General features: G+C 50.5%; 38 protein-coding genes and 1 pseudogene (1 of these 39 only partly in view). 18 read left to right on the forward strand and 21 right to left on the reverse strand.

Features of this window, described 5'->3' with window-relative positions; all coding sequences use genetic code 11:
• The 3 genes in view from EOV40_RS14450 to EOV40_RS14460 are tightly spaced (at most 31 nt apart) and all read right to left on the reverse strand, a layout consistent with a single transcriptional unit that may run on beyond the window.
• Nucleotides 1–566: the 5' portion of a TniB family NTP-binding protein gene (locus EOV40_RS14450; protein ID WP_026019360.1), read on the reverse strand. 358 nt of this gene lie to the left of the window's left edge; the window shows 566 of its 924 coding nt (coding positions 1–566); it begins with the start codon at nucleotides 564–566; the stop codon falls past the left edge of the window.
• A 2-nt stretch (nucleotides 567–568) separates the two neighbouring features.
• A complete protein-coding gene (locus EOV40_RS14455; protein ID WP_244297080.1) occupies nucleotides 569–1,336 on the reverse strand; it encodes a Mu transposase C-terminal domain-containing protein in 768 nt (255 codons plus the stop codon).
• A 31-nt stretch (nucleotides 1,337–1,367) separates the two neighbouring features.
• Complete coding sequence (locus EOV40_RS14460) at nucleotides 1,368–4,259, reverse strand: Tn3 family transposase (RefSeq protein WP_099542122.1); 2,892 nt, start codon at nucleotides 4,257–4,259, stop codon at nucleotides 1,368–1,370.
• A gap of 125 nt (nucleotides 4,260–4,384) precedes the next feature.
• Here EOV40_RS14460 and EOV40_RS14465 point away from each other — a divergent pair, with 125 nt between their 5' ends.
• Nucleotides 4,385–4,999, forward strand: coding sequence for a recombinase family protein (locus EOV40_RS14465; RefSeq protein WP_010512305.1), 615 nt, complete (start codon nucleotides 4,385–4,387; stop codon nucleotides 4,997–4,999).
• Here EOV40_RS14465 and EOV40_RS14470 read toward each other — a convergent pair.
• The 6 genes from EOV40_RS14470 to EOV40_RS14495 all read right to left on the reverse strand — a co-directional run bounded on the left by EOV40_RS14470 (nucleotide 4,991) and on the right by EOV40_RS14495 (nucleotide 12,191).
• A complete protein-coding gene (locus EOV40_RS14470; protein ID WP_244297081.1) occupies nucleotides 4,991–5,986 on the reverse strand; it encodes a DNA-binding domain-containing protein in 996 nt (331 codons plus the stop codon). The two genes, EOV40_RS14465 and EOV40_RS14470, sit on opposite strands and share 9 nt — an antisense overlap.
• A gap of 247 nt (nucleotides 5,987–6,233) precedes the next feature.
• Nucleotides 6,234–6,929: a YoaK family protein gene (locus EOV40_RS14475; RefSeq protein ID WP_128106448.1), complete on the reverse strand. Its 696-nt coding sequence runs from the start codon at nucleotides 6,927–6,929 to the stop codon at nucleotides 6,234–6,236.
• Nucleotides 6,929–8,191, reverse strand: a complete 1,263-nt coding sequence (locus EOV40_RS14480; protein WP_128106449.1) for a cation:proton antiporter — start codon at nucleotides 8,189–8,191, stop codon at nucleotides 6,929–6,931. Before EOV40_RS14480 ends, EOV40_RS14475 begins: the two co-directional genes overlap by 1 nt.
• A 560-nt stretch (nucleotides 8,192–8,751) precedes the next feature.
• Nucleotides 8,752–10,176 carry a hypothetical protein gene (locus EOV40_RS14485; protein WP_128106450.1) on the reverse strand — a complete coding sequence of 475 codons (1,425 nt, stop codon included), beginning with the start codon at nucleotides 10,174–10,176 and terminating at the stop codon, nucleotides 8,752–8,754.
• 364 nt (nucleotides 10,177–10,540) lie between these two features.
• Nucleotides 10,541–11,044 (reverse strand): hypothetical protein, encoded by a 504-nt coding sequence (locus EOV40_RS14490; protein ID WP_147748160.1) that lies wholly within the window; start codon nucleotides 11,042–11,044, stop codon nucleotides 10,541–10,543.
• A 349-nt stretch (nucleotides 11,045–11,393) separates the two neighbouring features.
• Nucleotides 11,394–12,191 (reverse strand): AraC family transcriptional regulator, encoded by a 798-nt coding sequence (locus tag EOV40_RS14495; protein ID WP_408740522.1) that lies wholly within the window; start codon nucleotides 12,189–12,191, stop codon nucleotides 11,394–11,396.
• Nucleotides 12,192–12,279: 88 nt separating this feature from the next.
• Between EOV40_RS14495 and EOV40_RS14500 the strand changes: the two genes are divergently transcribed.
• On the forward strand, nucleotides 12,280–13,479 hold the full coding sequence (locus EOV40_RS14500) for an MFS transporter (RefSeq protein ID WP_244297065.1): 1,200 nt from the start codon (nucleotides 12,280–12,282) through the stop codon (nucleotides 13,477–13,479).
• A 411-nt stretch (nucleotides 13,480–13,890) separates the two neighbouring features.
• Here the strand turns inward: EOV40_RS14500 and EOV40_RS14505 are convergent, their stop codons facing one another.
• Together EOV40_RS14505 and EOV40_RS14510 are read right to left on the reverse strand one after the other, a co-directional pair.
• Nucleotides 13,891–14,898, reverse strand: coding sequence for an aldo/keto reductase (locus tag EOV40_RS14505; RefSeq protein WP_128106453.1), 1,008 nt, complete (start codon nucleotides 14,896–14,898; stop codon nucleotides 13,891–13,893).
• 211 nt (nucleotides 14,899–15,109) lie between these two features.
• A complete protein-coding gene (locus EOV40_RS14510; protein ID WP_124306749.1) occupies nucleotides 15,110–15,478 on the reverse strand; it encodes a winged helix-turn-helix transcriptional regulator in 369 nt (122 codons plus the stop codon).
• 121 nt (nucleotides 15,479–15,599) lie between these two features.
• Between EOV40_RS14510 and EOV40_RS14515 the strand changes: the two genes are divergently transcribed.
• Nucleotides 15,600–16,625: a zinc-dependent alcohol dehydrogenase family protein gene (locus EOV40_RS14515; protein WP_128106454.1), complete on the forward strand. Its 1,026-nt coding sequence runs from the start codon at nucleotides 15,600–15,602 to the stop codon at nucleotides 16,623–16,625.
• Nucleotides 16,626–17,002: 377 nt separating this feature from the next.
• On the opposite strand, the gene EOV40_RS14520 is transcribed toward EOV40_RS14515, so the two are convergent.
• Nucleotides 17,003–20,962, reverse strand: a complete 3,960-nt coding sequence (locus EOV40_RS14520; protein WP_128106455.1) for an AAA domain-containing protein — start codon at nucleotides 20,960–20,962, stop codon at nucleotides 17,003–17,005.
• Here EOV40_RS14520 and EOV40_RS15170 point away from each other — a divergent pair.
• Nucleotides 20,947–21,387: a hypothetical protein gene (locus EOV40_RS15170; protein WP_208729370.1), complete on the forward strand. Its 441-nt coding sequence runs from the start codon at nucleotides 20,947–20,949 to the stop codon at nucleotides 21,385–21,387. The genes EOV40_RS14520 and EOV40_RS15170 overlap by 16 nt on opposite strands.
• 359 nt (nucleotides 21,388–21,746) lie before the next feature.
• On the opposite strand, the gene EOV40_RS14530 is transcribed toward EOV40_RS15170, so the two are convergent.
• Nucleotides 21,747–25,718: a PIN domain-containing protein gene (locus EOV40_RS14530; RefSeq protein ID WP_128106456.1), complete on the reverse strand. Its 3,972-nt coding sequence runs from the start codon at nucleotides 25,716–25,718 to the stop codon at nucleotides 21,747–21,749.
• Nucleotides 25,719–26,196: 478 nt separating this feature from the next.
• On the opposite strand from EOV40_RS14530, the gene EOV40_RS14535 reads away from it, so the two are divergent.
• From EOV40_RS14535 to EOV40_RS15425, 3 genes and pseudogenes are all read left to right on the forward strand, one after another.
• Nucleotides 26,197–27,309, forward strand: a complete 1,113-nt coding sequence (locus EOV40_RS14535) for a hypothetical protein (RefSeq protein ID WP_128106457.1) — start codon at nucleotides 26,197–26,199, stop codon at nucleotides 27,307–27,309.
• A gap of 460 nt (nucleotides 27,310–27,769) precedes the next feature.
• Complete coding sequence (locus EOV40_RS14540; RefSeq protein ID WP_244297066.1) at nucleotides 27,770–31,570, forward strand: CHAT domain-containing protein; 3,801 nt, start codon at nucleotides 27,770–27,772, stop codon at nucleotides 31,568–31,570.
• Nucleotides 31,571–31,626: 56 nt separating this feature from the next.
• Nucleotides 31,627–31,878 (forward strand): annotated as a pseudogene (locus tag EOV40_RS15425) (hypothetical protein); the annotation flags it as partial.
• A gap of 243 nt (nucleotides 31,879–32,121) precedes the next feature.
• On the opposite strand, the gene mazF reads toward EOV40_RS15425, so the two are convergent.
• The 5 genes from mazF to EOV40_RS14565 all read right to left on the reverse strand — a co-directional run bounded on the left by mazF (nucleotide 32,122) and on the right by EOV40_RS14565 (nucleotide 35,118).
• A complete protein-coding gene (gene mazF, locus EOV40_RS14545; protein ID WP_063907590.1) occupies nucleotides 32,122–32,466 on the reverse strand; it encodes an endoribonuclease MazF in 345 nt (114 codons plus the stop codon).
• Nucleotides 32,463–32,705 (reverse strand): AbrB/MazE/SpoVT family DNA-binding domain-containing protein, encoded by a 243-nt coding sequence (locus EOV40_RS14550; protein WP_128106459.1) that lies wholly within the window; start codon nucleotides 32,703–32,705, stop codon nucleotides 32,463–32,465. The genes mazF and EOV40_RS14550 overlap by 4 nt, the downstream gene beginning before the upstream one ends.
• A gap of 446 nt (nucleotides 32,706–33,151) precedes the next feature.
• Nucleotides 33,152–33,652 carry a MucR family transcriptional regulator gene (locus tag EOV40_RS14555; RefSeq protein ID WP_064776424.1) on the reverse strand — a complete coding sequence of 167 codons (501 nt, stop codon included), beginning with the start codon at nucleotides 33,650–33,652 and terminating at the stop codon, nucleotides 33,152–33,154.
• 639 nt (nucleotides 33,653–34,291) lie between these two features.
• Nucleotides 34,292–34,783, reverse strand: a complete 492-nt coding sequence (locus EOV40_RS14560) for a type II toxin-antitoxin system YhaV family toxin (RefSeq protein ID WP_020936679.1) — start codon at nucleotides 34,781–34,783, stop codon at nucleotides 34,292–34,294.
• A 2-nt stretch (nucleotides 34,784–34,785) separates the two neighbouring features.
• Nucleotides 34,786–35,118: a type II toxin-antitoxin system PrlF family antitoxin gene (locus EOV40_RS14565; protein ID WP_099542213.1), complete on the reverse strand. Its 333-nt coding sequence runs from the start codon at nucleotides 35,116–35,118 to the stop codon at nucleotides 34,786–34,788.
• 841 nt (nucleotides 35,119–35,959) lie between these two features.
• Between EOV40_RS14565 and EOV40_RS14575 the strand changes: the two genes are divergently transcribed.
• A complete protein-coding gene (locus tag EOV40_RS14575) occupies nucleotides 35,960–37,933 on the forward strand; it encodes an acyltransferase family protein (protein ID WP_128106460.1) in 1,974 nt (657 codons plus the stop codon).
• 378 nt (nucleotides 37,934–38,311) lie between these two features.
• Here the strand turns inward: EOV40_RS14575 and EOV40_RS15430 are convergent, their stop codons facing one another.
• The gene (locus tag EOV40_RS15430) at nucleotides 38,312–38,461 is read right to left on the reverse strand and encodes a hypothetical protein (protein ID WP_244297067.1); all 150 of its coding nucleotides are present in this window, start codon (nucleotides 38,459–38,461) and stop codon (nucleotides 38,312–38,314) included.
• A 45-nt stretch (nucleotides 38,462–38,506) separates the two neighbouring features.
• On the opposite strand from EOV40_RS15430, the gene EOV40_RS14580 reads away from it, so the two are divergent.
• The 5 genes from EOV40_RS14580 (at nucleotide 38,507) to EOV40_RS14600 (ending at nucleotide 42,788) form a co-directional block, all read left to right on the forward strand.
• Nucleotides 38,507–39,187, forward strand: a complete 681-nt coding sequence (locus EOV40_RS14580; RefSeq protein WP_244297068.1) for a hypothetical protein — start codon at nucleotides 38,507–38,509, stop codon at nucleotides 39,185–39,187.
• A 283-nt stretch (nucleotides 39,188–39,470) separates the two neighbouring features.
• Nucleotides 39,471–41,396 (forward strand): exodeoxyribonuclease VII large subunit, encoded by a 1,926-nt coding sequence (locus tag EOV40_RS14585; RefSeq protein WP_128106461.1) that lies wholly within the window; start codon nucleotides 39,471–39,473, stop codon nucleotides 41,394–41,396.
• A 2-nt stretch (nucleotides 41,397–41,398) separates the two neighbouring features.
• A complete protein-coding gene (locus EOV40_RS14590; RefSeq protein ID WP_128106462.1) occupies nucleotides 41,399–41,635 on the forward strand; it encodes an exodeoxyribonuclease VII small subunit in 237 nt (78 codons plus the stop codon).
• Nucleotides 41,636–41,766: 131 nt separating this feature from the next.
• Nucleotides 41,767–42,354, forward strand: coding sequence for a hypothetical protein (locus tag EOV40_RS14595; RefSeq protein ID WP_128106463.1), 588 nt, complete (start codon nucleotides 41,767–41,769; stop codon nucleotides 42,352–42,354).
• Between the two features lie 128 nt (nucleotides 42,355–42,482).
• Nucleotides 42,483–42,788, forward strand: coding sequence for a hypothetical protein (locus EOV40_RS14600; RefSeq protein WP_128106464.1), 306 nt, complete (start codon nucleotides 42,483–42,485; stop codon nucleotides 42,786–42,788).
• A gap of 141 nt (nucleotides 42,789–42,929) precedes the next feature.
• Here the strand turns inward: EOV40_RS14600 and EOV40_RS14605 are convergent, their stop codons facing one another.
• Nucleotides 42,930–46,049, reverse strand: a complete 3,120-nt coding sequence (locus EOV40_RS14605) for a Hint domain-containing protein (protein WP_244297069.1) — start codon at nucleotides 46,047–46,049, stop codon at nucleotides 42,930–42,932.
• A 1,051-nt stretch (nucleotides 46,050–47,100) separates the two neighbouring features.
• On the opposite strand from EOV40_RS14605, the gene EOV40_RS14610 reads away from it, so the two are divergent.
• The 3 genes from EOV40_RS14610 to EOV40_RS14620 all read left to right on the forward strand — a co-directional run bounded on the left by EOV40_RS14610 (nucleotide 47,101) and on the right by EOV40_RS14620 (nucleotide 52,837).
• Nucleotides 47,101–48,360, forward strand: a complete 1,260-nt coding sequence (locus EOV40_RS14610; RefSeq protein WP_128106465.1) for an autotransporter strand-loop-strand O-heptosyltransferase — start codon at nucleotides 47,101–47,103, stop codon at nucleotides 48,358–48,360.
• 5 nt (nucleotides 48,361–48,365) lie between these two features.
• Complete coding sequence (locus tag EOV40_RS14615; protein ID WP_128106466.1) at nucleotides 48,366–51,599, forward strand: Hint domain-containing protein; 3,234 nt, start codon at nucleotides 48,366–48,368, stop codon at nucleotides 51,597–51,599.
• Nucleotides 51,600–51,757: 158 nt separating this feature from the next.
• Nucleotides 51,758–52,837, forward strand: coding sequence for an IS5 family transposase (locus EOV40_RS14620; RefSeq protein WP_128106467.1), 1,080 nt, complete (start codon nucleotides 51,758–51,760; stop codon nucleotides 52,835–52,837).
• Nucleotides 52,838–53,445: 608 nt separating this feature from the next.
• Here EOV40_RS14620 and EOV40_RS15565 read toward each other — a convergent pair.
• Nucleotides 53,446–53,811 (reverse strand): helix-turn-helix domain-containing protein, encoded by a 366-nt coding sequence (locus EOV40_RS15565; protein ID WP_408740523.1) that lies wholly within the window; start codon nucleotides 53,809–53,811, stop codon nucleotides 53,446–53,448.
• A gap of 306 nt (nucleotides 53,812–54,117) precedes the next feature.
• Between EOV40_RS15565 and EOV40_RS14630 the strand changes: the two genes are divergently transcribed.
• Nucleotides 54,118–55,608: a tyrosine-type recombinase/integrase gene (locus EOV40_RS14630; RefSeq protein ID WP_128106468.1), complete on the forward strand. Its 1,491-nt coding sequence runs from the start codon at nucleotides 54,118–54,120 to the stop codon at nucleotides 55,606–55,608.
• A 491-nt stretch (nucleotides 55,609–56,099) separates the two neighbouring features.
• Complete coding sequence (locus EOV40_RS14635) at nucleotides 56,100–57,023, forward strand: replication protein RepA (RefSeq protein ID WP_128106469.1); 924 nt, start codon at nucleotides 56,100–56,102, stop codon at nucleotides 57,021–57,023.
• Nucleotides 57,024–57,671 lie beyond the last annotated feature (648 nt).

Here is a 57,671-nt window from a genome sequence, read left to right on the forward strand (position 1 = left end):
GGCACACCGATCCCTATCAGAGCAACCCGCAATTCGTTCGACAACCAGCGCAGCAATTGCAGAAACAGTCGTTGCTGGCGGGCCGTACCTGCCAAAACAGAATTCAACTCGTCAATGACGATGACTTTGGCCTGCACCTCGGTCAACACGCGCAGAACCGTTGACTCACGTGGTGCTGTTGTCTCGAAATTGTCGATTGCAGGAACGCCGATTGCTTTGAGCAGCTGCGAAAAAAAGCGAGGCCCTGTTGGGTCATGTGGCATCAGCATGACGACGATGGGATGTAGACGGCACGTCCCGTTGTTCTCAAGTCTGACAGTGTGAGTGCGTTCAAATTTTCTGACGAGCGTCGTTTTCCCCATACCGCTCTGACCGATCAGAAGCATATTTTCCATACGCTCTGAACGTGGCTGGACATAAATCTCGTTGAGGCGCCTCAGTACACGATCAGCGTGTGGATAATCCACCCAACGCTTGGCGCGGATGTGGCGGATCCTCTCTTCGTTCCCCAATGCAGCAAGTGGTCTCACGTCTTCTGGGAGATGCGACCATTCTGCACGGCACATGATTACCAGATCTCCACACCGCTATGAGCGCCTGGAGGCGGCATCGGGATGCGGTCGACATCGTCTTCTGCTTTTCCCGCAGGAAATTGACTTTGGTTCGGTTCTGACGGGCTATCAGCGCACCTCTGGGCGATTTCACGACGGACAACATTTCTGCGTGCCTTGCGGCTCTGACCACGAGCTTCGTCGAGAATTGCCCGTTGCTCCCGGATGGCGGCGAAGATTGAGGTTTCATCTACACTGCGACGTCCCTCATCTTTCAGACACCGGACCGCATTACGATGTTCCCACAGAGTAATAGGTTCCCGACGCAAATCTGCGTAAGGAACCCTGACATGGTCGCCGTCTGGCAGTTCGACATAAACAGACGAGAGATTACGGGGATCGTATTTCACTCGCAGACGCGTATCGGGACGTCCAAGCAGATGTGCAAGACCTCCATCCTGGTATTGGATATTGAATAACCGAACACCATCGCGTCGTATCACCCGTATTTCGTAGGGAAGAAAATCAAGAAGAAAGGCCTGGGAATCCAAAGGATGTCGGAAAACAGCTGTTTCGATGCTTGACGTCCATTTTGCTATAGGAGGCTGACCAAGGCCGCGATGAATTTCATTATGATACGGACCAAGCACTTCCAGCGCCAATATGCGTTCGAACTCCCGAAATGACAGACATGCACGCTCTTCAGAGCGGTAATTCCCTCTCTCCACAACATTCGAAAATGTGGTGCCTGGCAATGCTTGAATGCGGTGCATCAGCGTGCCCATCAAGGGGTCGTTTGCGGGAGGGGGCGAAATCCTACGCTAAGGATTTAGGCCAGCGATATTCGCCGGTGAGGTTGATGTGTTCCCATCCCAGCGGTGAGACATGGGCGAGGAGATCAGGCGGGATGATGATGCCGTCCACGGCGCGTCTGTCCACGACCTCCCCGAGTTTCATGGTGTTCCAGAAGATGATGATGGCGGCGAGCAGGTTCATGCCGGCAATACGATAGTGCTGCCCTTCGCCTGAGCGGTCGCGTATCTCACCTCGACGATGGAAGCTGATGGCGCGCTTGAGGGCATGATGGGCCTCGCCCTTGTTGAGACCGATCTGAGCCTGGCGCTGGAGACCGGCGTCGAGAATCCAGTCGATCATGAACAGGGTGCGCTCGATGCGACCGATCTCCCGCAATGCGAGGGCCAGCTCATTCTGGCGCGGGTAGGAAGCGAGCTTGCGAAGAATCTGGCTGGGGGCGACGATGCCCGCTGCGATCGTTGCCGTGACGCGCAGGATGTCGGGCCAGTTGCGCTCGATGAGCGGTTCATTGATTTTGCCGCCAACCAGCGCTCGCACATTGGCGGGCGTCGCGTTGGGCGTGAAGGCATAGAGTCTTTTCTGAGAGAGATCTCGGATACGCGGTGCGAACCTGTAGCCGAGCAAGGAGCTGGCGGCGAACACATGATCGGTAAAGCCACCCGTGTCGGCAAAATGCTGGCGGACGCGGCGGCCTGCGTCATTCATGAGCAGCCCATCGAGTATATAAGGTGCCTCGCTGACCGTTGCTGGGATGACCTGGGTAGCGAAGGGTGCATATTGATCGGACACATGGCTGTATCCCTTGAGGCCTGGGACGTTGCCATATTTCGCGTTGATCAGATTCATCGCTTCGCCCTGCTCGGTAGCAAGGAAGAACTGCCCGTCGCTGGATGCGGATTTCCCTTGTCCCCAGAAGGCGGACATAGGCAGAGCGGCATGGGCTTCCACGATCATGGCGAGCGCCCGATCATAGGCGCTGCCTTCGACATGCCAGCGTGCGATCCGCAGCAATTCCCAGAAGCTGTGCGTATTGGTCGCCGCTGCCATCTTGCGTAGACCAAGATTGACGCCTTCCGCCAACAACACGTTCATCAGGCCGATATGGTCGCGGCAAGGCACGCCAGTGCGCAGATGCGTGAAAGCCTCGGAGAATCCGGTTCGCTCATCGACTTCCAGCAACAAATCGGTGATCCTCGTGGACGGGAGCTGTTGATAGAGATCGAGTACGAGATCCTCAGTGCCTTCGGGTGTGTCAGCCTTCAGCTTGTCGATGTGCAGCTTGCCGTTCTCGATGATGCCGCCTGGGATCGTACCGGTTCGCGCCGCGCGGCCAAGCGCCTTCAGTTGTGTATCCAGTCGAGCCCTGCGCTCGGCAAGCCATTCGCCGGGTTGCAGCGGCACAGCGAACCGCGCGGTCTGCTCTATCGCCTGTGGCGGGACCAGGATCTGCTTGAGGTCGCCATAGCGGCGCGATTTTGCCAGCCATATATCGCCGGACCGGAAAGCGTCGCGGATATGGAACAGCACCGCGATTTCCCAAAGTCGGTAGTCGCCGGCGGGCGCAGCGCGAAGATGGCGATGCCATTTGGAGTTGGGACGTAGAAAATCCATAGGAGGATCGGATTTGATCCCGCTCTGTAGCAGCGCGATAGCCGTCAGAAGAGGCTTGGCAATCGGCGCCGCCTGCATGTCGAGCAGGCGCAGCATCCTGGGCGCATAGAGGCGGAAGCGATGATAGCCGTCCAGCACACGGCTGAGCGGGTCGGCAGCGAGCACATTGGTCAACGCAGAGGCCGTGGCGACAAGGGTTCTGAACCGTTCCCAGCCTGGACCGGTGGTGATTATCCCGTCCAGGGATGCGCCATCGTCCTGCGCTCCAAGCAAAGCACCACCGATTTCAGCAAAAGACTTCAGCGTGTCCCGAACGGCCGCCTTTTCGTCGGCGATCTTGGTGCTGCAAAGGCGTTCGGAGACCCGATAGAGACGGCCTACGATGCGATCGTGGGTCTCCACGATGACATCAGCCAGAGATGACCGCCATTCCATGGTGCAGACAGCGAGGATTGCAAGCCGCCTGCCTTCGGGCAGATCGCGCATGCCGTCGGCGTAATAGCGCTCGCCCTGCCGGCGAAGGCGGGTCACACGATGCGCGGGAACGCCGTCCAGCAAATCTGCCGGAAGATCGAACTTGTGGAGATATTCCAGTCGATCCATCAGCCGATTGGCCGCCGCCGAATTTGCGCCAACTTCGAACTGTCGCAGCCATACGAAGCGGGTGATGCGACCATCCACCGTATTCTCTAACAGATGAGCCAAATTCTCGCTCAGGGCTGGTGTTATGCGATGGGCGATACGATCTTCGATCCTGCGTTCGGCCTTGACCAGTGCATCGGCACAAAGGCGCTCAATCGTTGAGAAACCGGGAAGGATTGTGCGGGTGCGGCGACACTCTGCAACGAAGCGACGGGCAAGATCCTCATTCGATGTCGCCGCCTCGGCTTCCCGAGCGATCCAATCGCGCAAATCCCGTGCGCCCCGCCCCGAAAAGGAGCGATAGCCGTAGATCCGGCGTAGGTCCGCCAGATGCTCATGCCGGGTCTCCTCGCGCGCGGCATAGAGGAGTAGATCGTCACGGCTCAGCCCGAGCTGGGCCGCGATGAAATCCGATACCTGTGCCGGGATCAGCTCGCCAGGGGTGAGTACCCGGCCCGGGTAGCGCAGGACGCACAGTTGCAGCGCGAAGCCGAAACGGTTGTGGGCGCGCCGGCGCTGGCGGATATGCCCGAGATCCTCATCGCTAAGGGTATAGTGCCGCAGCAGATCACCTTGATCGACCGGTAAGTGAAACAGCGCCTCGCGCTGTCGATCGGTCAGGGTCACGCGACGCGGCATACATGCTCCTTATTCTTTCCAAGGTAAGGTTTGAGATAGTTTGATTGCGATGCTGGTTAAGATACACAATAGTGCAAGCTTATGTGCTCATGTTCGTCACCGCTTCAAACCAACGTTTAAGAAACATGCTGATCGGATATGCCCGCGTCTCCAAAGCCGATGGTTCCCAATCCCTCGACCTCCAGCACGACGCCCTGCGTGCCGCCGGTATCGAGCCAGGTAATATTTATGATGATCGTGCATCCGGTAGCCGCGATGATCGGCCCGGCTTAGCTGCATGCCTCAAATCCTTGCGCGACGGCGATGTGCTGGTGGTCTGGAAACTCGATCGCCTCGGGCGCTCGCTCGCCCACCTGGTCAACACCGTGAAGGATCTGTCAGACCGCAGGATCGGCCTGCGTGTGCTGACCGGAAAAGGCGCTCAGATCGACACCACGACCGCATCCGGCCGCATGGTGTTCGGTATCTTTGCCACTCTGGCCGAGTTCGAGCGGGATCTGATCCGCGAGCGCACCATGGCTGGCCTTGCCGCAGCCAGAGCGCGCGGACGAAAGGGAGGGCGAAAATTCGCCCTGACCAAAGCACAGGTGCGTCTCGCCCAGGCCGCCATGGCGCAGCGCGACACGTCTGTTTCCGATCTGTGCAAGGAACTCGGGATCGAGCGCGTCACTCTATACAGATATGTCGGACCGAAGGGCGAGCTCAGGGATTATGGGAAGCGCGTTCTCAGCTTAGCGTAGGATTTCGCCCCCTCCCGCAAACGACCCCATCAAACGTTCTATGTGTCCACCATAACGTGGAGTAGCGGGCGGTCGATAAGCAATCTGAATGCCATGTTGCTCACAACCACGCTCAAAAGAACGACCATGAAACTCCGCTCCATTATCGACATGAATGCAACGAGGAAGCCCACACGTTGGCCAACTGTTTTCAATCAGACGCTCCGCACGCCAGGAATCTTTGGGGAGAACCGCCTGTGTAAGGGCAAGCGCGACTGAAGTGGTGCTGGGAGCTTCGAGGGACAGAAGAAACCCCAGAACCATACGCGTATGAATATCCATCACCAGTGTTAGCCAAGGTCGACCGATGCTCGCACGAGTAACATCGTCGACTAGCATGAGATCAACCTTGGTATGGTCAATCTGAACGATATCCAAGGGCCTTTCTGCTTCGAGACCTCCTTGAATCTGATGAAACGCAGCTTCAGTCGCCGTTTTTCCTTCGCGTTTCCTGATAAGTGTTTTTGAATTGCAAGCTGCAACACGTGATCGAACAGCTTTCATGGACGGCACATTGAAACCTGATTTTTGGCATTCACACTCTATATATCGATGGACCTGTTTCAATGTCGGTTTTTCACGTTTAAAATATATCTTCTTTATCACTTCTTCGATTATTTTTTCTATATTTACGGCTAAGCGTCTGTTCCCGACACGAGGCCCACGAGGTAATGGGAGCAAACTCGCTGTGGTTTGTTCCTCACGTAGTTTTTTCAGAAGGCGGTAAGTGTGTTGAACACTGATACCCAGGTCGCTTGCGACTAATTTGACTGAAAGATGATTTCTTTGATTTTCCTCCAACAATCCACGCAGCAGTGCATGTCGATGGGATGCTCTTGACCAAACATCTTCACTAACAGAAGTGATTGACGGTTTTGTCTGTCGCATCGCATTCTCGTGTGAAAAGAAGCCAAGCAATGTACGGAAGTTTCCACCCACTGTTACCACAATTACCACTATTTTGCGTAAATTTTTTCATCAAATTGCAATTCAAATTCAGGATATGAAAGACAAAATAATAACGTTGTATGACCTATATGTGCTGTCAGGTTTCGAGACGTCATTGACAGTTTTTTGTGGGGGGCAAGCCGAATGTCGGCTGTCAGGCATAAAAACCCGACCTGACAGAGAGGCATATCCGCATCCATAAACGCGTTACGTCCCGCGTCTGATCCGGGCCTGCCGAACAGGGTTTTCAATTATCGTCTTGCCCGGCACACTCCCTTTTCCAGATGTCCCGGTATAGGAAAACAAGGAAAGGGACAGGCCAGAGGAACGGAAAACTGCCGTGTAAAACCAGCCCCGTGGCGGCGGCCATCACGCCAGCCATCACGCCAGCCAGAAAAGCCGCCCACGAAAGCAGCGGTAGAAAAATGCTTCCGGCGACAGGGCGAGTATTCCTGTCCGGCGCAAGATATGACGCCACCCATTCCGCAATTCCCGATGCGGCTTTCAACAGGTTTGTCGTCACGACGATCGTGGGCATGGGTGTGCCGGAGAATTTCGCGATCGTTTCGCCCTGAACGGCCAGAAGTGCTGGCAGGACGAGAAATTCTCCCCAGTAACGCAGGGACGATCCATGCACGATCTGCGCCAGAACCATGAAGATCGTCATCACCATGACCCCATAAGCTGGCGACCATAACAGCCGCATCAGGCCGGAGAGGATGGCGGCAAGGAAAAATACGCCCAGCACACCGACCAGAATCAGGCCGTGCTGCCAGCTCCCACTGATAAACGAAGCGCCCATATGCGTGGTGTTCCCGGTCATCGCGCCTGCAAAGACACCGCCCAGATCGACGAAACTCAGGGCATCCACATAGCCTGCGACAAGACCGAGAATGAGAACCCGCCGAGCGGAAACCGAGACGGGAAGAAGGGAGGACGACATTACTGCGGCCGAGATACGGATGACGGATAGAGCTTTCGGGCGACCCGTTCCATGGTCAGACCCTGCACGATGATGGTGAACACCACCACACCATAGCAGACCGGCAGCAGCAGGTTGCGCAATTCTCCGGGCGGTAGACCTAGCGCCAGTGAGACCGAGATGCCCCCACGCAGGCCGCCCCAGGTCAGGATGCCAAGAACACGGCCCCGTTCCCATTGCCGGAGATGGACCGGAAGGGTCGAGAACAGCACGCTCAGTGCCCGTACTGCAATGGAGAGCGGGATCACGGCAAGCGTCGCCAGAACCGTAAACAGATGCGGCGTGATTTCCAGAATTTCAAAGCCGATGAGCATGAACAGCAGGACGTTCAGTACCTCGTCGATGAGGTTCCAGGCGATGTCGAGTTCCTTGCGTGAGGCTTCATCGAAAATGGAGTGGCTGTAACGTGTTCCGAAACAAAGACCAGCCACGACGACAGCGATCGCGCCTGACATGCTAAGCTGGTTAGCTATGCTGAAGGTCCCGGTCGCAAGTGCCAGCGATGTCAACAGATCAATATGCGGATCCCGCTGCGCCTTGAGCACACGAAGCGCGATCCATCCGGTCAGTGCACCCAACAGACCACCACCAACTGCCTCACGACAGAAGCTGAACGCGATCTCCGAGGCAGTTACGCCCTGACTGTCTCCGGTCGCCAGTCCGATCGTCACACCGAAAATGACAACCCCTACGCCGTCGTTGAACAGACTCTCGCCAGCGAAAACGGCCTGAAGCGGCCCCGGCAGGCCTAGACGCTTCAGCATGCCTACGACCGAAACCGGGTCAGTGGGTGCGAGGATGGCACCCAGCACGATGCACCATGCGAAGGGAATGGCGTGGCCCAGAAGAGGAAAGACGTACCACGCCGTGATCGCAAGAAAAGCGACGGCCAGAACGGTTCCCATAATGGAGAGAGCCGTTACCGATGCCAGCCTGGCGCGCAGATGCCCGACATCGACCTGCATGGCTCCGGCAAACAGAAGAAGCGATAGCGCACCATTCAGAAGTGCAGCAGGCAGATTGATGGCTCCGAGTACAGATCGTGGGAGAGCCAGAAGATCATAGGCCGGGATCAGCGGATTCAGGATCATGACCAGCAGTGACGCTAGCAATGAAAAGACCAGAACACCAATCGTGACAGGCAGGCGAAGCGTGTGGTGATTGAGAATGCTGAAGGCTGCCGAGAGAGACAGCAGCAGAGAAAGTAGGCTGATTGTATCCATACTGTACCGCTGGCCTCTCCGGCGCTGTGCGTCAAGGAAAACCGCGCATGGTCCGCTATTGGAAAAGCATAATGCTTTGTTGAATGACAGAGATGAGGCGTAAGCAGACTATCCCCTTACAAAAAGGTCGATGCAATCTTTAACATAATTAAAGATACTTTTCGCATTAATAAGGAATATTCGCCTAATTAAGGGAATCAATAACGTGCTGAAATATCGGAGTATTGACTAACTTAATTAAGGAATTTCGACACCGCAGCTGACTGCCGTTTTTGCCGCCAAAAAAAACCACTTAATCGCGATAAAAATGCAGAAGTTAATGATAAATCTGCCAATCAAGCAGAAGTTCCGACAACAACGCGGACAGATCCAGACATTCCGCTTACGCCTCATGTCGGTCATTGGAACGAATTCCATACCGTCCGGAAACCAGACATGGTTTGCTTAGCGCCGTCCCTAGGCGAACTGGGGACGGGCAAAACTGACGAGTTACATCGCATGCGAGCATGGCACGACCTAACATTTGCGAACAGAACCACTGCCTAAATGAGGCTTATCGATTATTGACCAACTCCATCTTGGCTTGAAGAGGGAAAGCTCGGCAAAGGGTAATCTGGGAGAAAATCATCAAATGTAGCGAGAGGCTGATACGCTTTTGATAGACGTTCAAGACTAACGCCAAAATCCTTCAGCGTGAACAACATTAGCATAAATGTAACGGCGCGAGTTTCTTCGTAGAATGCTTGAACATCATCATCATTCATTATTGGGGCCGAGTGAAACATCGTTGCACGCCGCTTCGCAATACGGCGCGGAAGCGTCTCGTCAAACCTAAAACCTGAATCGCGTAGGGTATTAATAGCTCGATTAAGTAAGGTTACAAGTGACGGTGCTTTCGAAGATTTAACTTGAATATGCTTTTTAGAAAACTGTGCAATTTCTGGATCGGCAGAGGCATCGATATAATCAAAGAAAATCCGTTGGGAGTGAAGGAAATTCTCTTCTTCTTCGTTTTTGAAACGTGACTGAAGATACTCTTCGAAAGTCGGCATCACAGCTGAAAATTTGTCATTAAGATTGGTAGCAAACCATCGTCCTAGTTGGACCGCATGAATCCGGTTCACAAGGTCACGAGGAGCCTTCAAATAGGCGCTTATCACTTCCTCCAAACCAACCTCATCCCAGCCACATCCGTGAATGCGGTTAAGTGGATGTGGAGGCTCCTCATCGCGGAAATGTACTCCTCCGAGATCGAGTTTTGGATCTTGACTTCGTCGCATGCTAGTCCCGTCTGTGGGCAGCCAAAGACAGAATATAGGTAACTTTGGGCGGAACCCAGCGAGAAATCCGAAGACCAATTCGAGACCTAAGCAAACATCTATACTCTCATCCAGAGACCGAAGTGCTGTAAATTTCAATCTAAAGACTGATTGCGGAATCAGTTTGGACGAGTTTGGTCCATTGTGAAAACTCGTGCCTTTAAATGCTTCGACAGTGCCAAAGTCAGGCACCTCGAATGTTTTTTCCTCATTAGGCGCCACTTCGACAGACTTAAGTTGGTATTTGTCATCCACAACGTCTTTGATCCGAGGGTTTCCATACCATGATCGGAAGGCGCTGGATTCGAAACCCAGTCCCGAAAACATCGCTTCATGCTCGTCATCTATGGCACAACCAGTTAGGAGCCCTTGGAACGTGCCCGCAATTTTGGTCCGCATTTCTGGGTGGAGGCTGCCGATTTTTCCCGGATCAACCGACGACACAATTGGTCGAATAAGAGTCGAGGGCTGCTGATAGTCCAGCGCCACCGATACGGGACGTACACTCCCAAAAACGCCCTGATCATATATGCCGTGGGATTTAACAGCTCGAATTGCCTCAAACCGCCACCTTCGGATACCTTCACCTTCAGGCCAGATTCGTCCCGTCCACCCGTTATGATTGTCTCCGGCTTCGGGTACACTTATCCAATTAGTGTTGCTCATTTTCGCTTCTTTAACTTTAAAACAGACACGGAAGTTGCTTGGGACGCATTTATATCATTCAGCATCAAAAATTACATGTGGGAGCTACCTAAACTATCGTTTGCCATTTGTGATTTTGGAATGGCCATTTATTTTCATAACCAAATACAAAATCGCCAACCGCACTTTCTGTTTTCCTGCCAAACCGCCTATCTGCTTTATGAATTGCGGCAGACAGGTGGCAGTCGCTTACTAAGGCGACTGCCTAAGCGCAAATATTGCACTGTTCTAGAATTGAATTTTCATAAAACTGCGCCGTGCCGAATTTCACAAGCCGAATAAACGAATCTTATTCCGCATGAATTGAGTGCAATATTTGGAATAATTATTCTAATAATTTTGCATCCTCAGCTTCTCTTACCCATTTAGCCACTAGACGATCATTTTGGAGCTTTGATAGTATACTCCTCTTTTCTAGATCGCTGGCAGTGTCGTTATAATGAGTCCGGAAGTACATAGACTTTGAATCTATAATATATTGTCTATTTTTAGAGGAAAAAAATTGGTCAGAAGTTAAATCTATAATCATGTTATTTTTCTGAATCCAAAAATGCTCTACCCAGTTACTATGGAAACAGTAACCTCCATCTTGTAGAATTTTCAGACGTAAAGATGACTGTAGCATCCATGGTCCTGAACCGCCACACAAATTCCAACCACAATGATATGGATAATATTTCCTCCTAAGTAGCAATAAAATAAACACTGATGAAATTTTACACATCTGTGATGAAGGAATTTTGGTGGATTTTCTATTTCGGATTTTTGTCTTTATCCATCTTTTTTCCAACCATTCGACAATTTTTACAGATTCTTTATTCGTAATCACTTTGATGCAAATCTCATTGTTCACAAGCCTTGGGGTAACTTACGATGTCGCGAGGTTACTTTCCAGCTTGCTTGGTCGATTAACAGACATTCTGCTTTCCCCCCAAAGCGGACATCGAACGGATCTTTTTCACGATATAGGCGTGGGTGAAATGGGCGGCCCTGCAACCTATTTAAGAGAAGAGGCCCATTGTAGCCTGACTAAGGATACTTTTTCGATTGTGCAGTATCTCTGGATTCAATTAAAGGCGGCTGTAAATCCATTAGTATTAAAAATACAGTCTGAAACTAATATATTTTAACACGTGACATCATTTCATTCCGAGATTGATGAAATTCTGGACAACGGATTACCGACGCTGGTTAAGATAATGGCGAGGTGACGTACCCAGCCGTTGTCGGAACATTGTCGTGAAGGCCGCAGGATTATCATACCCTAGAGCAAGCGCCACAGCCGTAACGGACTCTCCTGCTGTAAGACGGGGCAGGGCAGCAACCAGACATGCCTGCTGCCGCCATTCTACAAAGGAAAGGCCGGTCTCACGCCGAAACAGGCGTGTAAAAGTGCGGCGGCTTATGCGAAGTGACTGACACCAGTCATCAATTGTATCGTGAATGTCGGGATGGATCAGGAATCTCCGGCAGAGAGATGCTAACCTTTTGTGATCTGGGAATGGCAGGGATAACGGTAAAGTTGTCAGTGATTGCATCTCACACCGAATGAGATTCATCAGAGCGATTGTACCGTCCGCTGATTCATTTTCGGCAGGCAGATCTACGGCACGGCCGATCAGAGCCTGCAAAAAAGAGCCGATTTCCACCACCTGACAACTCTGTGGCAAACCATCGGTTAATTCTGGGGCGACAAAGATACTCTGGAGGCTGACCTTCCCGAGCATCTGGACGTCATGTGGGGTGGCCGGGGGTATCCATAATCCCCGTTGAGGTGGCATGACCCAGGTCGTAGCCTGTGTTGACAGGATCAGTGTACCGGATGCTCCGAAAATCAGTTGTCCATGCCGATGTTCGTGGCGGGGAATGACATGACCATCTGGATAATCATTTCCTAAAGCTACCATGCCATGTGGCGTCGAGTGTAGAATATCGACGGATAAGTCTCGCATCGTGGCCCACTCTCGTAATTTCATGACCCGTGTGAGGTGGCAGGCCACTGAAAGTGGAATTACAACGACAAAGGCGAAAATACAATCTTTCTATAATAAAGAGGGCCATCCCGTGAGTGAGACGACGCTGGAACGTCCTGTCGCGCCATCGACAGAGTTCACAATACTAGGTGCGGCAAGTTTTTGTCACCTGCTGAATGATATGATGCAGGCACTTCTTCCGGCCATATATCCAATATTGCGTGGAAACTTCAATCTATCCTTTGCTGAAGTTGGACTTCTTACTTTGGTTTATCAGCTTACGGCGTCTATTTTGCAGCCGTTGATCGGTTTTTATACCGACAAGCACCCAAAGCCTTATTCTCTGCCTTTTGCCATGATCGCATCCTTGCTTGGATTGGTCATGCTGGCCTTCGCACCAAATTACACGGGCCTGCTCGCTGGTGCGGCTATGTTGGGGCTCGGTTCCTCAATTTTTCATCCGGAATCTTCGCGGATCGCACGGCTTGCATCTGGTGGTGCGCACGGATTGGCGCAATCCCTGTTTCAAGTGGGTGGTAATTTCGGATCGGCTCTCGGTCCTTTGGTTGCCGCCTATTTTGTCCTGCCGCGTGGACAGCATGGATTAGCCTGGATAGCCATCGTGGCTCTTGGCGGCGTTTTTATTATGACGCGGCTGGGTCAATGGTACAAAGAAAACGGCAAGGCACGCTTAAACGCCAATAAACCACGTCCGCTCCCTGCCCACATCACGGTAGCTCACGTATGGCGCGCAATGGCTGTACTGGTAGCGTTGATTTTCTCAAAATACATATATCTTGCCAGCATCACCAATTATTATACGTTTTACCTGATGCATCATTTCCATCTGGCAATCCGAAACGCCCAGCTTTGCCAGTTTGTCTTTTTTGCCGCCGTCGCCACTGGCACGGTTGCGGGGGGACCTATTGGTGACAGATTGGGCCGCAAGGTCGTTATCTGGTTCTCAATCCTCGGCATTCTGCCTTTCACGTTGGCATTGCCCTATGTTGGGCTTGGCGCAACGATCGTTCTGAGCGTGATTATCGGTGTCGTGCTGGCCTCGGCGTTTCCGGCAATCGTCGTGTATGCTCAGGAACTCATTCCTGGTCGGACCGGCCTGATTTCGGGGATGTTCTTCGGTCTGATTTTTGGTGTCGGGGGTATTGCAGCAGCCATTCTCGGCAGTCTGGCAGACAGTCATGGTATAGATTTTGTTTATCATCTATGCTCTTTCCTGCCTCTGGTCGGATTACTGACTATATTTCTTCCGAGTACAAAACCTTCAAAATAAATCTGTGTTTTATTCAATTTTTGTCGAAAAGAGAGATTTTATCCATCGTAGTGAAATCTCTCAAACCATAATTAGGGTACTGTTGTCTAACAACCGTAACGATGATGAATGGGACTTTTAGGTCTCTACGCCATGCAGCAGTTTTCGATGTAGAATGTCTGCTTAATATGGACTTCACTGCAGTCTCTATGTCCGACATGAGGGCGTGAGCAGCCTGTCCGCTTGCCGTATGCAATGCGGACTTACAGCTTTCGCCTCATGACGGACGCAATTAGCATCATGCTAAGTTCCGAAAAGCGGACGTAAGTATCAGTATCGACCGATCAGGAAGTGGCTGAAAAATGCCACCATTGTGGGTAGTAAAGATGAGAACCGGGCAGGTCAGATACCTGCACCGACCCTATCTTACTTTTAGCCTTCGACGGCCCCAGATTTCTCGCTGTCGAGTACTGCCATCTGTTTCGGATCGTAGCGTTCCCCGGCCGCAGCCCCTTTGGGAACAGCCTGTTCGATAGCAACCAGATCCTCAGGCGTCAGCACAAGATCAAGCGCACCCAGCGCCTCGGAGAGCCGATCGCGTCGGCGAGCTCCTACAAGTGGCACGATGTCGTCACCCTGTGCGGCCACCCAGGCAATTGCCAACTGAGCCACGCTAGCGCCCTTGGATGCCGCAATTTCGCGCAAGGTCTCCACAAGAGCCAAATTGCGCTCGACATTGCCTTCCTGAAAGCGAGGGCTACGAACCCGAAAATCCCCCGGTCCCTTTGCTCCCTGCCAATGCCCGCTGATCAGACCACGCGCGAGCACGCCGTAGGCTGTTATGCCGATACCGAGTTCACGACAGGCAGGAAGAATTTTGTCCTCAATGCCACGCGAAATCAGCGAATATTCAATCTGAAGGTCACTGATTGGGTGGACGGAAGCCGCGCGCCGGATGGTTTCCGGGCCAACTTCCGAAAGACCGATATGCCGGACATAACCCGCCTGAACCATCTCGGCGATGGCGCCAATCGTATCCTCGATAGGCACAGCCGGGTCCAGCCGTGCAGGCCGGTAGATGTCGACATGATCAAGCCCGAGCCGTTGCAGGGTATAGGCTAGGAAGTTTTTCATGGCAGCAGGCCGTGCGTCGTAGGAGCCCCAGTTGCCACCCGGGTCGCGCATCGCACCAAACTTGACGCTGACGAGGAATCTGTCGCGAGGAATATCCTTGATCGCCTCACCGATCAGCATTTCGTTATGGCCCATGCCATAAAAATCGCCGGTGTCGAGAAGCGTGATCCCAGCGTCCAGCGCGGCATGGATGGTAGCGATGCTTTCTTTCCGATCAGCCGGACCATACATGCCGGACATGCTCATACACCCAAGACCGATTTCGGATACCTGAGGGCCGCTCTTACCAAGTTGCCGCAATTTCATATTTCAGAAAAATCCCTATTTCTTGAAGCAGAACCCTACCACACAGGCTATCTTTCGATAACCTTTCTTCCGTGCAGCTTTTCGTCCTTTGGAACGGAACGAATTTTCCGTTTGATGGAGCAAGCGGACAGGCTGTAGTCGCCTCATCCCCGACGCTACATGGCCACGAGCATGTTTCCGAAACCGGACCTGCCTTGCGATCGTTGAACGGCTATGAATCGGACGCTTTAGCTGCACGTCTCAGATCAGCCCAGTCCAGTAGGGCTATGAAAACCGGACCGAGCGCTTTGCCAATGTCCGTCAGGCCATATTCGACTTTAGGCGGAACTTGTGCGTGGACCGTGCGGAAAATGACCTTTTCCTGCTCCAGTGCACGAAGCTGCTGGATCAGCATTTTCTGTGAAATATCCGGTATGGCTCTTTGCAGGTCTGAAAAACGCATGACCGGCCCCTCAAAAAGCCAGGCCAGAATCATCATCTTCCACCGTCCTTCGAGAATGCGAATAGCGCACTGCATATCGGCGGCCGAGCTGGAACGGGGACGTGCATTGTAGATGGTTTTCATATCTGAATCGGGCATGGTTACCTTTTGGTGGGTATTAAACTTTTTTGTGCGTTCTTGTCACGACGACAGCACTGTAGCACAGAGAAAGGCGCAACAGCGGTCTCGGCTTCACCCCTGGCTGAAGGAAACACCTGCCATGTCCATGCGCGCGTGGCGCTTCGACGCCCTCTCTTCTCTCAGTGACCTTTCCGTGCACAGTGAACCGATGCCCGCACCGCAGCGCGGAGAAGTTCTTGTAAAGGTGCGTGCTGTTTCCCTGAATTATCGTGATATTGCACCCACTCTCGGTCGCTATGTCTGGCCAGCGGAGTCAGGGCTTATCCCATGCAGCGATGCTGCGGGGGAAATCGTCAGTGTCGGCGAAGACGTGACGGTTTTCCGCCCGGGAGATCGGATTGTCAGCAGCTTTCATGCTCGCTGGCTGGGCGGCAGACCGCCGACAGGTTTGATGCTGGAAAGCTACGGTACCGGTTCGGATGGCTGGCTGACTGAATACAAGGTCGTCTCACAGGAAGCGGTGGTGCCTCTTCCGGAGAAGGTCTCATTTGAGGAAGGGGCCACACTGCCCTGTGCTGCCGTGACGGCTTGGAACGCTCTGTCGGGCGCCCTCCCCATGCGAGCCGGACAGACAGTCCTGACCCTTGGAACAGGCGGTGTTTCGATGTTTGCGGTGCAGCTTGCCAAAGCCGTGGGAGCGACCGTGATCTCAACGACGTCCAGTGGGGAAAAGGCCGAACGGCTGAAGGCATTGGGAGCAGATCATATTGTCAATTACAGGGATATTCCGAACTGGGGCCGATACATCAAGGATGACATCACTGGTAGAACAGGCGTGGACTGTGTCGTTGAAGTCGGCGGTCCTGCGACGATCAATCAGTCTCTCGATGCTGTTCGCTGGGGTGGAGAGGTTGTGCTGGTCGGGTTCCTGAGTAGTGACAATCCGGGAATTGACTATTTCCATCTCAAAGGGAGCGGTGCAGTCGTCCGTTCTGTCGCTGTGGGTGATAGGCCTATGCTGGAAGATCTTGTGCGTGCATGGACCGCTTCCGGCCTGAAGCCTGTGATCGACAGTGTGTTTCCCTTTGCTCGGGCAAGGGAGGCATTTGACCATCTCATGACTGGCAGTCATGTTGGGAAAATCGTCATTACCCTCTCGGACTGACCCACGTAATGGTGATTCTACCATATTGCTTCGACGGCATGACGGCTGTCTTGGCGTGTCCGGTTGCCCGTTCGGATGAACCGTAGTCGGACCTTCTGTTTACCCCCCCCCGACTGGCTGATACGATCTCTACGGAGAAGCTGGCAAGCAACTGTGCTGACCTGGCCAATCGGTAGGGTGGACCGAACGGCTAGATCATGTCCGTAGCCGCTCTCAAATTAAATACGAATGTGCGACATCCGAACGCTTACGAATTTCTTATCCACGACCACCTTGTATTCGTGGACGAGCGCTTACCGAACACAAAACTGAATAACGCTGAAATTTATCATCGAAAAACGGCATCATGACTACTGGCATTACTCCGGGAAGATCTGTCAGTCTTTCCCCTGACTGACAAAGGCCGCCATTATTCCATGCCCTATTTCGGACGGGGGCTTGCTCTCTTTCAGAAGAAGGTTGAGCTCATCAATGGCTTCTCGGGCGGCTTTATGGGCATCCTCCCCGGTCAGCACCCATGACGTATCTAGGTTGGCGCCCTCAGGTTTGTCGCGCATGACGCTCAGCCAGTTGAAGGACCCTTCTGCAATGAAGTTCTGCGTCATCAGCGTCTTCGAATGCAGGAGCTTGATGTCGTGCAGCCTTGCTCCCATCTCCTCGAGTACTTTTCTGCACGCAGGTGATGTTCCGTTGGAATAACCGGGAGCGTTGGGAGCGCGCGTCACGATATTGACCACGGCCCCTCTGCCAACGGCCTCGCGGATGCTGTCCTGGAGTTCAGGTGCGTTGACACCGGACAGGGACAGGAAGGGGGAGACAATGACAATTTCCTCGCCGTCTTTCAGGTCCGCGAGGGCTTTATCCAGTTGCGCGTGGTGCTCGCTTACGGATGACAGCCTCTTGCCACGGAGGATGAGAGACGTATCTGCCGCCCAGTTGCCAGTCACATCCCCGAGTTCATAGCCCTTGGAAAACAGGGCTCTCCCCAGAATTCCCAGGGCCGACGCAGGATTCCGCTCGAAGATTTCCATCGTGCCAATGACGACGAACGAATGGACGGCTCGTGAGATGGCGACGTTGAGAAGACTGCGCTTGCCATCCAAGAATCCCGTGCTCGCCTTGCGGTCGCATGTTGGCGAGAAGATGATGATGTCCCGTTCCGCGCCCTGCATGGCGTTGACCGTGCCGACCTTGATTTTCGAGATGTTCTTGTCCGTATGGGCCGTGCTGAACTTGCGTAAGGCCCGCCGGATGGCGTCTCTCTGCGGTCCATAGGGGGCAATCACCGCGACAATCTCGTTCACCGGCTTGTCGTAGAAGTCCTTCCATTCATCCGCTTTACTGACAATCCACCGCGCGATGGCCTCCGCTTCACGGGGATTGCGCTGACTGCGCCCCAGACGCTCCGACGTTCCATTGACATTGGCCCAAGCAAGAGGCGGCAGAGGAGGTTCCCTGTCCGGTTCTGCGGTCATGGGTTTCAGGCGGCCGTTATAAACGAGTTCGTTGCAGATCTCGATGATGTCCCGTCGGCAACGGCGGTGCTCGGTCAGGAAGATGCCGGGAACAGGGCTGTCCGGTGAGGAGTGACTGGTGCCCGTCTGGACCACGCGCATCACGGAGCCCATGATGTTATTGTTTCCCGGGGCGGCCGTGACGACGCGGGGATCAACCGGTCCGTCGTCATCCCAGAAGTATTCCTGAACGCCGGCCTTTCGGGCATTGCCAGTATCCGTTGCATGGGAACTGGTGACGACCGGCTCAATCTGGAAGACATCCCCGACCACAACGGCTTTCTTTGAGAAGGCCATGGCCGGGACCATTTGGTAGGGGGCTATCTGTCCGGCTTCGTCAACAATGAGCAGGTCGAAAAAGCCTGCCATGAAACGTTCGACGAATTTGCCCTTTTCCATCATCGTGCATTTGGGAAACTTCGGAAGGCTGGCTGCCGTCACGATGAAGAGCGGTGTCAGCATCGCCCATCGACGATACATGGCCTCCATGGCTCTGCCGCCAACCTTGAACGGATAGACCTTGTTGTCGTTCTGCTCGAGCGCATCCTGAAGAGCCTGAACTTCAAGGACCCACCGACCTTCCCAGTAGCGCAAAGCATACTGGAACAGAGCGTAGCGTATTGTCCGGTCCAGGAAATCCTCGATGACATCTAGCCTTCCTGTCCAGTTGCTCTGGCGCCAAGGAAGTTTTTCTTCCGGCATGTCGAACATCGCGGCCCAGTCGGACGGTGCCAGAACCGTTTCAATGGCCGTGCAGCAATCCTGAAGTTGCTGGAGTATCTGATGCTTGAGGGTGACGAGCTTTTCAAGCTCGCGACCGGCCAGAACATAGGAGCCTCCCACATAGTGATCGTACTCTGCTCGGGCGGTCTTGCTCACCAGGTCGGCAGCGGCAACCTCGCGTTCCAACTTCTGGACCAGGGTATCTCGAGCCTGACGCGTCTCTTCTCGAGATTCCCGGACTGTTGCGAGCTCCCTCTCGGCTGATGCCGTCATCTCATTGATGGCATCCATCCATTCGCGCTTGGACTTGACCTGAGCCTGCATGAGTGACCGAAAGAAGCTGCCCTGTCTACCCTCGGCGACAAGCCTTTCAACATTCGCCCAGTTGCGTCCACTCATCAGGTTCGAAAAGAAACCGCCCCCCGGCAATGCAGCAATGAGCGCGACGGCATGTGCTCCCACCTCTTCGACTTTCTGCCCGGCAGCATGCACGGCATCATCACGCTGCTTCAGGAGGTCCCGGGTCTTCCGGTTCTCCTCATTGATCCTGGCGCGCGGAACGGCGGCAGCGGCCTCTTTTTCCTTGAGGTCGGATTTGAGAGCGTCTTCCCTTGGCCTGCGCTCCTGAAGAAGGGCTTCCCGCTGGGCGATGGCCTTTGTGATGTCGGGATATGTTCCATAGCCCGAGGCCACGTAAAGCTGATTCAGCTTTCTGGCTTCTCCAGCACAGACCCGCCCTGTTTCGACAAGCACCTTCATCCGGGCGCGGATTTTCGCGATGCCATCTTCAACAAGGCTGATGTCGTGACGCGCCCCTTGAGGACCGTGACCTGAAAGGTGCTCCTTGCGGACTGGCGGAGTGACGCCCGGATAGAAAGAACCGTAGTAGCCGTTGATCCAAGCGTCACGGGAGGCCCAGGCATCGACCGTGTCCCGTTCACGTTCGGGGAAGCCTTTCCACTCCATCGTGCCCAGGCCTCTTCCCGGAGACGCGATCAGGTAGCCGGCTTTCAGAGCCTCCTTTTCTTTCTCTCCGGACGGGAAATACAGACCCAGCGCATCGGCACCCTCAATCCATCTTCTCGCCCATGGCCGGCTGTCCTTGGAAGCCATGGCTTTTTTCATGGCATCAATGATGTTGGTGACAGCCTGGTTGTTGGTCGAGGTCCCGACGATGACAGCCGGATCACCACCCTCGAGGGCACGTGTCACCAGCTCCGTTGCGACGATACCTTGCAGAAGTGTCGTCTTGCCGGTGCCCGGGGGGCCGTTCACGGCGAGAATGTCACCATCTTTCACCGAGCAGAACGCCGTCATGGCTTCAGACTGGCTGGATGACATTCCATAGGCGAAAGTCATCGTTCCCCTGGCTCGGCCCGCTGCAGCCCACTTCTGGGACTCATCCACGACAGCCGGTTCCGGTCCACCATCGATATACCGTGCGAGCAGAGGTGTTACGAGATCGGTGTCAGCCAGAACGGTATCGTAAAACCGTCGCTGATGGAGGGTCGCAATCATCCCGATGCTGGCCTCCGCAGGCTGAAGGGCCACGCGCTCCCAGAGTTCGTAGCCGTCGGGTAATCCGTCTTCTCCGGTCACTGCGTTCCAAAGCTTTTCCGCCCACTCCAGGGTCTTGCCGAGACTGCCTCCTTCAAACGGATTGAGCTGGAGCCAGGTGTCCATGGTGGCCAAATCACCAATCAGAACATCACCATCCGACGGTTCGAGAAGCTCTCGATTTATCCAGGGCGGGGCATCCTTGAGCGGCTGGATGGTGCCTTCCGGACTGACGTTGACGAGCATGGCCATACAGAAAAGGGCAGGCTGTTTCGAATGCTCGGTGGAATGACTGACCTGTCCGAGAAGAATGCGGATACCGGCCATCGCGATAATGGAATCGTCGGGAGCCAGGTCACGGGAGGCAGGATGCATCTTTCTCAGTGCCTGGGTTTTGTCAGGCGGCAGCTTGCCTTTTTCAAAACCCTCTTCGTCAAGAGCAACCAGATTATCCCGGCTAAAGGAGATCTTCATCTGGGCATCATCAAGAAGAGCGGAATGCCAGTAAGAAAGGACCGAATGATGGCTTGGCTTCGACGACATCCGCTTTAGAATCCTATGTAGTGACGCTTTTTGTTACGAAATGCCCTTTGGTATGTAAACATATGCGTCCCCTAGGCTCAGGACTTAGCGTCAGAACATATGGTTGCAGTGAGGCAGATGACCAAGAAAACGACGGCTGGGCAAAGAAAGACACTGGAGAAATCGTAGCGCTTTACGAGATGTCTTCACCTGTGATGCCATCGGGGCTTGTTTCGATCTCGCGATGGAAAATCAGGGGGTGCTATCCAAAGTCGGGCCTTAGCCGTGCGATGCTGTGTCCAACCAAGATCCCTCAAAGCGCAAGCAACATCGCGCTGCTCATCGGATCGGATTGGTCTTTTATAGAAGAGAACGTGTTCTGCAATCACATTGAGTGGCAGACCTGCCTTCCGGTATTCGTCATGAACCTGGATCATCCGGCCTGATGTCAGCTGCGGAAGAAGGTCATCCAGTGTCAATGCATCAGACCAGAAGGATGTCCGGGCAAACAGCAATTCCATGAGTGAACCGCCTAGGGATTGGCGGAGACGTCCGTTTCCAAAGAAATTCCACCCAAAATCGGACCGACCGGTTTCCCCCCTGATCTGCCTGTCAGCTCAGTGACGCAGGAGCAGACAGGCAGTAATCGCCTCATAGCCGACACCCAAACGGGCGTGACGGTCCGCCGAAAGCCGACGTTGTTATGTGAAGCTCTATGAAGCGTGTTTGGTATATTCGAGATAAGCGGCTCTCGGATCATGAATAAGCAATATCTTCCGTTCCTGATGAGTGCGAGGCATTCGTCCTAACCTCGGCCAACTTTCTTGGGACGGGATACTTTTGTTCTCTTTGTCCGGCGCCGCGGTTTGACAGATGCGATGGCACGCTCCTTTGACCGGATTTCGGCCAAGTCGTAAAAATGGCCTTTAATCCAGTCTGCCAGATAATCCCGCGCCCGTTGGGCAAGATGATCGCCGGCACGGGCATACTTCGCGAGTTCGGCATCAATGATGTGAAGAACTGCTTTCCAGTCGTCGGATCGCGACCGCACCAGTTGCGCCAGCAACCTGCTGATGGCACGACTTTGCTGCCATGATGGCAGATTCAGCCTCCATACCCCCCTCATGGTGTCGACCGAAATGGCGATGTGCGAAGGCATATGAGCATTGAGGCCACCGATGAACTGGATAGCCGCATTGAACAATGCGAACGCTCGTGGATCTTCTAATGCGAGCATCTGGAGTAACGTTTGGGCGTCTAGGCTGAGATGGCCGTGGCGCATTGCCCCAAGCATGCCAACGCCGACCAGATACTGGTCGCGTGTGATCTGGCCGTCCTTTGCAAAGACGTTCAGGACAACCTGGAGCCAAGCCCCGCCCTTGACGCCCTGACTGGCTGCATATTGGCGTAGATTCAAATCTTCTGAGAGGATGATGACATCCGCGGTTCGTGCAAGGTTGATAGGATCGAATATTTCCTTCGACCCAAAATTGTCGAGAAGCTTATCCAGCCGAACGTCGAGCGACCCGTCGACCGGCAGGATATCACAAAGGTCATGGAGGTCCTTGATGATTGCGTTCACCCATTCCAGTCGCTTCTCCGTCTCCTCGGGACTATGGACCTGCCGACATGCCTGTTCGCCGTCGAAACTCATGGTCATGAATTCGCGGCCACGGTTGCTCTCGATCTTCGCCCTCAGCTCGATCATTTCGTCCATGGTTGAGCGCGCGATGCACAGCCTTCCGAAATAGTCCTTTGCTGCCTGGAGATGCCCCAGTTCATGCAGTTGCCAGAGGGTCAATGTGTCAAGCGCAACACCTTTGCCGCGCGCCTGGCGCACGAACATCGTGGCTTCTTTGTACTCGTCAGTTGCACCGATACAGGTGCGGAGATTTGTTCCGGTTCGCGTCAGATATTCGGCCAGTTGAAGGACCGACCGATTAGAGGATGCCGCAATGGCCGCTAGAGGGATAGGATGGGACGTGTAGATGGCAGCGACCACGCCATCCTTGTCCTGAAGGGAGCGCACCACATCGAGGATCGGCTGTATGTCGCCGTCTTTTATACTCATCTCGAACAGCGATCGCGCATCTGGGAACTGGGCCGCGTGTTTCGCCATGATATCGTGGAGCAGCCAGATATATTTGTGCTTGAGCTCTTTTATCCTGTAACGCTTCGAAACACCGATTTTCGCAGGGATTTCGATTACTTCGTTGACAGATTTCCCCATCAGAGCAACTGCCAAGGGATGGTCCAAAGCAAACCGGTCAATCCCGACAATCTCTTCATCGCCGATGATGCCGGTGACATCCCTGGCGCCGTCCAACCCTTCAAGGTCGAACCAGAAGTCAGTCTGTGCTGGGCCTGCCCGACCAATTGGAGAAGGCAGAGCCTCGTTCATGAGGATGATTGAAGGATAGGAGGATACGATGTTTTCATCGTGCCTATTGGTTGCGGCCACCCTATAGGCAAGTCGTAGCGCCCGCATGGTTTCACCTGCGCGGCGATGCCAGTAAGCGAGCCGCATGAGGTCGTTGGGAGACCCGTCTGCCGTGTCGTCATTGATGCCAGCGACTAAATCTCGGGCTTCGTCTTCCTTATTGGCGCGTACCAGCGTGCGCGATAGCAGGAGAATGGCGCGCAGATCACTCGGCATTGCAGAAATCGCTGAGCGAAGGTAGTGCTCTGCAGTTCCTAGATCGCCTCGATTGTACTCAGCCGCGCCAGCCAGCCGCGCATAGAGCGGAAGAGCGATCACCTGTGGGGCAAGCGATTGATAGAAAGGCGATGTCCTCGCCTGCGTTGGCGCGTTTGCGAAGGCGTGGGCAAGCCAAGCCAGCGGCTCTGACGGCCGGTCTACACCAACAAACCCATCGAGTACGCCAATGATGTCTTCCCATGCCTCACGCAACAGCGAGAGCTGGGCGAACATCACCCTGTCTGAATAGCTTGTCGCCGGCGTGATAAGCGATCGCGTCTTCTCTGCCATCGCTCCAAGCGCTTCAGGTCTCGCTATCCGATAAATATCCGCCACAGCGATATGGGCCCCGACACCCAGCGGCCAGCGTTCGAGGAGTTGCTCGACATCTTCGTCAAGGTTTGCGCCCATCTTACCAGCATGCCGCGCGCGAAATACCAACACGTCGAAAAGCTGGCGCGCAGGAATCGGCAGTCTTTCGCGACGCTCGTTGGTCGCCTCCTTGACGACTTCCGCCCATTCGTGGAGGTTAGAAAGCGCTACAAGCAGTGGAAGGACCGCATTGTCGGGGAGGAGAGCACTGCGGAGGAGGCGTTTCGCCTCGGCAAATTCTTCGAGATCGATAGCCACCCATGCCGCGGCCAGCGCAGCATCTGGATCCTTGGTTCCAGTCGCCAGAACCTGGTCTGCAATACGTTTCGCCTGCTCAAGATCTCCTAGCGCCCGGTAGGCGGTTACGAGATTATACCCAACCATGCACCAATCGGGTTCAGCCGCATGCTCAAAGTGACGAACCTCATCCCAATGGCGCTGTAGCAGTTCCGAACCCTCGCGAAGCTTGATCCGTCGATCGACCGGAACACGGCCGAGGCGTTCGACGACGTCGCCGGAAAGAGCTTCGTCGACCAGAGCATCACCGGCCATCCGAATAGAATTACCATCTTGAGGGAAGCGTTCGAGCGTTTCGGCAGCCAGGGTCCACCAGCTTCCCGGGGTGCCTTTCTGACGAAGGTAGTTGATGCGGTGGATGCGAACGTTATGGTCGTCCAGAAGATCCGGCGAGACGATTGCCATGGGGTCTCGCTCGACACTGTCCATCGCTGCCACCTGGAATGCGAGCCCGGCAGCGCCAACATTACTAGCATCCTCGGCGAGTGTATCCTCTGCGAACGTCCATGCACCCGCCAAATCTCCCTGGATGGTGAGTGAGAGGATCCTGTTCGCTCGCGAGCGTGGATCTGTCGGATTGAGGGCATAGGCTTCATCGAGAAGAGGGGCGGCATCGATTTCGTCGCCGAGCTTCATCCGGGCGATGGCGATATTGACCTTGACCCGCGCGCGGATTGATACTGCGTTCTTCTCGTTGAGCGTACTATCGAGCGCTTGGAGTAATTCTAACGCGGTCCGCGGCCTTCCCGCGTTCAGCATGTCGCGATATTGGTCGATCTGTGCATCGAGATGCTGATCGAATGCACTGCGGGCCGTATCTATTGGCCCGATCGCAATCGTCGTGCGGATCTCCGCCAGATATTGTAGTGTCTGGTCATTCTGAGCGCGGATCTCCGCCTGCCCCGACAGCGTCTCGCTTCCGAGCTCAAGCAGGCGATTGGTCGATGCGCTGTAATCAGGATCGAAGGCCGCAAGCGCCTTCGGGTCGTTTCTGATCTTTTCCTGAAGGGTGTCCCAGCCCCAGACCTGAATGTCGACTGTGCGGCCAAGCTTCGCCTGTTCTTGGGCCAACTTGGTTGCAAGAAAATCGTAAGCGGCCTCGTCGGTCGCGGTGGTGACGATATAGAATTCCGTTAGTGCCGGTTCGATACTCATCGCTTGGTCGACCTCCTTGCGGATCGTCGTTTCGGTGAGCTTCGCGCCACGGGTGACGAGTTTGCACTGGATGCCGACCGGCTGGCCTGGATCGCGGTCGCGCTTGCCAATCAGATCGAGGCCAAACTGCTTCTTGCCTCGCGTACCCACAAACTTGACGTTTGGATCATTGAGAAGCCCCGCGAAAAGCTGAATACAGTTGCTTTCAAAAACCTTGTCGTCGGTCGGGATATTGATGATCGTCGAGGAAGCCACGCGTCGGTTTTTCCGTTGCCCTATAGAGAAATTTGGGACTTATGCGTCATTCCCAAGCCAAAAATTGGGAGTCAGTTTACGCTGAAAGCGGCTATTTCTACAACCGCGCCTTCTACACTGAATGGAGTAAGTTCGGTCGATCGTCGCCATGAGCGTTGACGCTCCGTAGGGCTTCTTTCGGTCATTTCCTCCCAATAACCGACATTCCGCTTCCTCCGCTTAAGCGCCGATCTGCTAAATGAATTTGAAGCAGACAGGCGGAAGGCGCCTCGTTGGCGACATTCGAGACGATAAATTGCCTTCCCGAAACCGGACATTATTTCGCCGTGCATGCCCATCCCAGACGGTAGTGCCCATGCTATCCTGGCTTCAACGCGCAAGATAGGCTCCACGTATTGACGTAGCACCCGAATCCGGTATCAGAATGTCTCAAGAATCCTTTGAAATTTGGGCTTTAGCGGCACCAGTCAGGAGTGAGATGACGCCGATCGGCGCGCGACTGGTCGTTATGCTCAGCGATGAGCGGCAGCGCATGGCTAACGAGTGGTTCTGCAAATGGCACTATATCAGTGGTTCGATGCCAGTCGAAATCGAAAGCTTTAATGGGAGGCCGATTCGTTATGGTGGGATTCGTTATACAGGAGTTCCCCAAACGATCTACAGGCAGACCATTCAACATTATCTCGCCAAGAAGATCTGCGAGGTGTTTTACGGTATCGAAGATGAGATATTACGATACCCGTTTGCGATCCGTGACCAGGCGCTTTCAGAAGCAAAGTCGTTTATCACTGATTTTGCGCAACAAATTCGTCATGAGGCGGTCGAGAAGGACCGGATACTGCAAGGTGACGGTTTTAAATTTCCACAGCGACAGGATATAGGGGAGTGGGTTGGTTCCCAGCCACAGGATATCGCTGCTCGGGTTGACCAGTTGCGACGGATCTATTGCGACGTCATGTCAGAAGTCGGAGGTAACAACATGGTCTTTGGTAGCATGGCAAAAGATAAAGTTACCCTAGTAAAGCATAGCGGTGAAGTGATTCGTAAAGACATCCCTGCTTCGGTAAGCTCTCACCAGATCACCATGTTCGCCGCCGATTTGCCAATCGAGGTAGGAGACCATTTTTTGCGGGAACTACCAAGCAAACTGGTCGAAGATTTTATCGTCGTTGATCCTGGTTATCATAGTGGCGTTGCCAGCATACCGCCACATTTCCAAACGAAAGTCCGGCGTAGTGATGCGCCAGTGGCGACGCCGCAGACCGTGATCGCGACCTTTCATGGCGCGAATTCCCGACTCAACATCAATTCTGTCGACAATTCGTTCAATGTGGCGTCCGACATCACGCCGGCGCAGGTCAAAGACCTCGTGGCGCAGATCCGTGCAGCGGCTCCGGGTCTGCCAGCAGCCCAGAGGTCAGGAATTGAGTCATCACTCGCCGAACTTGAATCCGAGGTTAACTCTGCTACGCCTTCGGCCTCCAAACTACGCGCAACATTGGTTTCGCTAAGGTCCGTCGTGGAGGGTGCCTCCGGCAATCTAGTCGCAGCCGGTATCGGCTCGCTTATCAGCAAACTTCTCGGCGGATAATCGCTGATATCGGTCTCAACTTATGGGCCCGCCTCCAGCCAATGACGTCAGTGTCTGATTCAGACATAAGAGAGCAGACAACCTTTGGGTGATAGACGGTTCCCGATACTGCATGGTAGCGCACGGGGATTTGAGGCAATATCAAGCGCATTGGGAGATTGACGTTTGGCTACTCTGTAATAAATGTCAGCTTTCAGACGGCCTTACATTTCTTTCGAACGGCTGAAGTGGGGGCACACGAAGTTAAACAAACGGCAAGAGACATCACTTGGGCGCTCCAAAGTGGCCAGACTGCTCTCGCCCTCACGACAGCCGTTTCGATGGATATCTTGTCTTTCCGAAAACGGACATAGCTGCATAGCAGTCTCGAATATCCAGTCAGGCTGGTGTTTTCGACTATCTCCTATATTCAATAAAGATGACTCAAGGCACTCGAAATGATGAGGAGACACCGGTTCCTATGGACAGAAGTGATCTCAATGCTATTGCAAAGAAAATTCTGGCATTCATCGCTGAATGCCCAGACGTAAGAGGTGGTGCGGACATCTATTGCCTTGATTTTGCGACTGCCCAAGAACGTTCCGGCATATTATTGGCTGTTTTGTCCGGCGTGTCTGACGAAAAAGAACAGCCGTTAATTCAGCGCTATCTTGTCATTGCGCCGCCAGGCGCCGACATCGAAGAATGGCAGAAAGCCATATGGGCGCAGTTTTCGACCACGTTTGCATTTTTAGCAAAACGCAAGATGGAAGAACGTGAAGCTGACTTGCGACGTTCGATGCTCCAAGTTGTAGTGGCAGATGATCTACGCCATGAAACGGTAATAACGTTGTTGGCCGCACAGTCTGATCGGACTGCTGTCATCGTGACGAATGCTGCGGGCTACCGTGACGAAAGCGTCAAGAGTTTTGTTACACCAAATGCTTCGAAATTGCTTCTTTCGGAGGACGTGTGGGTTCCGCAAGTGCATGCCTTGGCTGTTGCTGCGACCGAAACAGCCAAGGATCGCCAAGTCTATGTAGCGATCGACACGGGAAAATTTTCACCAACCAGAACGGAATTGCAGCACTTGTTGGCATCAATTGATGCCTGTGGAGTGATGGGGGCATGCGGTATTGACGACCCTGAGACGGTCTTGGCGCAGCACGTAGACCGATGGGATAAATGGATCACTGAAGGGCGGTTGGGTGTTGCGCTAAAAGATGTCGAAGCTCTGCCAACGAAATTCGATTCTCAAAAGCCGTTTCTTCGAATCCAGCTAATGAGCCGCGCTGGGCGCAACTTAGACGCGCTCGCGTCCATCCGTGAGGAAGTAGAGATCGACCGCAATTTGGACGCTCGGTCCCGAACAAAGCTCGCACGAATAGCACAACATGCGAATGCTTCGGCCTTGGCAATAAAACTGCTCGAACCGGCGATCGCACAACTCGACAACCTTGGATTGCTCACAAGCGCGCTGGATACAGCTCAAGACGCTAATGCCCCGAAATTGGTCACACAAGCCATTGAAAGGCTGACTTCCTTATATCCGGAAAGTGCCATTGTCCGCGAATTTCGGATCAATGAATTACTCGCCGATCGCGACTATTCAGGGGCAGCGCTATTTGCCAGAAATCACTGCACCGATCGAAGCACTTTTTTCTATGAGACTCTTGGACAATACTTGTCTGTTTCTAACGTCCCTGATTACCGTAGCCTTATTGATAAGGCTGATGGTGACGTGCCGCTCTCTGAATCATTCCGTATGGCATGCGTGAATGATGCTTTAAACAGATCACTGCCTGTACATGCATTCGATTTGGTATTGCCTCTACCTAAGGCGAGTCAGCAAGCTAAATATGGCGAACAATTGCTGCTGCGAACCTTAAGATTCATTCTATTAGAAAAAGCTAAGATTGGTACTTGGCCCGTTAATGAAGACCGCTTCGCTGACGCGGTGATCGTCCTTATAACGAGGCTCGCCGCAGACCCCGCACGCCATGAGCTCAGAATCGGACTGATAGAATTGCTTCAGCCCGCTGTTGCAGGGACGACTGGACTGGCGTTTGCGACATTTATCGTACTTCGACTCAGTGCCAAGCCGATTACAATTAACAAGATAGCCTTACCAGGTAAAGCAGATCCAGCTTGGCTAATAGGAAAAGATGTTTTCCTTCAAGGCGCTTTTTCTTGGATGGCCTCGGAACAACCGATGGTGTTAGGCCGGCTTCCATTGCCCATAGACTTGCTAAAGGAGCCAGCCGACGAGGTTCTCTCAGCAATTGCAAAGTTTCTGACCTATGGACCTATTAGTGGCGATGGCGACGATGATGTAATAAAATCATGGCTAGGACTTGGCTGTGCCGTAGCGCCTTATAGCTCATATCCCGATTATGACCTTCGTCTCATTCGCCTCGCCGCTGGAAAATTCGCCAACGTGGGTGCAGGTCAAGTGGCACGCGACTTGGCGGAGCAAGCTCTTTCCGCTAGCTACGGGACCGCAAGACGCCGTCGACTGGGCTGGTTCGCGATGGCTGACACCTATGCGCGACAGGGGAACGTAATTGAGGCGCTCATTGCAATGGCGTGTACATTTGCGGCGGATACTGAAGGCGACGCGGAAGAGATATATCAAGAGTTCACATGTTTAGCGCGGATCCTGCGTGATTGCCAGCTTCCAGACGATGCTCGGGAAGCGGTCGCTCAGGCCCGCGTAATGCTCGGCGTAATAGGGTTGACGGAGCAGTTTGGTCTACAACTTGATACGCTTGAATTGCAGATTCGGCAGCGTCAGCTTGATGCTTGCGGTGGTGCAGGCTTCGAAGCGTTGTTGGCTGATGCGATCGAGCACGGTCGGGACGTTCTGCGTCGGGGGGGAGAAAGCGTGCCGCCTGGCGTTCTGTTGGGGCAACTGCTTCGGATCGCACGTCTTCATGACATTCCTGTTGCCGACGACGTTGACGCGGTGATGAAGGGTTTGCGGGAAAGGGCTGGAGGAGGCTTTGACGGGCTCGTGGAAACAATAACAGCGGTGCGTCCTACGAAAAACCAATTACTCCTTGTCGCCCGCAACGGGGGCGTCGGGCGTTACTCGGACGACGTTGGCTTCGATACACGTGGAAGCGCTTTGCTTGCTAGCAGAGCGTTAAGTAGTAGTGAGTTTCTTTCTGATCCCATAGGCACCTCTTTTGCGCTTGATCTGTTGGCGGATCGAGGCGTTGCCTTGCCAGGTTGGGATGAAGCCGCCGTGCCGCCTGATCTTCCGGGCACGATAGAAAAGAGCGCGGAAATCGCACGGCAGATATCGCTGACGGGTGTGAACGTTGTTCAGGTTGGGTTTGACGAAGAAGGTCACCTAATACGTGTCAGCACGGTTGGTGGTGTAGTCGGCGAACCGGTACGCGAACAGAAAGTGGTGATTAGCAAAAGCCGCCTTCACGAATGGGCGAAACACTACCCATACGCTTATGGGATCGATGAAACGACCGCTAATCTCTTTTACACCACTACTGCAGACCTTCGACTGTCGGAGCTTCCTAGCGGACCGACTGTCATGGTCGCCGAAACGAAATTACAAGAATTTCCGCCAAATCTTCTGTTTGTCGAAGATAAATTTGCCGGACGCATTCAGCCAATGGCGGCTACGCCGTCCTTGGCGTGGCTCGGCCAAGCTCAAGAAATCGGTCTCATTGGTGATGGTCGAATGTGTGCTTGGATATCTACCGCTGAAGGTGAAGGGTCGCAAACGCTGCCCATGATAGCGCAGAGACTCGAACCGACTTTTGAGCGCTATGGATTTGAGGTCGACAATGGTCCGAACCTGCCTGCGACATTCGCGGGCGCAACGATTGCCGTTGTAACAGCCCATGGCAGCGTGAATTCCGAGGGACGTTACTTTCAGATGGTGTCAGATGAAGGTATTTTGTGCGTCACATCTGGTGAATTAGCGAATGCACTGCGAAATGTGGGGGTAGTCATCCTGTTCGTCTGTAGCGCAGGCCGTGCCGACAAGCACCCGACAGCTAACACCGTGCTGGGTCTATCAAAGCAAATTATCGACCGCGGCTGCACTGCGGTCATTGCTTCACCGTGGCCATTGGATGCTCGAGTACCATCGCATTGGCTGCCTGCTTTTTTGGAGAAGTGGATGGCCGGTGCAAATGTCGCACAGGCGAATTTCGATGCTAACAAGGTTGTAGACCAGCAGTTCTCGAACGATCCAGCGCGCGGACTGGCAATGACAGTATATGGCAATCCGCTTATTGCGCGAACTGTCTCCTAGTGTATCCGTGGTAATCAAGTGGCTGGATACACTGCTGAGAATCTAGTCGAGGCGACTCGTGTCATCGTATCAGGCTTGAAGTCGTCAAATTGGCCTGAAGCCAATCACGTTTTGCTCTGCTGTCGTGCCGACGGGTCGTAGAATGGTCTTTCGCACGGGCGACACGATGGCGCAGACTTGTCAAGAATTACGAGCGTTACGCTTTAACGCCCGCAAGTTTTTATGTCATCGCTTTCGCATGCTTCATGCTAAGAACTGCAGCTACTCATTTAAGTTGCATAATCTCATCTAGATTTCCGTGTTTCTAAATACTTGGCGCGAATCCCCTTTGTAGGAATGACTGCTTCCTGCTCACCATTACTGTTACCAGACATTCCGTTATCCCCCCAAATCTGACATCAAGAGGGGGTTCACGGGGGAGAGCATTGCTCTCCCCCTGACCAGTTTGCAAACCATCGCGACACAACGTGTCCGCTGGTTTGCACGGCTGGCTCCCTGTTTTCTCCCTGTTTTTCTTTTATTATTGAAAATTATCGGAAAACTTACTTTTATCACCCGACTAGCAACCGGATACGCTGTCGAATGGCCTCAAGCTCTTCGGGTAAAACTTTGCCTTTGAGCTTTGCCTTTCTCACGCGCCAATCCAGACTTCTCACCTGATCTGACAAGGCCACACTGGCAGTTTTTCCAGTCAGAGCCACTTCAAAAGGATAGCCTTTGATCTTGGTTGTTGTCGGACAGCACAGCATCATACCAGCCTTGGCATTATAACTTGCAGGACTCAGCACAACAGCAGGCCGGTGTCCTGCCTGCTCCCTGCCCGCCTGCGGATCAAATTCCAGCCAGACAATCTCCCCGCAATCAGGAACCCAGACAGTCTTTGCTTTGGCACTCACCAGCTTTCACCACCAACAGACGAACCGAAATCAATTTCATCATGGCGGTTCTCGTTCGTAATGCCTGACACTAACTCTTCCAGTTTGAGAGGTAACGCTCTGACTGGTTCTATGATAATCCTCCCATCTTCTTCTCGCACGTCGACGGCCTGATCAATCTTCAGACTGACGGCTTCAAGCACACCCGCAGGAAGACGAATGGCTGCACTGTTCCCCCATTTCCTGACAACGCCCTGCATGATGATTTTCCTTAGCTGAAGTTTATACGTCGTATATACATCATATTCCCAGCAGAGGCCAAATAAATCCCTCTCTTGACTGCCTCACGGGTTTGCCCGCAGAGTGAATCCGCAGTCACCATGCGAAGGATGATTTTATCTGAAATTATCGTTCTATTTCAATGGGTTGTCTGTCTTGTTGCGACCAAGGCGAGCGGGTTCGAGTCCCGCAGTTCATCCCATCAACTTATGGAAATATAATCGTAAAATAAGAATTTGATTGGTCTACGGGATTTGCCCTTTATATCTTTCCAGCAGGCCCATCTCAGTGTCGGTCCGGCCAGATTCAACCGTCACTTTTTTAAGTCAAGACAATGGAAACCGCCCCATCACCAACCCCATGAAGATCTATTGCCAGTTGACGAAGCAACGCGAGATCGTCATGGGGCAGGCAAAAGCAGCCTTAATCAACCGAGTTTCTTTTTACGTCCCCTTTTGACCTCAGGTAAACGTGTCACAATGGCATCTTCTTCTGATTTTTCGTGCTGTGGCTCGGTAATCTCTTGTGACTTGTTATTCCCCAATCCTAAGGATCGCGCTAAACGTGATCGTTGTTCTGAATAAGCTGGCGCGACCATCGGATAATTAGCCGGCAATCCCCATTTTTTACGATAAGCTGAAGGGGTGAGGCCAAACGCTGACATCAGATGGCGTTTGAGCATTTTCACCTTTTTCCCATCTTCTAAACAGATAATATAATCAGGAAACACCGATTTCTTAATGGGCACAGCAGGAACTAACTCTTTATCATCACTTACGTCCATTTCAACGCCCGCAAGAGCACGATAAATCTGTTGTATCAGTAAAGGTACATCGGAAAATGGTATGGTATTTCCAGACAAATAAGCAACGACAATATCACATGTCAAATGATGCAAATAATTATCTTCGTGTTTATTATGTTCCATAATTTTCAGATCCTTTGGAATATCTTCTTCATAACAAGATAGCTGTATAAACATAAACGGAAAATTATAAATCGTAAATTCTTCTACCAGAGCAATATACATTCAGATTTTGTTAGAGTTCAATGTTTTAATATAGTTAAAAAGACGAAAACACAAAATATGAGGCATCTGGAATACTACTGATTAAAACGGTTCACTCCGTAACGAGATCCGACAGCTTTCAATCTCCAGAAGATCATTCCCAAAAACCGAACTTAGGCCGGAATTGTTGGGCAATTAATTTCAAGGAAAGAATATCGATTTTGAATAAAAGACGGAGTTAGAAGTCAAGTAAGTTTAAGTATTGTAAATGGCTGGCTTTGCCATTTCCTGATGACATTCAGGCGTGATTAAACTGAGGGATATCCGAAGTCATCGGCGCGATATAGTCCTTCTACCATCGCGTTTGATGCCTAACCGTCAAAACTAGTTAGTATGCTGCCAACGTGATTTACGGTCGAGGCTTCGTGTGTCCTCAACCGCCATTGCGCTATTGGATTTAAGCCTAATGGCGAAAACGCATCCTTAGCGTGGTTCAGGCGCAGCCGACAGTCCGATCCAAAGGACAATATGCAATGCTGTAACGTTAAACTGCATTCGTCACGAATTTGGAGGAGAGGACTTACCCAGCCTGTCAACTGTAGCCTGATCGGACGCGGCCGCACAAAGAGCGTCCCAATCGTCTGGCGGGTTGCCCTTCTGCAGCATCGCCTTGAAAACTTTGTAGGCGTCAGTCCTTGAACCATAGGTGCGCAATTTCGTCTCATCGTTCACCCAAGCGAAGATGATGATTTTTTCGGCCGAACTATAGCGGAAGAACAGGCGAAAGCGACCATTCCCGAACTTTGCCCTAAACCAATGCTTGTGCGCTTCACCAAGCGTTCCGCCTTGTCTATAGACGGCTGCTGTCGGATCGGCAGGGATTGACTGGAAGAGCAGCTTGTTCAAGGCGGCCAATAACTTCGTGCTCGGTTTCTTTTGATATTCGTGGGGCTTTTTTTCCTTCAACTCCTCAACAGCGCCGATGAGCTTTTCCAACTGATCGAGAAAGAGCGGATGCGCGAGGATGGTCCAGCCATTAATCGTCAGCATAGTCAGAGCGCCACATCACCTTCAATCTCATCATCGAGATCAACGTCCATATTCCCGACGAGCGCGGCTACGCGATCAGGCAAACTGGCAGGGAGGTTGACAAGGCGTGGACGGGAATGGTCGAGCATGTCCTTCTCCAGAAATTCGAGGAAGCGCTCAACGACTGGGTCGCTTGTCTCTTCTGTGGCCTTCTCGACATGAACACGGCGCTGATCGTCCACGACGAACGCAATACGCCCACCATAGTCTACACCTAAAGCCTTCCGGACGCTCTTGGGAATAGTCGTCTGACCCTTAGCGGTGATAGTGCTTTCTGCTTTCAGCAAGTCGACCATGGCTTAACTCCAGTTTTAACTTTCTTCATAAGTAAGGAAATTCCCTTACTTTGTCAAGATGGTCATGCCTCGGCTCAGGACCTAATGGTTTGATTGCGGAAATCTGATTCAGGCTCTGTGAAGTGACTGGAGATGAGCGAGATGTTTTGGCTGACGAACGAACAAATGGAGCGTCTGCGGCCCTTTTTCCCAAAGAGCCACGATAGAAGCCCGTGTTGATGAGTGTCCCAACTGATCTACCCAGTGACGCCGTTGTCAGTCGCGGCAGGGAGATAATCAACAGGTCTTCATCACGGAAACAATGGTTTCCTGATATTCTGCTTTTTTGCCGTGTGTCCACTGGACCAATGCAGGTAAAAACATGACCGCAATCAGGAAATTTCCCGATTTATTGCCGGGCTTTACTTGGCGGGATATCGAGGTGAATGACGTGCGGATCCGCACGGCTATCCTTTGGCGTCAGCAATACGGATCTCGGTTGAACTGAAGCTTTCTCTGAAAGCCGCCTATATCTACCTTGAGCCTTTTTCTTTACCAGATGCCTGCGAAATTTTTGTTTTTTAGCTTATGAAGCATGTTTATTAAACTGAAAGATGGATAATCAAATATCAGTCTTTACTTATTTTGATTATCTGTAGAAGCATTCAAATATAAACTATAGACTCATAAAATAGATAAAATTTCCCTATATATAAAAAATATTTTAAGAAATTACGAAAAACCATCAATAATAAATGGATTATATATTAAATATTTACGAGAGATAGACTTGTTTTAAGACACACGCTCCTTATAAGAGTTGGACAAAACTATTATATTTTAATTTTAACATGTAGAAATAATGAATATTGGCAGCATATCTTTTTCAGAAACCGTGAAAAAATTCTCGTATAGAAAAGACATTGATGGGATACGAGCTATCGCCATCCTCATGGTCATCATCAATCATCTGAATACCAAATGGCTTCCAGGTGGATATCTGGGTGTAGATATATTCTTCGTCATATCAGGATTTGTGATTACCGGAAGCTTATTTAATTATGGGCACGGGAAAGGTTTACCCTCTCTCCTATATGATTTTTATGCCAAACGACTACGTCGCATCACACCAGCACTGCTAACGAATATTGTCATTTGCAGTACTGCAGTCTGGATAATTGATCCCCAGCCACAGATTTCACTTCAAACCGGTTTTCTCGCGCTATTCGGTTTCTCCAATTTTTACTTATGGAAAATATCCCAGGATTATTTTTCTCCCTCTACAAAACTGAATGCCTTTACCCATACCTGGTCGTTAGGCGTAGAAGAGCAGATATATCTGCTCTATCCATGTCTCTTGAAAATAACCGGATTTTTTAACGAAAAGACTTCCAGACTTTTTCCATTGACCGCTATATGCGCACTTTCAATAGTCTCGGCCATCGTTTTGATGATCCTGCCAGGACATACAACAGGAGGCGCTGCCTACCTGCTTCCTTTTGGTCGTTTTTGGGAGTTTGGCATCGGATGTATTGCATGCCTCTTGTCCCTTCATTTCGAAAATCGTGATCAGAAAAATATTAAAAGCGTTATTTGTTACCTGTCTTTTCTATGCATTATTTTTTCTGCCATTCTACCGCAATATCAGAATGTGCTGTGGAACTTTCTGGCTGCCCCGGCAACAGCTGTATTGATCCTGTTTCTACCTCATACAAACAAGGCACGTCTTTTCCTGAGTGGCAACGTATTACAGTTTTTAGGGAAAATATCGTATTCGTTATACTTATGGCATTGGCCCATTCTATCTTTACTCAATCTGTATATGAAATCTAACACGTCATATCTTTATAACTTCCTTTTATTGACATTCTTTACGTCCATATCGTCATATTTCATTCTGGAAAAGCGCCTGAAGACATTTTTACAAAATAAAGGAAATGTATTTTCATATTTATTATCATTGCCTCTCATTTTATTCTCGTCTTTGTATGTATTTACATTACACAAATCTCATAATCCCCATCCTCTTGCTATAAATGGGTTTCGTTATCTTCCTGATTCATATGAGAATTTTCCTGTAAAACATACCAACTTTTTTTACTGTACTGTAGAACTCCCCAAACGCCCTCTACATAGCAACACGATGGAGAAATGTACAATTCCACCGGCGAATAAAAACCTTCCCACTCTTTGGGTCATGGGAGATAGTCACGCAGGTCATTTGATGGGACTACTTTCCCAACTACAACAGAAGTCTGGTTACGGCATTCATCTTGTCGAAACGGTTGGTGAGCCCTTCCCAGCCTCAGGTGGTATTTCTTCTCCAGAGCGTCAAAAGCTTTGGAATGCAGCTCTTGCACGGATGAAAAGTGGCGATTTCGTTGTTCTGGGACGAATTTTTCTAACCCGAGACGGCGAGATCAAACCTTTGCCGGATATCGAGAACTGGCTGCAGCAAGTCGGAAAGATCGCATCACATCTGGAGGCCAAAAATGTCTCCATTATCATTATGTCTCCCATCCCGATGTTCAGATTTGATTCATTATATAACTGCGCTCCATCCCAATCGAATAATACGACTTGCGACATCAAGCGAAAGGACGAAGCAAAACCCCTGAATGACATCATGCACGCTATGATAGATGTTCAGGAAAACCACAAAAATCTTTATGTGTTTGATGCATTCTCAGAAATATGTCCGGAAGAATTAACCTCTTGTTCTCCCGTCAGAAATGGAATTCCCTTGTATCGCGACAAGGATCATCTGAATGTTTACGGTTCTGAAATCCTTTATAAAAACTTTTCCGGTTTCCTGAAAAATATCTCGAAACCCTGACGGTCACAATTTTTCATGATACCAACAGTTTGATCTGATTGTGAAAGACAAGGAGTTTGAAACAACTCTCAAGAATATTTTCTACTTTATCATCATATGATAGTGCATATTTACGGTCAGTCATAATACCCCCAGATAAATTTCATGCTGGATAATCTGTGAGTTGATACATATGTTTTGTCAGCCCAACTTTCCGGTGACTTACGGAGCTGTTACAAAATCAAGCTTCGCTCATCTGGGTATCGTCTGGTTCCCCAGGTGGACGATGGTAAAACCCATTGTATTAGTCATCGTTCTTGGCGGCAGGAACGCCAATGAGGTTTATGACGATGCAAACCGCTGTGTCTGAGTATGTTTGGATCGGAAACACTCAAACATTCAGCTGGACACCTGAATAAAAACCTCACCCAGACGGCGATTGCATTCGGCCGCATTGATCAGCGGCTCCGTCATCACCCTCTTCTCCCTGCCATCCTCTTTCGGGAACAGCTTGAAGCCGCACGTGCCTGTGCAGCTGTCGATGGCCACCTCATAGATCCCTGGCGACTTGCCGCCGAACTTGAGGGCTTGAGAGTGGTACCTCTCGGCTCTGATGTCTTTGAGCGGGGGTCCTCTGTTGATGCGGCACATGCTGCTTTTGCACAATACCAATGGCTCGTTAAGCCAGATGAAGCACAACGCAACGCGATAGAGAGCGCCTTGGGGTGGCTTTCTGAACACAGCAAGGCCTCAGGCCCTCTTCTTGGCGCTGCTACTGCATTTCATGCCTGGGTAGAAGCTGGTCATGCCCGTGCCCCGATGCGCGCAGCCTTGATCCGACATTGGCGACGTACGGATATCCTTCATTTTCCGCTTCCCCTTGTTGGCGCCAGAGCTTTTATAGCGGATGCACCTTGGGAACCATCAGAATGGATCCCGTGCTTCCTCAACTGTCTGTATGATGAAATGACGGCCGTAGAAAACCGTACGCGTGCACTCGAACGAAGCTGGCGTCACGCACGCTTGCAATCAGGTGCCCAGAGAAGCACATCGCGTGCCGATAAGGTCATAGATATCCTTGCCGCATACCCACTGATATCTGCAACGCGCCTCTCAGACGAACTGGGGTTATCTCTAAAAGCGGCTTACATCTATCTGGAACGATTTCTGTCAGACGATCTGATTGTTGAAGTCACGCATCGCACCGCAAGGCGATTATTCACATCGCTGCCACAGCAGATTGGATCAAGCCTTGACAGGACCTATAGTGTGTAAAAATTATCTCTTTTAAATAATTGTTCCTTTGAAGCATTCTGTTTCTGATCAGATACTTTTTTGGTATCGCTACTGGTGGGTTCAACTCCAACGACTACCAAGACAGCCAATATCAGGCAAATTATCCAGTTTACTAAAATAAAAAATGTTCCATAATTTTAGAAAAGTATTTTAATTTCGAAACCTTAATTGATAATTGAATTGCACTACATTGCTTCTTAACGATCGTAAAAAATGCTGGTAAGTTGCATACAGCCTGAAAATTTTTGGTAATGAAAACAGGATGACAGTTATTCATGAGAGCGTCCGCAATGATGGCGTCTCACTCCAAACATACCTTAATGACCTTCAGGCACTCTTACGAACCCAGCCAGATGCTTGGGTTCGCTGCGAACTGCATGGCCTTACGCCCAGTGCAAAATTTGTTCGCATGGAATTCATTGAGCATGACGCTCAAGGTAGACAAATCGCAAAAGCACAAGGGGGCTGCTTTCCGGCGGTTTACGAAAAGATTCAACAAAGCTTTGCTAAAAGTGGGCTCTCCGTTACCACAGGAATTAAGGTTTTAGTTCGTCTGCGCGCTGATCTCCAAGCCGCCTATGGTTTTCAGGTACAAGTTATCGATATTGATCCGAGCTATACACTCGGCGATTTGAAGACACGTATGGACGCAATTCGCCAGCGCCTCGTGCAAGAGAAACTGTGGGATAAAAATCGCTCAGTCTCACGCCCAACTGATTTTGAACGTGTTGCAGTCATCTCCCCTCCCGGAGCCGCTGGGCAAGGTGATTTTAGAGCTTCCGCCGATATCCTCGCGCGCGTCAATCTTGTCACCTTTGACTATTACGAAACATCTTTTCAGACGGCCAATGCGCCAGAGGGCATTATTTCCGTACTCCGGAAGATATTCCCCCTCGCAAAAGCTGGGAAATATTGCGCAGTGGCCCTCATCCGAGGTGGAGGCGCATCAAGCGATCTAGCATGGCTGGTCGATTACAATCTGACCCGCGCACTTTGTCACATGCCAGTACCCATCATGACGGGTATCGGACATCAACGAGATCGCACCTTACTGGATGAGGTTGCCTGCATCCCCTGCGATACACCATCCAAAGTCGCTGAGTATATTCGTACGACAGTCTGCAACGCAGGGCTAATTGCTGATCGCTCTTACCGGGATATCATCTTCAATACATCTTCTATTGCCGAGAAACATGCGACTAATATTTCAGAGCTTCAAACCCAAGCCTTGATAGATGTCCGTGAAACCGCGCGCGTTGTAGACGAAAAACTTCGTAAAATCTCTGATTATCATGCGCGAGCAGTACGGATGTTAACAGAGATGTCAGGACAGGAAGTGGCTAAGATCAGTCGCCAGATTGCTATGAATGCCGAAGCAACACAAAACAAGGCCAGTAAAGACATTCTCGCCGCAGTTGCGCGAATTACATCTGACGCAGGAACACAGATCCATCATGCAGACCGTGGTCTTCGCCAATGTATCGAACTCGCTCTAACAGCACCTTTACGGATTATTGGCGAAGCGACCACAAGCCTCGACCGCATGACCCGCTATATTCAGGGTACGACATACGACCAGATGCGCCTCACGGGCGAAGCTATACTCTCTCTCAAGGGAAACATAACCCGCTTGCCAGCAGGAACTCTCAGCCAAGCAGAGTCCTTACTTGCACAGATTGGAGAAACAGTCCGTGGCACAGCAACGCATGCACTTGTAACCGTCGAAAGAGATATGCAAACCCAGCTAAGCTCTATTTATTCAGCTCCTGCTGCAGAAATCAGCCAAATAGCTGTTGCGCTGGATAACACCACAAGCAGCATTACAGACTCTGTTCGCACTTCAGCAAAAATGGCCGAATGGCATCTCCATGTGAATCGAAACAACACGCAAGAACACCTCACAACAGCAATCACATGTGTCCCGCCATTAGTGAGAGAAATAAAATATAAAATTCTCGAAAATGCCCTACAATATATTGAGCAACTCAAAGGCGGGATTACTGCAGCACAAACTATTGCCGCCGCTCTAGATCCTCGTACTGTAGTGGCCGCCGGTTACGCAATACTCCGAAACGAAGACGGTTGTCCGATGACGCATGTACAAGACGTTGTCAATGCAAAAATTGTGAGCGCCGATCTTCGAGACGGCTCCATCACCCTTCAACCACTTCAAGCAAAGAAGATATAAAAATGAATCAGATGCAACAAAGCCCGATTAACACTGGAAACGAACCGCCAACAAAATTTGCAGACGCTTATGCAGAATTGCAGCGGATCGCAGCTGCCCTCAAGCCGGAACAGGGTAAAATCCCTGACGTTGATGCGATTGAACCGCTTGTGAAGCGCGCCAATATCCTCGCAAAATACTGTCAGGATCGCATTGATGCTGTCAGAAAATTGGTTGATGAACAACAAGATCATGGCTGAGACTGAAATGGATTGTCCGGGTCTGACTTAAAAACTGTCCTACTTCATAAGAAACTTCGGGCAATTCAAAGAGCTTATTCAGATCGGAGAAAATCCTATTCCTATCGTTCTTCAGGAATTCGTTTAGAAATATGACATTTCTTGCGGCTTCGATCCGCACTATACATCCCCAAACTTTTTTCGAAATAACAACTTTATTTCCACCGTTAAGAAAGTCTTCTGTCTCAAAGCAGGCAGAAGACCGGGCAGAAAAAGGACCTGGTGCGCATATCATCGAAACCCGCGATGGAAAACTGATTGGCAGCTTTACCCGCCTGACAAAAGTCAGGATGGCGGAGTTTAGGAAGCTTCTAGCAGAAGAAAAGCAATTGACTGTCAGTAAGCCAGAGACAGATATCAAGAGCACCCGTTTACTCATCCTCCAGATAACCAGGGATTTTTATGAGGAATATCCTATTCCCAAAGCCTCAGACGCTCAGACTGTCCCCAGAAAAAGACCCATTATAAAACACGCGAAGATGCCCAAATGGCAAAGAGAACTATGGCTCAAACAGATGGCCGATATTGATATTCCACCGACAGAACAATTCCGTCCCACGTCTCCCGTACGTGTAATCAGTGCCCAAAAGGCCCGTTTCCAGAAAGAGATCAAGAAAACCATTTGGACCAGAAGGCCTCGGAAGCAAGCTCGAAAACTCTGGATAGAAAGAAAACTATAACGACATGGCGCAAGCAGCTTGCACCATACCAAAGGCAGTTTAGAAAAAGCTTTGACCATTATATCGTTGCAAAACGGAAATAGCAGGCCGATGCGCTTTTCTATGAATTTCTGGGACTATTGCGCCTTGTGGTGCAGGCCTTGCTCCATATCGTAGGGCTACGCTCGGAACCACCACATCCTCTTCAAACCGTCCTAAATGAAAAGGAGCAGGCAGCACTGGAGCAGTTCAAGAAAACTCACGATACTAAATTCTCAGCCAAGGCCGATCGAGCGAAACTTGATGGCTGGCACTCATCCCGTTTTGGCAGACTGGTCGATGCCAGAGCCAAACGTATCCAGCAATGGAATAAATTACATCGGCCCGAAAAAGGTCGTGCTCGTCAGGAAATCGAACGGCTCTTCTCTTCACTTACCATGAAGCTAACTTTTTAACATTGCCGGATGACTACCAGCAGTCATATACTTAAGACATCAATTTCTTTGCCTTCGCATGTCTTTCCTCTCAATGTCTCACCGTAAAAAAGGCCCTCCTTTCAAAAGGAGAGCCCATCGTAGACTACGTTGTCTACGATATTATGCTGATTTGAATGCGGACGCGACAGTCTGTTTAGTGCGGACATGATAAGGGCCAGCAGCACGCACAGTAATGGACAAAATCCCCATTTCGCCATGCGTCAGATGATCACCCAATGGAAGCTCGGCATCCCCATCAGTCCAGGCACAGTCTGTCCAATCCGTGTCATGCCAGCCAACAAGCATCTTTTCCTGAAGGTGGGCTGTGATATCGCACAACTTTTTAGCACACTGAAGCTGCACCTCTGCAACAGCAACCCCCATATAACGACGATCATCGACAAAAGGACCAATGACGTCAGACGGGCGGCTGGCACGCGAGAGGATCCGCACAGAATGCGTTTCAGATGGTAACATAAAGCTGTAACGATTAGCCGTCCTGCGCATGGGCCGGATTACAGCACCCATCTGCGTGATCAGATGCAGATCTGGATCGTTAGTTATCTCAACAGTTTCAGCCGGAATTTGGCAACCAGCAACACTGTTTTCACGCCATTTCAGAGCATGGAACAAGGATTCCACAAAAGACCGGTCTACCTCCAAAGGAGCGCCTGCATCGTCAATCCAGCTTTTCACAGAACCACGCAGTGTCACGATCGTGCCTTCCTGACGGAAGGAAGAACGGTTGCCTGTATCTAGATAACTTTCGGTCAGCATGCCATCCGCGGTGATGACGGAATGCTGCTCTGTTTCCACATGATAGTAGTCATAGGATGTGATGGACTTATCGTAAAAAATTGATGCACCATTCACCAGCATCCGAACAGGCACAAAACGGTCTTTGAAGAACAGGCAGTGTTCAGCCGTAATCAGCATATCCTTATACGGAACGCCATCAGAAACGGCGTCTTTAAGAATACGAACCGGCCAGCCTGCCTCATCATCAGAAAGTTCAGGACGCACTGTCGCACGCGCTTTACCAATCCAGACAACTTCACGGATAACGTCCGTGTTGTTTCTCCAGTCAAAAGCGATCACATCATCACCAATCTGGAGATCTTCGACTGCCACATCGCTCTCTGACGTACGGATCATGCTACCTGCAAGAAAGCAGACTTCGTAAACAAGATTATTATTATCACCAACAACCAAAGCATTTCCGTGGCTTGAGACACCTTCAATAGTTAAGCCAATTGCATGGCCATTTGTCAGATTAATCCAGACTTGATTAGGATCATTTGAATCGTAGGCAACGTCGTGAACATCACCTTGTTTGATACCGGCCAGTACAATGCCGTCTGAATCTCCACCAGTGGTGCCATTAAAGCCAGAAATGACAGTAGTAACAATACCACCTTCTGTAAGGCCGGAAATAACCAGACCAGTATTCGTGTCGCCATCCATGACAATGGTCCCACCAGCATCGGAATAAATCGTTGCTGTGCCACCATTCTGAAGAGAGAGTGTGCCTGCCAATATTGCACCAGCAGAAAGCCCAATTTTCCCGCCGGAACTCACCGTAGCGCCGCTTAATGTTCCTCCGGAAGTGATATAAGACGCACCGCCATTTTCAACAGTGAGTGCGCTGGCGGTTCCATTAGAATAAATATACTGGAAACCCCCCGTCCCAATCGTTGCACTAATGGACGTACCTGAGCCCTTTCCCCCGACACCCTCAAAATCATCGCCCGAGCCATCTCCCGTCACCATTGTTCCGGATGTTACACCACCACTCTGAACGTTAAGAGTGCCGCCAGAAACAATAGTATCTATAGCTACACCGCTTTTTACCCACTGCGTACCGCCATTTATAAACCCATGCCCACCACTACCAAGCGTAACATTGCTAACTGTACCTGCCGATACAGTCATTGTGCCACCATTTTCGAATGTACCTCCAGACAGGAAGCCACCACTCATTGTAATCCCACCGCCATTTGCTGAAAGGTTATAAACACTGCCTGTATTAGTTATGGTAAGATTGCCGTAACCGCTTGTTACAGCGTTATAGACTGTTCCATTAGTAACCTGAATTGTACCTGTATTATCGGCGTCAGTGCCCAACACCCGTATGCCAGAAACGACACCTCCCCGATCAACCTCAAGTGACCCGTTGATAATGGAACCACCGGAAAGATATGCTGAAACTTCAGTGCCATTAATAGACGCCCCACTAATATCGTTATTTCCAGATGAGAACTCTATATTATATGCAGAAGCACCATACCCAATAGTGATATTCTTAGCGGAACTAATATCGGCAAGAACACCACCTGAAAAAACTCTTATTTGTCCCGCATCAACCCAGTTATCATTTACATCAAAATATCCACCGTCTCCCATTGTTCCGCCGGACAAAAGACCTTTAACAATTGCAGACCCGCCGTTTATGGTTGTGTGAAAAGCACTCGCATTACTATCGACATAAAGGGTTGCAGACCCATTTGCGAGTGTCGTCTCATCCACCGTACCTCCCGCTAAAACCCACAGGTTTCCAGCACTTATCGTCGTGCTGAGCATACTACCTGCATTGGAAATTACGCCGCTTGATTCAAATGGAATAGAATTCAAGGTTGTTGACGCCACGCTGGCACCAGCACCAACATCAAGTTCACCACCATTTACCACTGTACTTGTAGCACTGGCAGGGCTACCATTTAGCGTGAAATTACCACCCTGCCCTACAGATGCATTGCTAAAAGTGCCCTGCTCTGCCAGAAGTTTACCGCCAGAACTGGCCGTAACACCGTTAGCAACAGCGCTTGAACCCTTAGCATCAATCATGCCGCCAGACGTAGCGGTACCACCGTTTACGGTGCCACTATTGATGATAAGATAGCCTTCTCCGTTAAGAGCAGATGGATTGGAAACTGTGGCTGTATCAACGGTAGCGCCGTTGTTAACCTCGGCATATCCGCCATCTATAGTCAGGCCACTTAGCGTAGCGCCGCTATCTACACCAATCCAGCCAGTATCTTGAGCTGTCCAGTTTGAAGCTGTACCGCCGTAAACATAACCGTGGCCACCAGAAATGGCGCTAACATTTGTTGCCGTCCCACCAGCATCGACTTCAATACTATTACTGCCGGATACATAAACGTTATCTATGTTTGTAACAGTGCTACTATTTACCTGTCCGGGAACTTTTACATTCTCGGTAATTTGAGTCGGATCACTCATTTTCATTTACCTTTTTGTTTCAAGATATTCTTGCACTGCTCAATCACCTGCTGTGCCGTGATCCGTCGGAGCATTCGAACTGTCACAGTGTGCCTACATACCGGGAGCACCAGAGGAATTTCTAGTGACTGAAACAATTTTCTAGTTATGAAAGAACAAACTGAAAATACAATTTATTCAGAAAAATACAATTTTTCTGACATTTTCCCATAATGAGTGAAAATTTTTAAGAACTTAAAAATATAAAAAAGCCTGGTTTCCCTTTTTCAAAAGAAGAAACCACACTTTAGAATTTTAGCTTATCAGGCTGAGCGAGCAGTCAATGAGACTGCTTTCGGCTCGGCTTTCTGATAAGGACCAGCGACACGCACAGTAACGGACAAAATTTTTATTTTATCATGCATCAGATAATCACCCAATGAAAGCTCGGCATCCCCTTCAGTTCAGGTACAGTCCGTCCAATCCCTGTCATACCAGCCAACAGGCATATTTTGCCGAAGGTGGACTGTAATATCGAGCAACCTTTTAGGGCGTGTCGTTAGTTGGAATATGGTTGCGTAACACTTGTACTTCCACTTGACCTCTGATGTTTCCTTCCTGTTTTTTGGACCGGGAGAAATGGGAGTGCGACGATATGGTTTGCGGGAGAGCCAGTGGGATCGGATAACTGACGACACGCTCTAGTTTTTCGTTTGCTCGTGTTTTTTTAAAGCGGATGTGTACACTCTCTATTAGAGATCTCACGCTTTGATAAATCACCACATATATGTGACAGACAAATGTTGTTTGATTAATAAAATCAATTAGAATTATCTTGAAGCGGCATGAAAACTTAAATCGTCTTTCCTTGCACCCGTTCACTTTGTTTCACTCGTTAATTTCTTAACTGAGGACTGCACCAAAAAGCAATGCCAAAGGGTCTTTCCAATTTTTTACATCTGAAATTGCATTTCTAATTATACGCAAAAATACGTCAGAAAACTATTGACATTAGTGTGTTTTTTTTACACTAACATGTTTATGCGGATTATATTTATCGGTGACATTAAGCATGACTGAGAAAACGACTGTAACCAGTCATCCCACAACAACACAAGCGCCTCCATATCCCACGGCCGCAGCACTTCCCACGCAGCAAGCCCCCAAGAATATTCGGTTTGATTTTAATGAAGGATGCCGGGTTCACCTCCCCTTGCTAGAAGAAACAGAAGGCACTTGGCGCGTTGAGCTTACAGATCTGGATACCGGAAATGTTTTGTTCGCACAGGCAGGGTTGAACCAAGCACTCGTTCGCTCATCCAAGCGTTGGTATGTACGGTTTGGCATTACAGTTTGGCAGGATGTCACTTCAGAAGACGGAAAAACCACTAGCATACAGGTTTTCTCCCACGCTTACGATTCAAAAGATAAGCAGGTACTCATCGTATTTCCTATTGGAACATTGGGGGATACGTTGGCATGGATGCCGTATGCGGCACGTTTTGCTGAGGTGCGACAATCGCAGGTAACATGCGCCATGTCCGAGCTTCTGATTCCGTTATTTCAGGATGCTTACCCGCACATCAATTTTGTGACGCATGATGATGTGCGGGCCCAAAAACTGACAGAGCAGGCTTATGCCACTTATTACCTGGGCCTCTTTTTTGATGATGCTGCGTGTAACTGGCAGCCCTCAGACTTTCGTTTGGTAGGCTTGCACAAGACAGCAGCTTACATTTTGGGAGTGGCTCCCGAGGAAGAACCAGCAAAAATCAGTTTTCCAGATGAGGGCCGTCCTATTGAGGAACCTTATGTCTGTATTGCAGCTCAGGCATCATCTCAATGCAAATACTGGAACAATCCAACGGGATGGGACGAAGTTATTAAATGGCTGAAAACCCAAGGATACCGGGTGGTCTGCATTGACCAGAAAACCGTACATGGCACGGGTATTGTCTGGAATCACATTCCGTATGGTGCAGAAGACCAAACAGGCAGTCGCCCTCTGACAGAACGCGCGCGTTGGCTGAAACATGCTGCGTTCTTTATCGGTTTGGGGTCTGGCTTGTCTTGGCTTGCGTGGTCTGCAGGAACCCCTGTGGTGATGATTGCTGGCTTCAGCCACCCCATAACCGAATTCGAAACGCCTTTCCGTATCATCAACTGGCACACCTGTAACTCCTGCTGGAATGATCCGAAAGAGCGTTTTGATCACCACGATTTTTTGTGGTGCCCGCGGCATGCAAATACGCCGCGTCAGTTTGAATGCACACGTCTCATTACTGCTCAGCAAGTTATTCGCGCAGTAAAAACAATTATTTATAAAAGGTAGAGAATATGACGGATATTACGTCTGATACCACTATTGGTGGGAATAGTAGTAATGCCACGGAGCTAAACGGTGGCACAGTTGTTAGCGGCGCTCGGCTTTTTGTTAGCTCAGGTGGGACAGCTACACATGTCAGCGCTACGATTAATGGATATATAAATGTTTGTGATGGGGGGAATGCGGTCAGTTCCTATCTGTCCGGTAGTGATCCTACGACCAGTGCAGCAGCAACACTGAATGTATCATCCGGAGGCAATGCAAGCTTTACTTCAGCAGTAAGCGGCGCAAACATCATTGTCTATTCAGATGGTACAACTGATCATGATATTGCTGGCGCAGGCGGACAGGAAACTGTCTCCGGCACAGCAACGAATCTGACAGTTAATAACGGTCATGCCTATCTCTCTAAGGGTGGCAGTGGCGCCAACTGGACTGCTGAAAACGGTGGCTGGATCGGTGTATATGATGGCGGCACGTTAACCAGTGTTACAGTAACTGATGCGAATACATACGTCGATGTTCAGGGTGGGCAGGTCACCAATGCCACGGTTACCAGTAGTGGCATTCTTCAGATTGAAAATGGCGTAACCGTTTCTGTTATTAGTGCTACATCTGGTGGTTCCATCCAGGTTTCGAGTGGCGGCACAGCTACAGACGCTACCATTGGCACAGGTGGCGTTCTGGACGTTGCCAATGGTGGCTCAAGCATTTCTGCCACGCTTAGTGAATCGGATGCTACATTTAGTCTTTCTGGATCTGCTTCTGATACAACAGTTTCTGCCGGCGCTGTAAATGTTTATAAGGGCGGCGTACTTACCAGCACTACAGTTCAGAGTGGTATTGTCACTCTCTCTGGTGGCAGCGCTTCTCATGTAAGCGCAACAAATGGTAGCGGCGGCATTATTGTTGGTGGAACTGATAGTAGTGGCAATGTTATTAGTGGCAGTTTAACATCTGCAACGCTTGCCAGTGGTGGATATGTCCATATTTCTGCTGGTGGCACTGCAACTTCTGATGTCGTTTCCAGCGGCGGTACGGAGTATGTAGACAAGGGCGGCAACAGTATTTCCGCTCAAATTGTCACCTCAAATGCCAATATCATTGTATCAGCCGGTGGTTCGGCCACCGATGCAACAATCGTCAGTGGCTACGCAACAGTTTACGATAGCGGAACCATGGTGGGCGGTTCCATTCAAAGTGGAATTATCACTGTTTCCGGTGGTGTTGTTTCCAATGTAACGGCTGACAATGGCGGGGGTTTTGATGTTTCCGGTGGGAGCGTTTCTGGCCTTCAGCTGAATACAGGTGGCTTTGTTAACCTTTACGATGGCGGCTCTGCTACGGATATTACTGGCAGCGGAAGCAATCTTAGTAGCGGTGGAAATGGTGGTATAAATATTTCTGGTGGCACACTTACGAGTGCATCTTTTCAAGATGGAAGCACTCTGAGTGCCACAGGCGGGACGATTACAAGCGCTACATTCAATAGCAATGGTTACGGCTTTGCGTCCAATGCATCTCTGACAGACACACATATTAATCCGAACGGCAATCTGGTTGTTTATGCTGGCGCCACAACAACCAATACAGTGGTAGATGGCACGGGGGCTGAGGAGAACTCTACTTTCGAAGCAATCTCGGCTGGCGGTAGCTCTATTAATGCCACAATCGAAAATGGTGGCTACCAATATGCGAACGCAAGTGCCACAATTATTAACCCGACCGCTAAAAATGGCGGGAATATCATCATTCATTCCCAAGGTATCTTAAGTGGTGCGACAATTTCTCAAGGTGGGTCATTAAGCATTGAAAGTGGCGGCCAGCTAAACGGTACTGTTACTCTGCAAGATGGTGGGAAAGCAACAATCTATCCAGATGGCGGCGGCGTTATCAATTTGGGTGGAGACGACAACACGGGCTTGGTTATTTCTGGTCTGACTTCAGATCCGACATCTGATGTTGTCGTCAGCACAGAAATTGATGATTTTACTGGGAGTACTGCAGGTAGCTCTGATGGGATTGAGCTGGCAGGACTGAAAGCTTCTGACGTTACTGCAGTAACAGTCAATACAGATGACGCTGTTCTGACCCTCACGAATGGTAAAACCGTTACTCTTAATATCAAGGGGGCCGGGAGCGTAGGATATAATATTTCTGAGTCGGCCGAAGATGGCTCTCTGATTTACGAAGTCTGTTTCCTGTCTGGCAGTATGATCCGGACCTCAGAAGGCGATGTAGCGGTTGAAGATATCCAGATTGGTGATCAAGTCGTTGCCTTTGATTGGAAAAACAACAAGGACATCACGCGCCCTGTCGTATGGGTGGGCAAAGCACATGCAAATGTTCGTCCTGGCTTACCGGATGACGAGGCAGGTTACCCTGTACGTGTTCTTAAAGATGCCATTTCTGATGGTGTGCCCTACAAGGACATGCTGATTACGTCTGAACATTGCCTGTTCTTTGAAGGTAGATTTGTGCCCGTTCGTATGCTGGTGAATGGTACTTCAATTTTCTATGACAAGTCCATTACCTCTTACGATTACTATCATGTGGAAACAGATCAGCATTCTGTCATCACAGCCGATGGCATGTTGACTGAAAGTTATCTGGATACAGGTAATCGTCATGCGTTCCGTCAGAAAGGCAAAATTGCAGCTTTGCGCATTCATACCAAAAGTTGGGAAGATAATGCCGGGGCTCCGCTGTGTGTCGAGCGCTCCTTTGTAGAGTCTCTGTTTCACAAGCTGAAGGTGCGTGAAAACACTGTGCTTGGGTGTGCTGTGCCAACAGAGCAGGCCGAATTGACGGAAGATCCCAATCTCCATCTAGTAACACAGGCAGGAGCAGTTATTCGTCCGGTAAGGCAGGAAGACCAGCGTTACAGCTTTATGCTGCCCGCCAATACGCAGTCTGTACGCATTGTTTCACACGCCAGTCGCCCAGCTGATGTGATCGGACCGTTTGTGGATGATCGACGTCAGATGGGTGTGGCTGTAGCGGACGTATACTTTATTACGGCCAAAAAACTGCATCCCGTGACGACGCATCTTCAGGCAGACAAGCCGGAAGGTTGGTATGATACAGACTGGACAGATTGCGCATGGACAAACGGCAATGCCGTGCTGCCATTGGGTGATTTCACCAAAGGGAATATGGGCCTTCTCTCCATGACCATCCGTGCAAAAGGACCATATCTGCGCAATACGCAGCTGAAATCTAACACCAAAAAACAGTCTGCTTAATCGGTCCTGTTAAGTTAAGCGTAAAGAGGGCTTTCTCTTTCTTCGGGAAAGCCCTCCCCTATAAAAAAATATTCTAAATGGAGGGCTCTAAAAGCCTCTTGGTTTTGAGGCCCTCCCTGTGATTCCATTTCTTCGGTTTTTATTGGAGGAACGGCGATATGAAACAGCCCGATTTCTTTGATGTTGAAGAGCGGCTTACCCGATTAAGCGGGCTAGGAAATCAGCTTGAAACATGTTTCCGGACCGTGAATTTTGAGGCGTTCCGCACTGATCTGGACAAAAATCTGGCCTATTCAGACAGGAGCAAAGGCGGTCGTCCGCCGTTTGATCCGGTGCTGATGTTCAAAATCCTGGTCATCCAGACGCTGAACAATCTGTCCGATGACCGAACGGAGTATCTGATCAATGACCGTCTCTCTTTCATGCGCTTTCTTGGTCTGGGGCATTCGGACCGCGTTCCGAATGCCAAAACGATCTGGTTGTTTCGTGAGCGTCTGACCGAGGCAGGCGCCATCCAGCAGCTGTTCGAGCGCTTTGACGCCACCCTGCGTAACGCTGGGTATCTGCCGATGTCCGGCCAGATCCTGGATGCCACGCTGGTGGCAGCGCCAAAGCAGCGCAATACCAACGGGGAGAAAGAGGATCTTCGTGAAGGGCGGATCCCACAGGACTGGCAGGACAAGCCGGCAAAGCTGTCCCACAAGGACAGGCACGCCCGCTGGACGCTGAAATTCACGAAGGCGAAGCGTCAGGATGACGGGACGCTCCCGGCCACGGACCTCGCCATTCCGTTCTTTGGTTACAAATCACATGTTTCCATCGATCGAAAGTTTCGACTGATCCGGAAATGGAAGACGACGGATGCCGCTGTCAGTGATGGTGCCAGACTGCGCGAGGACCTGCTGGATAAAACCAATACGGCCTCAACGGTCTGGGCCGACACCGCGTATCGCTCGAAAGCCAATGAGGACTTCATGGAAAAGGAGGGCTTTGTCTCGAAGGTTCACACGAAAAAGCCGCATCTCAAGCCTATGCCACGCCATATCCAACGGTCCAATGCAGGGAAGTCGGTGATCCGCTCGCGTGTCGAGCATGTCTTTGCCGATCAGAAATCACAGACAGGGCTGTTCGTCCGAACAGTGGGTATCACCCGGGCCACAATGAGGATCGGTCTGGCCAATATTGTCTACAACATGCGCCGCTTCCTCTTCCTCGAGAAGTTGAATGCGGGCACGTAGCCACCCCGGTGGCGATACTCCCCGGTCTGCTCAAATCGCAGAGCGAAAATCAGGATAAGGAACCTGAAATCACGCACAAGAGCACTCAGTCAAAGGTTTTTCGAACCCTCCATCTTGAGCGTCCCCACCCAGGACATGAACCGGACCACGATCGCTTATTGACTATTTGAGTTACCTCTCTTTTTCTTACGAGAAGAGACTACGCTAACGGCTCATGTCGACTTCAGATGCAGATAAATTACCTGTTGATCCTGACAAGGAGAAACTCGCCGAACCTCTGGATCCGGCTGATATGGGCACCGATTTCCATACAGTCCCATGTGTTCTCCTAAGGGGTTGACTGCCCCTCAAGCCGCATTTTCTCTCCGGAAACGATAATGATGGCTCTATCATTCCCAATGAATGCGATACAAAATCGTAATTATTCCAATATTGTCGGAGCGCTACGAGGTTAAGCAAATGGATTATGCTCGACATCTCCCTTTCCCTCTATCTTGAATACAATATTCCGAGACACGGGGCCTTTTATGGAAGGCCCCGTAGCCCTCTCGTTTTAATAAAAACCCAGACAAAAACGGCATCTTTGAGATAGGATGTACGTTTACGTTTTACGCCGCTATCGATGTCGATCGCGCGTTTTTTGCAGATAATGGCAAACGGCACGCAAAATCAGAAGCCAGAGGATCGCACCCAGCTGGGGCAAGTTTACCCCTCTGGACGAGACTTGCCAGCAAGGCACGAAGTCTAGTCTCAGAGACGCCGGTATAGGTCTGGAGTGATGTCAGAGTTACGCCCCGTCCATCATGGCCCAGACGGCGAAACAAGGAGATGACACGCTCTTCCAGCATATCATCACCAAAGATGGGACATGTTACCATCACACGCCTCCATCCAATCGGTTGCGCCTTTTCCGAGAAACCGTACGCAGGAAGCAGCGATAGCGTAAATAGAGTCTTTTCAGTTTCGACATCCATATCCTCCTATTAAAGCAACATGGATCTCAATCGTTTAGTTCAGGACGCTTAAGGTCAGACCCGAAGGCATCTGACACACCTAAGATTGGAAGGGATTTTTTCCTCGTCAAGTGGTCCAGAAATATAGAAATTTCCTCATTATACGGGTGATGGAGCAACCTAGGAATATCAAGGGTATCACAGGCTATCGGATGAAGAGACAAGAAACTGTTTGAACAGATTTTCTGAATCTCAAAGTTTCAGAGAGAACTTCGAAAACAAGTTTACTTCTGGTCTAATCTCCCAAGATCATTAGAATAACGAGTCATGCTTGATACCCTGCATATAACTGGCTCCTGGCCGGTTTTACGTTCTTATGTTCTTGAGCAGGTAGATCGTCTGACCTGCCAACGTCTGAATGATCCCCAGGCCTCAATTGATATTTTGCGGCCTATTCTCTCGACGGCACATTTTTCCCCACCGCTTCCTGTGTTGATCGCCGGCAGTGCACTTCCCGATGGATCCTTCCTGCCAGATACCGAATTGCCCCGCCGTGCGGAACATGCCGCCGCTGCAGGAGAAACTGTCAAGGCGATCTTTCCTACTTTGCCTTCTGGCTATCAGATCGAACTGGCGTTGGAAATTGACTGCGAAAAACTGGCGTTCGTTGCCACATTGGTGTCATCCAAGATCAGCAGTAACAGTGGCCCACGAGCCGAGAAAGAAGACACTTCAAAGATTCTGCCTCCCGCACCTATCGGGCAGGCTCCAGCCAACGTAACACGCTGGTTTTCAGCATTTTGCGAAATCGATATACCAGAGCACGATGGGCGGCTTGAAACATCGCAAGCAGCTGTGGGAGCATTCTTGCAACATGGCAAGTCCGCAAATACGCGGCGTGCCTATCGTTCAGCTATTAAGGGATGGTGTGCCTGGACAAACCGTCATGGTCTCCCTGCCCTGCCCGCACGCAGCACAGATGTGGCGACCTATCTCGCAGATCTTGCGCTCCGTGGTCGCAAGCCGACGACGATCGAACTGCATCGTGCAGCACTTCGCTACCTCCATCACATCGCTCAACTTCCTATCCCGACTGCCCAGGCTTTGGTCACGGAAACAGTGGCTGGTATCCATCGATCTCCTGGCAAGGAAATGCCGCGGCAGGTCAAAGGTCTGACATGGGACATGATGTGCGAAGTGATTGATGCAATCCCGATGACCACATTGGTAGACGCACGCGATCGAGCAATCCTCCTGATCGGTTATGGTGGGGCGTTACGACGCTCGGAGTTGGCGTCTATTCAGCTTGAATACGTCACTCTGGATGATGACTACATGCGGATTACGCTCCCTCAATCCAAGGGCGATAAGCAGAACAAGGGCACTGTGGTCGTTATTCCCCGTGGTATTACGCGCTTTTGTCCGGTTCGTGCGTGGGAGACGTGGTTACGGCTATCAGGTCTTAAACCGCGCAAGAAAACGGCAAACGACCATTCCACGACAGCGGCCTTTCCACGCATCTGGTCTCCTGCGGCCTCGAAACTAGGTGCGTCACCCCCTCTCCCGAAAATTGGCACACAAAGTCTCTCTGACTGGTCTGTGGCCAAGATCATCAAACGACGATGCCTTGCCGCCGGCCTCGAAGGAGACTTTAGCGGACATAGTCTGCGTCGTGGGGCCATCACGACGGGGGCGCAAGACAATTACGATCTGATGGCGCTCAAGCGTTTCTCGCGTCACCGGGATTACCGTGTCCTGGAAGCTTATATTGAGGATGATCAGGCTCTAACCCGACATCCAGGAAAAAGTCGGTTTTGAATCGATATAGGCTTAATTCTGCATTTCCTAATCTCAAAAACGAAGAAAGGCCGTCGCCTGATATTTCAAAATTCAGATATCTAAAATCGATGCATGAAGAATTTTTACACTCACAGTAACTCCTACTTTTTGGGAGCCGACTCGTATTGGAGGTAATTTGGACTCTCTCCACGGGTATAAAATATATCCGTGACCCTTCGGTTTCATTGGACTCTTTCCACGATGTCCAACTTTTATCAAGCGAACTTATCCACAATCTAGTTTACGCACCAAATCTTATCCTTTGGACTCTACCCGCGGTAAGTTTGGACTCTCTCCACGATAATGGGCTTATCCCTTGGACTTTGCCCACACATAAACTAATAAAGAATCAAATAATAACAAATAGTTTTTGTGGACAGAGTCCAAAGAACCGTGGACAGAGTCCAAATTCCTTGTCGTGGACAAAGTCCAAATTGACGAACAAATTTTCCTTATGACATTGTTCAAGTATGGGACAGATTCATAGCTTACTAGACAGATTTGGCGTTGAAGAAATGCGGCGATTAGCCTCACTTGAGGATAAAACACAACGCCTGTGTGTCGAAGCTGCTCATGAAGTAATGTCTGATGAAGATCAGGCTATTGGTATAGCTCATGCAGGATTTGCAATGGCCGCTTTACCACATAAAAAAATCTCAGAATCTATTTGGCGCCGCGAAGGAGGTTCAATCCAACTTCTGGTAGAAAGTGGTTTAGATAAAGAAAATAAAGCCGTAGGCGTGCCATTTGGTGCAATGGCTAGACTTATCCTTCTATATCTACAAACACAAGCCGTAAGAACCAGATCCAGAGAAGTCGAGCTCGGATCCAGTATGAATGCTTGGTTAAAAGCAATGGGTGTTTCAGTCGGTGGCAAAACCTATATTGCTGTTAGAGATCAAGCTAATCGTATTAGTCGATGCCGTCTGACGTTCACTAGAACAAATGCTGGTGCAGAAATTATAACTAACGGTGCGTTTGTCCGTGACGCCATCATGCCAATTGAATCTGAAAATGGAAACCAACTATCATTTTGGAAAGAAGCCGTAAGACTAGATGAAGGCTTTTATGAGAGCCTTATTGAACATCCACTTCCTCTTCGTGAAATCGCAATTCGACAAATATCTAATAAATCTAAGGCAATCGATATTTATATCTGGTTGGCTTACAGATTACATGTACTTAACGATCCGCTTACTTTAAGTTGGAATACATTAAAAAATCAGTTCGGTCCGGAATATAAAGAATTACGATATTTTAAAAAAGACATTGTTACTCCGCTTAAAATTGCTCTCTCAGTCTACCCGGAAGCTAAGGTACAGATGGACGATAAATATGGAATCATTCTTTATCCTTCTCCACCGCCAATTCCCGAAAAGCGAATTGGGAGGTAAATTTTCACGTCAATAAGAAAAAACATACTAGAATTGCAGGAAGATTTTAAATTAACTACTTTTCGATAAGCGCGAATTAGAATTTTTATAAACCTTGTGGACAAAGTCCAAATTCTTATTATGAACATAAATTCCTTACAGGAATAAGATCAATTTCTGAGGAACTTTCGTCATACTTAGACATCACTATTAACTTTTGATTTATTTTTGGACTCTCTCCACAATGAAGGATCTGCGCGGGAATGTCCGTTATCCAATCCCGCATTAACACATGTCTTTTTTAGTCAGAAATCAACAGGCATGACTATTTATCCGCATGCATCCTATCATACGAGCTTTCCATGAAGATCGACTTGCTCTTACTACCCATAATAGCACGCCGCTTCCCTTTTCCTCGAGAGAATTAGCCCTGCGGATCGCAACGAAGAGCACAAAACCCTCACTGTTCGAGTTGCCGCACCAAAATCAGCTACTAGTTCGTCGAACGGTACGTTAGAAACCTGAAATGAAAAACCAGAATCATTAAACAATGATCTTGTATTCCTCCAACTGTTGATTTCTAACGAGTTTGTCACGATGATTACTCCCGTTAATTTAATGGGAATAAATACTCCGACATCAGTAAGATAATATCTGAATTCTCACTAC

The sequence above is a fragment of the Acetobacter oryzoeni genome, from assembly GCF_004014775.2.
GTDB lineage: Bacteria > Pseudomonadota > Alphaproteobacteria > Acetobacterales > Acetobacteraceae > Acetobacter > Acetobacter oryzoeni.

Coding starts and splice junctions, on each gene's coding strand:
- EOV40_RS14455 (WP_244297080.1), bottom strand. CDS start 1,336: ATGGGCACGCTGATGCACCGCATTCAAGCATTGCCAGGCACCACATTT.
- EOV40_RS14460 (WP_099542122.1), bottom strand. CDS start 4,259: ATGCCGCGTCGCGTGACCCTGACCGATCGACAGCGCGAGGCGCTGTTT.
- EOV40_RS14465 (WP_010512305.1), top strand. CDS start 4,385: ATGCTGATCGGATATGCCCGCGTCTCCAAAGCCGATGGTTCCCAATCC.
- EOV40_RS14475 (WP_128106448.1), bottom strand. CDS start 6,929: ATGTCGTCCTCCCTTCTTCCCGTCTCGGTTTCCGCTCGGCGGGTTCTC.
- EOV40_RS14480 (WP_128106449.1), bottom strand. CDS start 8,191: ATGGATACAATCAGCCTACTTTCTCTGCTGCTGTCTCTCTCGGCAGCC.
- EOV40_RS14485 (WP_128106450.1), bottom strand. CDS start 10,176: ATGAGCAACACTAATTGGATAAGTGTACCCGAAGCCGGAGACAATCAT.
- EOV40_RS14495 (WP_408740522.1), bottom strand. CDS start 12,191: ATGAAATTACGAGAGTGGGCCACGATGCGAGACTTATCCGTCGATATT.
- EOV40_RS14505 (WP_128106453.1), bottom strand. CDS start 14,898: ATGAAATTGCGGCAACTTGGTAAGAGCGGCCCTCAGGTATCCGAAATC.
- EOV40_RS14510 (WP_124306749.1), bottom strand. CDS start 15,478: ATGCCCGATTCAGATATGAAAACCATCTACAATGCACGTCCCCGTTCC.
- EOV40_RS14515 (WP_128106454.1), top strand. CDS start 15,600: ATGTCCATGCGCGCGTGGCGCTTCGACGCCCTCTCTTCTCTCAGTGAC.
- EOV40_RS14520 (WP_128106455.1), bottom strand. CDS start 20,962: ATGTCGTCGAAGCCAAGCCATCATTCGGTCCTTTCTTACTGGCATTCC.
- EOV40_RS14535 (WP_128106457.1), top strand. CDS start 26,197: ATGACGCCGATCGGCGCGCGACTGGTCGTTATGCTCAGCGATGAGCGG.
- EOV40_RS14540 (WP_244297066.1), top strand. CDS start 27,770: ATGGACAGAAGTGATCTCAATGCTATTGCAAAGAAAATTCTGGCATTC.
- EOV40_RS14550 (WP_128106459.1), bottom strand. CDS start 32,705: ATGCAGGGCGTTGTCAGGAAATGGGGGAACAGTGCAGCCATTCGTCTT.
- EOV40_RS14555 (WP_064776424.1), bottom strand. CDS start 33,652: ATGGAACATAATAAACACGAAGATAATTATTTGCATCATTTGACATGT.
- EOV40_RS14560 (WP_020936679.1), bottom strand. CDS start 34,783: ATGCTGACGATTAATGGCTGGACCATCCTCGCGCATCCGCTCTTTCTC.
- EOV40_RS14565 (WP_099542213.1), bottom strand. CDS start 35,118: ATGGTCGACTTGCTGAAAGCAGAAAGCACTATCACCGCTAAGGGTCAG.
- EOV40_RS14575 (WP_128106460.1), top strand. CDS start 35,960: ATGAATATTGGCAGCATATCTTTTTCAGAAACCGTGAAAAAATTCTCG.
- EOV40_RS14585 (WP_128106461.1), top strand. CDS start 39,471: ATGACAGTTATTCATGAGAGCGTCCGCAATGATGGCGTCTCACTCCAA.
- EOV40_RS14590 (WP_128106462.1), top strand. CDS start 41,399: ATGAATCAGATGCAACAAAGCCCGATTAACACTGGAAACGAACCGCCA.
- EOV40_RS14595 (WP_128106463.1), top strand. CDS start 41,767: ATGACATTTCTTGCGGCTTCGATCCGCACTATACATCCCCAAACTTTT.
- EOV40_RS14605 (WP_244297069.1), bottom strand. CDS start 46,049: ATGAGTGATCCGACTCAAATTACCGAGAATGTAAAAGTTCCCGGACAG.
- EOV40_RS14610 (WP_128106465.1), top strand. CDS start 47,101: ATGACTGAGAAAACGACTGTAACCAGTCATCCCACAACAACACAAGCG.
- EOV40_RS14615 (WP_128106466.1), top strand. CDS start 48,366: ATGACGGATATTACGTCTGATACCACTATTGGTGGGAATAGTAGTAAT.
- EOV40_RS14620 (WP_128106467.1), top strand. CDS start 51,758: ATGAAACAGCCCGATTTCTTTGATGTTGAAGAGCGGCTTACCCGATTA.
- EOV40_RS15565 (WP_408740523.1), bottom strand. CDS start 53,811: ATGGATGTCGAAACTGAAAAGACTCTATTTACGCTATCGCTGCTTCCT.
- EOV40_RS14630 (WP_128106468.1), top strand. CDS start 54,118: ATGCTTGATACCCTGCATATAACTGGCTCCTGGCCGGTTTTACGTTCT.
- EOV40_RS14635 (WP_128106469.1), top strand. CDS start 56,100: ATGGGACAGATTCATAGCTTACTAGACAGATTTGGCGTTGAAGAAATG.